We start from the raw sequence: 57,671 nt of genomic DNA on the forward strand, positions 1-57,671 counted from the left end.
ACCGCCACTTGCTAAAAATAAACCTGTTCCAATCGTTCCACCTAATGAAATCATCATTAAATGACGCGCTTTCAGGCTCCTTTTCAGTTCAGTTGGGCTTGATGATGATTGTAAATTTGACAATTGATGTTACACTCCTTTTTATTGGAAGGGAACGAAAAATAAAAAAACAGCAGTCGAAAAAGATCGACGGCTGTTTATAATAAACCCGTTTATCCTTCCGAAGATAGCTCCCCACGCTTTTTGAAAAAACGTGACAGTGGTGTTCCTGTTAGGTAACACCGCCAGCAAGAATATACATGGAATATACCCTAACTTCGGCAACTTATCCTTTCAAACGGAGTCTTTAATTTTCCAGAATCTCGTCCGTTTTACTTTTATAAGCTGCAGCCTCTAACTCATCGGTAAATGAGGAAGTATTCAATTTTCTAATATCGTTGCGCCAGCTTGTTAGTGACGTCGGACGATTGTACTCATGAAATTCATGCAATCGCTACTAGATTGCTAGTAATTGAGTAAACTTTACTATATCAAAATTATAAAATAACTTCTTGGATATCGCAATGATTATTTTATGTGGTTATTTTTTCCTAGTTAATGAGTAATGGCAATAATGAAAAATTCAAATGACGGTATACCAAAAAAAGAATCCTGATAACTTAAACGGTACTCCTTTTTATAAGGGCATAGTCCAGTTTTACATGTTTGACCACTTCAGGATTCTCAAATAGATCCACTGCCATTTTCCCAATCCATTCGAGTGGTAAGGAAATGGTCGTGATGTCGAGCATTTCACTCAGGCTATCATTATTAAAGCCGAGAATGGCCACATCTTCCGGTACCCTTATACCCGATTTCTTAGCGGTAAGAATGAAGCCTGCCGCCGTGTCATCATTCGTGATGATGAGAGCTTCAGGTTTATCCATCAATGAATTCCAATCCTGAAACAATTGTTCACCGTCTTTGATGTGATAACTGCCTTCAAACAGCCATTCTTTATTGTTCATCAGTTGATGTTTACTCATGATATCGTTAAATGCCTTTGTTCGATGAGAGCTATTTCTGCTCTTTTTACGGCCGAGGCTGTATCCAATTTTCTTATATCCTTTAGCAATCACGTACTCAAGGGCACAGGAGAAAGCTGCATAATGATCGATGCTGATGGATGAGAATTCAGCCTGGGCTGTATCTTCACATAAGATAATCGGCCCGTATTTTTGATAATCCAAGAGGATTTTCATTTCTGAAATCCTTGAACAAACGATAATGCCATCGAGCTGCTTCATTTGCAGCATATTCAGAGCCTGGATTTCTTTCTCTCTGTCATAATTGGTTTGAAAGATGACGATATGACAGCCAATTGCATTTGCCTGTTTAGTGATTCCGTTAACGATTGCCCCGTAATAGGGGTGATTGGTGAAGGGGATGATGATGCCGATAAGATTTGTTTTGCCTTTTGAAAGATGAATGGCGTTGATGTTTCTCGAATAATTCAAACGATCGATGGCTTCTAAGACGCTTTTTCTTTTATCGGGGCTTACATATGGATGATCATTCAATACACGAGACACTGTTGTGACAGATACACCAGCACATTGAGCTATTTCTTTAATATTTGTCATGGTATCACCGTTTTTTCTTTTTTTATATTGTACCGTATGAAACCCATTTCAGGGCAAGAGAACAGAGTGAGCCTGCTGAAGATTTCTTCAAATAAGGTCTTGTTCTGGTATTGGTTTCATCCTTTAAGATTAGTTTAAGTCTTAGAGGAGGAGGAGATCATGATGTTCCAAACTTTAATCACCCTGTTTGTGCTTTGCGGAATCGAATTGGGATTTGCGTACTTGGCAATTTCCTTGAGGCAGGAAAAATGAGTGGCAATGCACATTGAATGCGTGAAATCCGCGTTTACTCGTGAATTCTGCCGCTTTACTTGTGAAATCCACACATTTACTCGTGAATTTCATGTGTCCCGAAATAACCCCCATAGTTTATATTCACCATAAAAACTCCACAATATAAATATAACTTCATCGTTACGTTTCATGTACGGAATATCTTACTGTCAGGGAGCTCTCTAGTAGAGATTCCTGACAGTTTTTGCTGTGTATTTAAGTCATTCGCCTTTTGAAATGTTTGAAAAATAGTTGCACTTTTTTTGTATATTTGTGTATAGTATAAAATAAGTTGTGTAGAGGAAACTTTTTAGCATTTACGACAATGTAAAAAAATTTACACTTAGTTTTGTACTTGGCAAACTATTTTAGAAAGATGAAAAAGGGAGGGTATATGGATGGGTTTTCTAAAAACTATTGGGGGCGTGCTTGCTGCTTTGCTGATTATAACGGGATGCAGCAATGATACGGCCCAAAGGGATAAAGGCAATGGCAAGCTGAATGTCGTTACAACAACGGGAATGATTGGGGATTTGGTTGAGAATATCGGCGGTAAACATGTCGAGGTCACCAGTTTAATGGGACCGGGAGTCGACCCCCATCTATATAAAGCGACACAGGGTGATGTGAAGACACTGGATTCGGCTGATATGATTTTTTATAACGGTTTGCATCTTGAAGGGAAAATGACGGATATATTTGAAATGATGAGCAAGGATAAACCGACGATTGCCGTAACGGAGGACTTCAAGGAGAACCAGCTTCGCAAAGTGAGTGCAACGGAACATGATCCACACGTATGGTTTGATGTAAAGCTTTGGATCGTTGCGTCGGAGTCCGTTAAGAAAGAATTGATTGCCAATGATCCGGACCATGAAGCGGAGTATCGTGAAAATTATGAGGAGTATGTCCTGCAATTGGAGGAACTTGATGAATATGTTCAGGAGGAAATCAATAAAGTACCGGAAGATCAACGGGTACTCGTTACAGCACATGATGCATTTGGATACTACGGTCAGTCATATGGCTTGGACGTAAGAGGGCTCCAAGGGGTCAATACATTATCTGAATATGGATCAAAAGATGTGACGGATATGCGGAATTATCTTGTGGAGAACAAAATAAAAGCGATTTTCATAGAGTCAAGCGTACCAAGGAAGGCTATCGAGGCTGTCATTCAAGGAGCGGGTAAGCAGGGTCACAAAGTGGAAATCGGCGGGGAATTGTTCTCGGATGCAATGGGTGAAAAAGGGACGGAAGAAGGAACGTATATCGGAATGGTCCGTCATAATACCGACACCATCGTCCGTGCTTTGAGATAAGGGGGAGAAACTATGAATCAAGCAGCTTTGAAGGTCGAGAATTTAACGATTGCTTATCATAAGAAGCCGGTTGTCGAAGATGTCTCATTTGAGGTGCCGGAAGGAAATTTAATTGGTATCATTGGCCCCAATGGAGCAGGGAAGTCCACTTTGATAAAGGGAATACTCGAATTGATCCCAAAAATATCGGGGCAAATCACAATAAAGGGTTCTACTTATAAATCGATGAGGAAGAGTATCGGCTATGTACCACAGCGGGAGTCAGTGGATTGGGATTTTCCGACCAACGCACTCGATGTCGTGATGATGGGCAGATATGGTCATCTCGGATGGCTGAAGCGGCCTGGTAAGTCCGAAAGGCAGAAGGGGATGGAGTGCCTGGAAAAGGTGGGGATGGCTGAATATGCCAACCGCCAGATCAGCCAGCTATCAGGTGGACAGCAGCAACGGATATTCCTGGCACGTGCATTGGCACAGGAAGCGGATATTTATTTTATGGATGAACCGTTCGTAGGGGTGGATGCCGCAACGGAGAAAGCAATCATACAATTGCTGATGGAATTGAAGGAAAAAGGCAAAACCGTTCTGGTTGTGCACCATGATCTATCTACCGTGAAGGAATATTTCGACTGGACGATGTTATTGAATAAAAAGGTGATGAAAATAGGTCCGACAGAGGAAGTGTTCATTCCCGAATATTTGCAGGCAACATATGGAGGCCGCCTGGCGATACTTTCAGACACAAAGTCCGGCCTTTTATTAAAATGAGGTGTACACGATGAACATACTGGATATTATTACTGATCCAAATACAAGGTGGATATTGCTTGGCACGATGTTCCTCGGATTAAGCAGCGGAGTCATCGGCAGCTTTGCCTACCTCAGAAAGCAGTCTTTGCTCGGAGACACGCTCGCGCATGCAGCGTTACCCGGTATCTGTGTGGCCTTTATGTTAACTGGGGTGAAATCGACTTCCTACTTTCTAATAGGTGCCGCCTTGGCTGGCTTAGTTGCTGTCTTCTTGATCAGTGTGCTTACGAGATACAGTAAGATCAAACAGGATGCGGCCTTGGGAATCGTCTTATCTTCCTTCTTTGGCTTCGGAATTGTCATGCTTACGCAGATCCAGCAGAGCGAGTATGGAAACCAGAGTGGATTGGATACCTTTTTATTCGGGCAGACGGCGTCAATGGTCATGTCCGATGTATATATGATGATGACGGTTTCCTTTATTCTCATTTTCACTTGTACCGTATTTTTTAAAGAATTCAAATTACTGTCCTTTGATCCTGGGTTTGCTAAGGGGCTGGGATTGCCGGTTGTTTTTCTGGATTATTTCATCATGATGCTGATCGTGGCAGCTGTAGTGATTGGTATCCAGGCTGTAGGCGTCGTATTGATGGCATCTTTGCTGATCACGCCTGCGGTTTCTGCAAGGTATTGGACGGAGCGGCTGCATATCATGGTCATCCTGTCTGGTATATTCGGAATGTTGAGCGGTGTTTCTGGAACGTTGATAAGTACATCGGTCAATGATTTGCCAACAGGACCGTTAATTGTCTTATCCGCGACGGTATGGTTTTTCTTTTCCATGCTTTTTGCACCTAAACGCGGAGTGCTTTCATCTGTATGGAGAAGAGTGTCGACGAAAAAGAAATATTCTCTCGAACAGGATAGAAGGAAAGGGAGCCACACATCATGAATGATTTTTGGATTATCTTAGTCGGGGCATTGGTGGCGGGTTCTTGCAGTGTATTAGGATGTTTTTTGATAGTCAGGAAAATGACGTTGATTGGGGATGCAATCAGTCATTCCGTTCTGCCGGGAATCGTATTGGCATTTTTAATAACCGGGACCCGTGACTCTGTTCCAATGCTGATCGGGGCTGCAGCGCTCGGCTTGCTTACCGTATTCTTGATCCAGCTTTTCCAATCGTCGGGCGTTCAATCCGACGCGGCGATCGGGATTGTATTCACTTCCCTTTTTGCAACTGGGATCGTACTCGTGAGCTTGTATACGCAACAAATAGATTTTGATCTGGAACATGTCCTTTATGGAGAAATAGCCTATACTCCCTGGAATACGATGACAATCGCGGGAATCGAGGCTGGACCAAAAGCAGTTTGGATTGTCGGCAGTTGTTTTATCCTGAACCTCATACTGATTTTCCTTTTCTTCAAGCAGTTTAAACTCGTGTCTTTTGATCCATCACTTGCGGCAGCAATGGGAATTCCTGTACTGTTCTTTCATTATTTATTGATGAGCCTCATTTCTCTGACCACTGTAGCTTCTTTTGATAGTGTAGGTTCCATTTTAGTAGTTGGGATGCTCATCATACCTGCGGCAACGGCTTACCTGCTTTCAGACCGTTTAAGCAGCATGATATTGGTCAGTATCGGGGTCGGGGTGCTAAGTTCCATCATCGGCTACTATTCAGCCACCATTTTGGATGCCTCGATATCAGGCTGCATGGTGGGATCGGCCGCCATTTTATTCGGATTGGCCTTTCTCTTTTCCCCAAGCCATGGATTGGTCAGCCTATTGCGTAAACGGAGAAAATCAAAGGAATCGCATGCATAGCTCCTCCTGCCTACAGGCTTCTTGGAAATGATTCCATGAAGCCTGTAAACTATTCTTCTATATAGTTGTGATTTTATTTGTTTAAAGTATAATGAATAAGTGTATTTATAGATGTATCGCTGGAGCCTTTTTAAGGGAGAGTTAAGTATGGAAGAACAAAATAAATTTTCATCACGAATAGATTTTTCTTTGGTCACAATATTGCTGTTATTATGCGTTGGAAGTTGCTTAGCAATCTATAGTGCCCAAACGACTGGACAGTACGCTGAAAACTTCTTAATTAAACAAATCTTTTGGTATATAGTTGGAATTGGAATCGTATTAGGTTTCATCACCTTGGATTCTGATCAGCTGAAAAAAATTTCTTGGTACGCCTATGGCTTCGGATTGTTTTTGCTTTTTTTGCTGATCATTATGCCGGAAAGCATTGTTCCTGTCCGGAATGGTGCGAAAAGTTGGTTCATCATTCCGGGAATCGGTTCAATTCAGCCATCGGAATTCATGAAGGTTTTCCTGATCCTGGCTTTAGCAAATGTTATCTCGAACCATCATCTCAAAAACACGCTGAAAACGATCCAATCGGATATCTGGCTGCTTATTAAAATCGGTCTTGTGACCGGTGCCCCCTTATTGTTAATCATGCAACAGCCGGATTTGGGTACTTCGCTTGTCATCATGTCCATCATGCTCGGAATGATTTTCATATCAGGGGTATCATGGAAGATCCTGCTGCCAATCGTGTCGGGAGGAATTGTCGTCGCTTCAACGGTCCTATATTTTGTACTTTGGAAGCCGGAAATCCTGGAGAAATACCTAGGGGTAAAATCCTATCAATTCGGCCGTATCTATTCTTGGCTGGATCCATATAATTATGCCAGCTCCGAAGGGTATCACTTAACCAAATCCTTACTGGCCATCGGCTCCGGCCAGACCACAGGTAAGGGAATCGGTTCGAGGGAAGTGTATTTGCCTGAGAGTCATTCGGATTTCATTTTCAGCATCATCGGTGAGGAATTCGGCTTCATCGGATCAAGCATCATCATTTCCTTGTTTTTCCTATTGATTTACCATATAACAAAAACGGGAATGGACACGAAAAATAACTTCTATACATATATCTGTGTTGGCGTTATCAGCATGTTGACGTTTCACGTTTTTCAAAATATCGGCATGACTGTAGGCCTTTTACCGATAACGGGGATTCCGCTTCCATTTGTCAGTTATGGAGGAAGCTCGCTAATGGGGAACATGATGGCCATGGGCTTAATATTCAGCATTCGGTATCACTATAAGAAGTATATGTTTTCAACGGATATCTAAATATAAAGCCGGCCCCCGATGTGCCGGCTTTATTTGTAGCAAAAAACAAAAGGAGCAGAATCCACTCCCCTGAATGTTTGCTTATTGAATGTTCGTTCCGGATGGAAATTGATTTTTATAACCGGAAAATTGTTGATACGATTGGCTTATGCTGTTAGCTTGCGCCTTTTCTAAACTATACCAGCCCTTTTCGAACATAAGGTTATAGAGTTCACGCTGCATCTCCTGATTTTCTTTGGCAACGGAAAAAATGTCTTGGAATAATGCTTGGTTACTCATTTCATGCAGGGCAACGGAAAGGGAATTGCAAAAGTACTTTTCAGTTGTGAGCATATCATTTATAAAATCCCTGTCATTCATTTGCGGTGTCTTTGCCACGGGAGATTCTGGATTTTGGACTTTGTTTTCGTTGGGCATCTAGAACCCTCCTTTACTGGTATTGTTGTTGACCCTGATTTTGGTCCGGGTTCAAATGTTTCAAAATGGTATCGTAATGGCGTTGATGCATGAGTCCGCACCGATTTAACGCATCAATGATTTGCGGGTCCTTGCATTGTGTGGCAAAAAAATGTGCTTTTTTAACTGCATTCAGATTCCATGCAAGCATATCGGTTAAGTATAAACTATCTTTCACCGTAACCATTTCCGGCGGCTGTTTCATGAAGCCGGTCTGCTGTTGGCTGTTAAACGAATTTTGCTGTTCCATCATTCTACCTCCTTAAGTGTTCTTTTAAACGAGCTTAATTTTCCCTTCATGAATTTTTTTTATACTTGATTCTAAATATCTGAAAAATGAATTAAATGGTAAAATAATCTTGTGCATCTATTTTCCAAAATGATTTGGAGGGGAATGCAGATGGAAAGAATATTGAAAAATCTATTCCTTTTTTTATCAAAGAACAAAGGCATGACGAAGGCAGCGAAAAAATACGGGCTGCGGTTTGGGGCATCTCGTTTCGTGGCAGGAGAATCCTTGGATATGGCATGTGAAGTGATTGCAGATCTTAACCGGAAAGGGCTTGCCGTCACCATCGATTATTTAGGTGAATTCATTGAAGATGAACAAGAAGCAGGGAAGATGGCAGATGAGTGCATCGAAGCGATCCGCATGATTGGCAGAAATAAACTGGATTCACAGTTATCCCTGAAGCTGACCTCGATGGGCTTGGATGTGTCCGAACGAGTCGTAATGGATAACATGCGGAGGATCTTAGATGAAGCTAAAGCCCATCAGGTTTTCGTGACGCTCGATATGGAAGATTTTCATCGATGTCAACCGACTTTGGATGTATTCAAAAACCTAAAGTCTGAATATAATGAATTGGGGACTGTCATCCAAGCTTATCTGTATCGGACTGAGAAGGATATTGAGGAGCTGGATGCATACCATCCGAATCTAAGGCTTGTTAAAGGGGCTTATAAAGAACCATGGGAAGTGGCTTTTCCCGAGAAAAAAGATGTGGATGAGAATTTCAAGAAAATCATCAAGAAGCATATGCAAAATGGTAATTACACAGCTGTTGCCACACATGATGATAAAATCATTGATTATACGAGGGACTTGGTCAAAGATCAGGGAATTCCCCGGGATCGATTTGAATTCCAAATGTTATACGGCATCCGCAATGAAAAGCAGCTCGAGCTTGTTAAAGAAGGATATAAGGTAAGGGTGTATGTTCCTTATGGTACGGATTGGTATGGATATTTCATGCGCCGCCTTGCGGAGAGACCGGCCAATATTGCTTTCGTTTTAAAAGGCCTTTTCAAGAAATAGGAAGCGAAAGCCGCCCCGGATAAGGGACGGCTGATCAAATTAAGAAGGATTATCTTTTGAACTGATTGTTCTGGCTGTTCACTTTATTGATTCCGTGTTGACGTTCAGCGCCAGGGCCGGCATTGCCTTTAACGCTTGCTGCGCTTACGGCTGCTTTAGAAGGATTATCTTTACGCTTCATTATATAAGTCACCTCCCGCCCAGTTATTTTTTACTGAACGGAGGAGAAATAACCAAAGGAATTCGGAGAAAAAAATATTTTTTTCCTGTTTAATTATTGCGGAATTTCCAATTATATTCTATATTAGTAATAAGAAAAAATATTCAAAATTTTTTTGAATTAAAAATGAATGAGCATTCATTCAATAAATTGCGTAAGGGGGATATAAACTTGGTTCGACAAATACGAAAGGCTGCTGTTCTAGGGTCAGGAGTTATGGGATCAGGGATTGCTGCACACCTTGCTAACATCGGCATTCCGACTTTACTATTGGATATTGTACCTCGTGAACTCACTGAGGATGAAAAGAAAAAGGGACTGACATTAGATAATAAACAAGTGCGTAACCGCATCAGCCAAACTGCGATTACGAAACTTTTAAAACAGAAACCTGCTCCGCTTTCGGCTAAGGGAAACATTGCGTTGATCGAGGCGGGAAACCTGGAAGATGATATAAGTCGATTAAAGGATGTCGATTGGATCATCGAAGTGGTCGTTGAGAAGCTTGAGGTTAAGCAAAGCGTGTTTGCCAAGGTTGATCAGCATCGTAAACCAGGAAGCATCGTTTCATCGAATACATCCGGAATTTCAATTGAAGCGATGGCAGAAGGCCGTTCGGAAGACTTTCAAAAGCACTTCCTGGGAACCCACTTCTTCAATCCGCCGCGTTATCTTAAATTATTGGAGATCATCCCTACTAAAGCAACTTCACCAGAAGTGCTCGAATACATGAAACGATTCGGCGAAGATGTTCTGGGAAAAGGTGTTGTCGAAGCCAAGGATACCCCTAACTTCATCGCAAACCGCATTGGAACGTATGGTTTATTGGTCACTCTGCGGGAAATGCAAAAAGGCGGATACAGTGTTGGTGAGGTCGATTCGGTTACAGGTCCGTTGATTGGAAGGGCAACTAGCGCGACTTTCCGGACACTTGATGTAGTTGGATTGGATACCTTTGCACATGTTGCCAGAAACGTATACGACCAGGTGGATGGAGAAGAAAAAGAAGTTTTCAAAATACCTGATTTCATGAATGAAATGCTTAAGAATGGGTGGCTTGGAAGCAAGTCAGGCCAAGGATTCTTCTTGAAAAAGGGCAAGGAAATCCTTGAACTGAATCCAGAAACCCTTGAATATGATGCACGAAAAAGATTAAAAACGCCATCCATCGAAATGGCAAAACAGGCCAAGGGCTTGGAAAATAAAATGAAAGCGCTTGTTTATAGCGAAGACCGTGCCGGCCAATTACTTTGGAACGTGCTGAATCCGGCGTTAGTGTATTCTGCCCAGCTGCTTGGGGACATCGCGGACGACATCGTGGCGATCGATCAAGCGATGAAATGGGGCTTCGGATGGTCAACAGGTCCTTTTGAAACCTGGGATTCGATAGGTGTAGGGAAATCGGTAGCCCGAATGGAAGCGGAAGGCATCATCGTTCCGCAATGGGTGAAGGATATGCTCGCCAAGGGCATCACTTCTTTCTATAAAGAAGAAAATGGCATAGTTCACTATTATGATAATGGTGAATATAAAGAACTTGTCGAAAACCCTAAAGTGATCAATCTTAAAGCGATCAAGAAGCAAAAAGGCGTAATCAAGAAAAACAGCGGTGCAAGCTTGATGGATATCGGCGATGGAGTGGCTCTTCTTGAATTCACTTCACCGAATAATGCAATTGGTCTGGATATCATACAAATGATCAATGCGGCGGTCGACGAAGCGGAAGCGAATTTCAAAGGCCTTGTCATCGGAAATCAAGGAAAGAATTTCTGTGTAGGCGCTAATATTGCAATGATGCTGATGGAAGCGCAGGATGACAATATTTTTGAACTCGATATGGTCATCAGCCAATTCCAAAAGGCGATGCTTAAAATCAAGTACAGTGCAGTTCCTGTAGTGGTTGCACCGTTTAATATGACACTTGGCGGGGGAGCTGAAGTGTCCCTTCCGGCAGCGCGCATCCAAGCAACGACAGAAACGTATATGGGACTAGTGGAAGCTGGTGTAGGTTTGATCCCAGGCGGCGGCGGGACTAAAGAACTTTATGTGAAGACTTTGAGGAATATGCCGAAGGGCGTCGACTTCGACTTACAGAAAGTGGCCAACCAAGTATTTGAAACGGTAGCCATGGCAAAAGTTTCGACCTCTGCCGAGGAAGCAAGAGAGAATAATTTCCTTAATTCAGCTGATGGAATAAGCGTGAATTCGGATCACCAGCTATATGATGCGAAACAGGCGGTACTTTCCATGCATGAACAAGGTTATACCGCTCCAGCCCGCACAAAGATTCCTGTCGTAGGTGAAACGGGATATGCCGCACTTCTATTAGGGGCAGAATCCATGCGCCTTTCAGGTTTCTTATCAGAGCATGACCTTGTCATAGCCAAAGAGCTTGCCTACGTCCTGGCAGGGGGAAAACTCCCTTTTGGCACGGAAGTAGATGAACAGTATATCTTGAACTTAGAAAAACAAGCGTTCCTAAAACTAATTTCAACTCCGAAATCTCAGGCGAGGATGCAGCATATGCTTGTTAAAGGGAAACCACTGCGTAATTGATGAATAGATGAAGATATGGCTAAAACGAAGAAGATTAAGAGATCGATAGCTTAAAAATGAGTAAGGGGGATCCTCATGAAAGAAGCGGTAATAGTAGCTGGAGCAAGGACTCCGGTAGGAAGAGCGAAAAAAGGTTCTCTTGCTAGTGTACGTCCTGATGATTTAGGGGCTCTTGTTGTAAAGGAAACGTTAAAGCGTGCAGGGAATTATGAAGGCACCATCGATGACCTGATTATCGGTTGTGCAATGCCTGAAGCGGAGCAAGGATTGAACATGGCCCGTAACATTGGGGCATTGGCAGGATTGCCTTATACAGTACCGGCCATAACCATTAATCGTTACTGTTCAAGTGGGCTGCAAAGTATCGCTTATGGAGCGGAAAGGATCATGCTCGGCCAAAGTGATACTGTCATTGCAGGCGGAGCGGAATCCATGAGCCTTTTGCCAATGATGGGTCATGTAACACGTCCGAACGCGAGACTTGCGGAAACGGCACCGGAATATTATATGGGTATGGGACACACTGCTGAAGCTGTTGCAAAAAAATACGGCATTTCCCGTGACGATCAAGATGCATTTTCTGTTCGTAGTCATCAAAAGGCGGCGAAGGCCATTGCAGAAGGAAAGTTTTCGGATGAGATCGTACCGGTTGACGTAACCCTTCGTTCAGTGGGACCAGATCTTAAGTTAAAGGAAAAATCATTTACATTTACACAGGATGAGGGCGTTCGTCCAGGCACCACTGCTGAAGTGCTAAAGAAACTAAGACCTGCATTCTCTGTTACAGGATCCGTAACAGCAGGGAATTCATCACAAACCAGTGACGGTGCAGCGGCGGTAATGGTGATGGATGGGGAAAAGGCCTCTTCATTAGGGATGAAACCGATGGGTAAGTTCCGTTCCTTTGCAGTAGCAGGTGTACCGCCTGAAATCATGGGCATCGGACCGATTGCAGCCATTCCTAAAGCTTTGAAGCTAGCGGGTCTTGAGTTGTCGGATATTGGTTTATTTGAATTGAATGAAGCCTTTGCTTCCCAATCCATACAAATCATTCGTGAGCTCGGTTTGAATGAAGAGATTGTCAATGTAAATGGCGGCGCCATCGCCTTAGGCCATCCACTAGGATGTTCGGGAGCAAAATTGACATTAAGCCTGCTACATGAAATGAAGCGCAGAAACCAACAGTTCGGGGTCGTGACAATGTGTATCGGCGGCGGAATGGGTGCTGCTGGAGTATTTGAATTATTGGCATAATCCCACCCCTCCCGGAAGCTGTCATGCTTCTGGCGGGTTTACTATCTTAAATACTTAGGAGGAAATAACATGTCCAATCAAACTACAGATAACCTCATTAAAGGCGGAGCCTTTCTGGTAGAAGATATTACGTATGATCAAGTGTTTACACCGGAAGATTATTCTGATGAGCATAAAATGATCGCCAAAACTGCCGAGGATTTCGTGGTGAATGAAATTCTGCCGCAGGTTGAACATTTAGAAAACCACGAATTTGACCGTTCCGTTAAATTATTGAAACATGCAGGTGAAATCGGTTTACTTGGTGCTGACGTTCCTGAGGAATACAGCGGTTTGGGTCTTGATAAAATCAGTTCGGCATTGATTACAGAAAAAATGGCACTTGCAGGCGGCTTCGGAATTACGCATGGTGCACATGTAGGTATCGGATCTTTGCCGATCGTATTATTCGGGAATGAAGAACAAAAGAAAAAATACCTTCCTTTACTGGCAACGGGTGAGAAGATTGCTGCGTATGCCTTAACGGAACCAAGCTCAGGTTCAGATGCCTTGGGAGCAAAAACGACAGCGAAATTGAATGCAGAAGGAACACACTATATTCTAAATGGTGAAAAACAATGGATTACAAATGCAGGTTTTGCAGATGTCTTCTGTGTATACGCCAAAATCGATGGCGAACAATTCTCCGCTTTTATTGTTGAGCGTGATTATGAAGGCGTATCAACTGGTGCTGAAGAGAAGAAAATGGGAATCAAAAGCTCATCTACACGTACATTAATCCTTGAAGATGTACATGTACCAGTCGAAAACCTTTTGGGGGTAGCCGGAAAAGGGCATGTCATCGCTTTCAATATCCTGAATATCGGCCGTTATAAATTAGGCGTCGGTGCTGTCGGCGGATCTAAACGTGCCCTTGAGATTACAGCAGCTTATACGAATCAACGTCAACAGTTCAAAACGAAAATTTCCGATTTTAACTTGACGAAAGAAAAACTTGCAACAATGGCATCTAAAATTTATGCAGCAGAAAGCTCTGTATACCGTACCGTTGGCCTTTATGATCAAAGGCAAAGCAAATTGACGGATGAGCAAGTGAAGGATGGGAAATCAATGGCGGCTGCAATCGCTGAATATGCCATTGAGTGTTCATTGAATAAATTTTTCGCTTCCGAAGTGTTGGATTATGTTACGGACGAAGGCGTACAGCTTCATGGCGGCTATGGTTTCATGCAGGAGTATGAAATTGAAAAAGCATATCGTGATTCCCGGATAAACCGGATCTTTGAAGGTACAAATGAAATCAATCGATTGCTTGTCCCTGGAACTTTCCTGAAGAAAGCACTTAAAGGGGAATTGCCGCTTCTTCAAAAGGCTCAAGGCCTGCAAGAGGAATTAATGATGATGATGCCGGAAGAACCTGGCGATGAGCCATTGGCACAAGAAAAAATGCTTGTTAGAAACGCTAAGAAAATCGGGATTTTGGCAGCTGGCCTTGCTGCACAGAAATACGGCAAAACTCTTGATCAAGAACAAGAAATCCTCTCCAACATTGCTGATATCGCATCCCTTGCCTATGCAGCGGAATCTGTGGTTTTGCGTACGGAAAAAGCAATTTCAGCTACAGGTCTGGAGAAGAACAAACAAAAAGTGCTTTACACTGAAATCTTCGTTCAGGAAGCTTTCAATGAAATAGAACAGCATGCAAAGGAAACATTAATTGCCGTGGAAACAGGCGATACTCTTCGCATCATGCTTGCATCGCTCCGCAAGCTGACAAGACACAATCCGATCAATGTCATTGCGAAAAAACGTGAAGCTTCCGTCAAGGTGATCGAAACGGAAAAATATGCTCTTTAACCCAATGGAATCAAAAAATCTGTAAAGGGAATGCCCGTATAGGCATTCCCTTTATTTCCTTGATGAAATCCCATTGGAAATTCAAAAGACAATTCGTTGTATTGCGTGATGAAAACGGGTATTCTATTGATAGGTGGTGAAATGATGGGCTTAACATTATATTGGTACCCAAAATGCGGCACATGCCGTAACGCGAAGAAGTGGCTGGATAATCATGAACTTGAATATGAAGCGATCCATATAGCGGAAAATCCGCCTTCGCGAACAGAAATAGAACAACTATATAAAATCAGCAATTTGGAGTTGAAGAAGTTTTTCAATACTAGCGGTCAAAAATATCGGGAGCTGGGCTTAAAGGATAAGCTGAAAGAAGCTTCTGAGGCAGAGATGCTTGATATATTGTCCACAGATGGCATGCTTCTGAAAAGGCCGATTGTTACGGACGGCACCAAAGTGACGGTAGGTTTCAAAGAAGAGCAATTCGAACAGGCTTGGAACTGAAAATTTCACAAAATATTTGGTTAATTCCTTACTTAAACAAACAATCTACCTTATAATGGTATAGATAAAATAAGATGTACATATGGAGGGTTAATGATGACAACAACACCAAAAGAACTTCGTTACACTAAAGAACATGAATGGGTCAAAACGGAAGATGGAACAGTGCGCATTGGAATTACTGCTTTCGCACAGTCCGAGCTTGGGGACATCGTATTCGTTGAGCTTCCGGAAATCGGCGATGAATTGAAAGCGAACGAACCATTTGGAAGTGTTGAATCCGTTAAGACCGTTTCTGAGCTTTATGCTCCTATCAGTGGCAAGGTTGTAGAAGTAAACGAAGATTTAAGTGACAACCCTGAATATGTAAATGAATCTCCTTATGAAAAGGCATGGATGATCGTGCTTGAACCATCAGATAGCAGTGATATTGAAAAATTGATGAGTGCTGAAGAATATGAGAGTTTAATCAACGGTTAAAAAGAAGGAGAGGGGGGGACTGAAAAGGCCTGCTCTCTTTTTCATTTTGTACAGTGGCAGTTGCGCACATAATTCGTGAGATGGAGTGATGACATGGAGTGGGGCGAATTCGATAAAGTGATCATTGTAGAAGGCAGTTCCGATAGAAGAAAAGTTGCCTCCGTTTTAAATGAAGATGTGGAAATAAGATGTACGAATGGGACCATATCATTAACTAAGCTGGATGAATTAGTCGATGAATTGATGGACCGTGATGTTTACCTCCTTTTTGACGCAGATGAATCAGGAGAAAAGCTGCGGAAGCAATTCCGAAGGGAAATGCCTGAAGCGAACCACCTGTATATTAATAAAATGTACAAAGAAGTGGAAAGCTCACCCGAACATCATATCGCAACTGTGCTTCTATCTGCCAATATGAATGTGAAAATGAAATTTTTAAGTCAAAGGGTGAACGACTAATTGATGCAGGAATGGAAAGAAGAAGAGTGTAAGCTTGCTGTTGAAAATGGGGAAACCTTTTGCTTATATTTATATACGCCTTTATGCGGCACCTGTCAGGTTGCCGGCAAGATGCTGACGATATCCATGGAGCTTTTCCCGGAATTGAAGGCAGGTAAAATGAATATGAACTATGTCCAAGCAATTGCCGAATCATATGAAATCGAAAGTGTTCCTTGTTTATTGCTTTTCAAACAAGGACAGCTGCACAAAAAAATATATGCCTTTCAATCCGTTCCTTATTTGTACGGATTGCTTAAGGAAATCAGCTAAGAAACCAATCAGAACCGTGGTTGGTTTCTTTGTTTTGGACATTTGAAATGCGAGTTTGAAATAAAAAAAGAATATTCTAACAACTCATTGACTGATTTATTCTAAAATGCTATATTTTGAATTAATAAGTAACGGCAGAATTTAATAGTTCTTATCAAGAGTGGCGGAGGGACTGGCCCGACGAAGCCCGGCAACCGGTATAAATTTTATATACGGTGCTAATTCCAGCAGAGTGTTGGCTCTGGTAGATGAGGTGTGGTCTTGAAACCTCTTCTTATGGAAGTGGTTTTTTTGTTTATGTAAGAATGGGTCTTCATATAATTCCAACTAAATCCATAGAAAAAGGTGAAATCATATGTCAGAGAAAAAGTTGCGTTTCGAAACATTGAGTGTCCATGGCGGTCTGCAAGCTGATGAAACAGGTGCCCGTGCAGTTCCTATTTACCAAAGCAATGCATACTTGTTCAAAGACACCGACCATGCAGCGAATTTATTTGGCCTAAAGGAGAATGGCTATATATATACAAGACTCCATAATCCCACGGTCAGCGTTTTTGAGGAAAGAATGGCCTTATTGGAAGGCGGTATCGGCGCATTGGCGACAGCAAGCGGAATGGCTGCCATCTCACTTTCAATCCTGAATATTGCCGCTGCAGGGGATGAGATTGTTTCAGCCTCTACATTATATGGCGGTACGTATAACCTTTTTGAAAATACTCTTCCTAAATATGGGATCAAAGTGAAGTTCGTTTCTCCCGATGACCCTGAAAATTTCAAAAGGGCGATTACGCCAAGAACTAAAGCCATATTTGCTGAAACGATCGGAAATCCAAGTTTGAGGGTGCTTGATATTGAAGCGGTAGCGAAAATCGCCCATGATGCCGGCATACCATTAATCATTGATAATACCTTCGCGACACCGTATCTATGCAGACCAATTGATTTTGGAGCGGATATTGTCATCCATTCCGCTACAAAATGGCTTCTGGGAAATGGAACGACGCTAGGCGGTGTCATCGTGGATGGAGGGAAGTTCGATTGGAACTCGCCAAACTACCCTGGCTTCACGGAGCCTGACCCAAGTTACGACGGTCTGGTATACGCCGAGGCAGTTGGACCTGCTGCATTCATAACGAAAGCCCGAGTCCAGTTACTCCGTGATTTAGGCCCTGCGCTAAGTGCCCAAAGCGCATTCCAGTTTACGCTTGGGCTTGAAACGCTGCATGTAAGGATGAAAGAGCATCTATCAAACACCAAGTCTGTCATTGAATATTTAAAAAACCACCCTGCCGTGACATGGGTTTCCCATCCTGGTGATGAGGATCATCCAGATAAAGCCCTTGCGGATAAATATTTGCCTAAAGGAGCTGGATCTGTCGTGACTTTTGGAATACAAGGCAATCGCGAAGCTGGGGCAAAACTTATCAATTCGGTGGAATTATGGTCCCATGTAGCGAATGTAGGGGATGCGAAGAGCTTGATCATCCACCCAGCCAGTACGACCCATCAACAATTGAATGAGACGGGTCTTGCGAAAGCGGGTGTGCGTGCTGATCAAGTCCGTTTATCGATTGGGATTGAAAATGTAGAGGATTTAATAGAAGATTTGGAGCAGGCAATTGAAAAAGCGACGAATATCGTCTCCTTGTCATCCAAAACGGTTTAAGTAAAGTTCCTGTTCATGCATATACTAGAAATAATATACATTGCGCTCCTTTTTTATCTATGATAAAATTTCACCATACTAAAGAACTTAATGATGTACAAATATTCTATATATTAGCTCTTATCAAGAGAGGTGGAGGGATGTGCCCGATGAAACCCGGCAACCGACAAGGAGATTTCCTTGGAAAGGTGCCAATTCACACAAAGTTTAATCACTTTGGAAGATGAGAGGAAGGCCTGTTTCTTCACCTGCCTTTCTGCTCATGCAGAAAGGTTTTTTCTGTTTTAATGGGGGAAACCTTTGCATGATATGAGAAACAGACTAATAATGTAGTGAAATCAACTAAGTTCATAGGTTTTATTGGATAAAAGAGGTGAGGATTAATGATTACATTGACGAAAGTCAGTAAACTGTTCCGAACAGGAAAAGGAAACAGTGAGACGATCAAGGCTGTAAATAATGTGAATGTTGAAATAAATAAAGGCGAGATTTTCGGTATCATCGGTTACAGTGGAGCGGGGAAAAGTACTTTGATCAGAATGCTCAATGGATTGGAAACACCAACAGAGGGGTCCGTTGTGGTTGCTGAGAAGGAAATTTCTAAAATTAAAGGGGCTCAGCTCCGTAAGGCCCGTCAAGAAATCAGCATGATTTTCCAACATTTCAATCTATTATGGTCAAGGACCGTTCAGGAGAATATATCTTTCCCATTGGAAATTGCAGGAGTTTCTAAACCTGAACGAACCAAGCGTGTGAACGAATTGATCAAGTTAGTCGGACTGGAAGGCAGGGAAAAGGCATATCCATCACAATTAAGCGGAGGGCAAAAGCAAAGGGTGGGAATTGCCAGGGCTCTGGCAAATGACCCTAAAGTGCTGCTGTGTGATGAAGCGACTTCTGCCTTGGATCCGCAGACTACCGACTCCATACTCGAATTGCTTGTCGACATCAATCAGCGCTTGGGATTGACGATCGTCTTGATAACACATGAAATGCATGTGATTCGTAAAATCTGTCATCGCGTCGCCGTGATGGAAAGCGGGCAAGTTGTTGAACAGGGACCTGTCCTGGATGTTTTCAAGAATCCTAAAGAACAAATGACGAAGCGTTTCGTGCAACAGGTAACGGAACCAGAAGAAACGAAAGAAACGATGGACCATTTGCTCGAACGCTTTCCTGCAGGCAAAGTGATTCAATTGACCTTTGTAGGTGATCATGCAGAAAGCCCATTGATCACCAAGCTTGTACGTAACTTCGAGTTGGACGTCAATATCGTTCAAGGTAAGATATCCCAAACAAGAAGCGGTTCATATGGAACATTGTTTATCCATCTTGATGGCAAAGAGGATGAAATGCTCCGCGCAATCGAATTCATTAAAGCACAGCAGGTAGGCGTGGAGGTGATTACTCATGCTTGAAGAATTATTGCCGAATATTGATTGGGAAGACATTATTGAAGCAACGAAAGAAACGCTTTACATGACAAGCGTCTCTGTAGTAGCAACCTTTTTTATAGGCATAATATTAGGATTGATCCTGTTTTTGACAGGGAAGGGTAATATGTGGGAAAACCGGGCAATCAACGGGATCATGAGTGCTGTCGTCAATATATTCCGTTCCATTCCATTTCTTATTTTGATCGTGCTGCTCATTCCTTTCACTAAAGCGCTTGTCGGTTCCATGATCGGAGAGAACGCTGCACTGCCGGCACTTATTATCGGTGCGGCCCCATTTTATGCGCGTATGGTTGAAATCGGCCTTCGTGAAATCGATAAAGGTGTAATTGAAGCTGCTAAATCGATGGGGGCAAAAACGAGCACGATCATTTGGAAGGTCCTTCTTCCAGAGTCGATGCCTGCCCTTATTTCCGGGATTACGGTAACATCGATTGCATTGGTTGGATATACCGCAATGGCCGGGGTCATCGGCGCAGGCGGGCTTGGTAATCTAGCCTATTTGGACGGCTATCAAAGAAATCAAAATGACGTTACGCTTGTAGCGACGATCGTTATTCTAATTATCGTCTTCATAATTCAAATTATTGGAGATGTGATTACATCTAAATTGGACAAAAGATAAAGGGAGATGAATAGGATGAAAAAGTTTTTAGGGTTTGCATTAATTTTAGTGTTATCTATCGCTTTGGCTGCATGTGGAAGTGAAAAGGATAAAAGCGGCAGTGATACGGAAAAAGAATCGAAGAAATTAGTTGTAGGGGCATCCAATGTTCCACATGCTGAAATTCTTGAGGAAGCTAAGCCGTTACTTAAAGAAAAAGGAATTGAATTGGAAATCGAAACATTCCAGGACTATGTTTTACCGAATAAGGCGTTGAACGATAAGGAATTGGATGCTAACTATTTCCAGCACATTCCTTACTTAGAGTCGCAAATTAAAGAAAACGGATATGATTTCGTCAATGCTGGCGGAATTCATATCGAGCCGATTGCTCTATATTCACAAAAGTATAAAAGCATTGATAAACTTCCGGAAGGCGCAACAATTATTATGAGCAGCTCTGTTGCTGACCACGGACGTGCGTTATCTCTATTAGAAAAAAATGGCCTGATTACATTAAAAGAAGGCATAGATAAAACGACGGCTACAACTAAAGACATCGTTGAAAATAAGAAAAACCTTAAATTCGATGCTGAATATGAAGCGGCCCTGCTTCCTAAAATTTATGAGAGCGGCGAAGGCGATGCTGTCTTGATCAACTCCAACTATGCAATTGACGCAGGTTTGAATCCGCTTGAAGATTCGATTGCGATTGAAGATTCGGAATCACCATATGTGAATGTCATTGCCGTAAACAAAGGTGACGAAAATAAAGAAGCAATAAAAGCGCTTGTAGAAGTACTGCATTCTAAAGAAATTCAAGATTTCATCATTAATGAATACAAAGGTGCAGTCGTACCGGCAGATAAATAATTCAAGAATGGCGAACTGATTTAATTCAGGCCGCAGTTTGTAGACAAAAAGGTTTCGGAATGGTCACATTCCGAAACCTTTTTGATTTTTTATTGGATTTGAAGCAGTTAAAGCGATTTGTACTCACGATAGCCCTTTTTATTTGTTGTTGAGTGCTTTAAAATCTCGTCCGATGGGCAGCGATAACAATCAAAACGATCATATTACACAAAGTCATGATTGCGGAAGCATCTTTTTTTGTACGAGGACGTGTACAGGGTAGGTGGTATTTTGTATGTTGCATCTGCGGCAACAGCTTCAGTTACGACTATCATGAGTATTTCCGGGTGTTACTATCGTCCCTTTACAAAAATCCGTTACGGTTTGCTACCGCATAAATGAATAGGCGCAATTCGTTCATCTTTTACATAATGCGTAGCTCATAATTTTTTTTCCGAACTTAGAGAAGTAAGGCACTTTATTATGGAAACCGTAACATAAAACCTAACGGTATGGTACGAGACTTCTGCGGCAAAAACGAGTCCAAGGGAGACCCCGGCGCAAAAGCGCCGAGGAGGCTCCCGGACCGCCCGTGGAAAGCGAGTGCCTGAAGTGGAAAGTGACGTTCAAATTTTGAAAACCTAAAAAACTGTAGACAAACTTAATGATCATCCAGTTTGTCTACAGTCTGCAACCTAATTTAATTCAGGCCGTTTTTTTATGTTTAATCAAGAAAGTGAAGGGTATAGAGATAATGAAGGTAATGAAATGATACACAAATTTGAAAGGATGGTTCACTATCAATACTCTGGATTTAAATGTAACAAGCGAAATGGAAAAGGCGATGCAGTCTTCACATGGGGTTGGCTACAGTGAGTACAGTAGAAACTTAGACCTCCGTATCGAGGTTGAGAAAGAACGGGATAGGGAACATGTAAAGTGCAACAAAATGGTCCAGGACCTGCAACGTAAAATTCACGGCTAAGCATATAAAAGAGTTCTTTAAAAGATCGGTCTGTAGAGGTAAAATGGAAAGTGGTCCATAAAATAAGGGTTTCCTTATTGGATAAACTTACATAATACCTGACAGTCCGATTTTTTTCTTTTTAAAGCGGAACGTTCATACCTTGCAATCGAATGCTTCGGACATATATTAATAAGGACGAAGGTTTGCCGAATAATAAGATAATTTTAACAAAAGCTAAAATAAGTATGGATATGCAGTAAACAGGCTATATCTGTTAGTATTGTAGGAATAGGACAGGTTTTTAACATGGCAGAAGTAGAAACCCCTATCTATTTAGTTGATTCTAAATTGGATTTGTTATAAAATTGGAATGAGAATAAAGTGAGAATGCTTTTACGAAAATTATAGTAAAGAAAGTAATCTTTACTTTCTGGTAATAAAATTGGAATTAGTTCACGGAGGTATTATTATGTCAGCTTCTACATTAACGGTTAAAGATCTTCACGTATCAATTGAAGGTAAAGAGATTTTAAAAGGGGTAAACCTTGAAGTTAAAGGTGGAGAAATCCATGCGATCATGGGACCAAATGGAACTGGTAAATCCACTTTATCATCAGCGATCATGGGTCACCCTAAATATGAAGTAACTAGCGGAAGCATCACATTCGATGGTGAAGATGTATTGGAAATGGAAGTAGACGAGCGCGCTCGTGTCGGTCTATTCCTAGCTATGCAATATCCAAGTGAAATCAGCGGTGTTACAAATGCAGACTTCTTACGTTCTTCCATTAACGCACGCCGTGAAGAAGGCGATGAAATTTCATTGATGAAATTCATCCGTCAAATGGATCAAAAAATGGAATTCCTTGAAATGGATGAAGATATGGCGCAACGTTATTTGAATGAAGGTTTCTCCGGCGGAGAGAAAAAACGCAACGAGATTCTTCAATTAATGATGATCCAACCTAAAATTGCAATCCTTGATGAGATTGATTCAGGTCTAGATATCGATGCACTTAAAGTCGTTTCAAAAGGAATCAACCAAATGCGCGGAGAAGACTTTGGATGCTTGATCATCACCCACTACCAACGTCTATTAAATTACATCACTCCTGATTTTGTACATGTAATGATGCAAGGACGTGTCGTAAAATCAGGCGGTCCTGAACTTGCTGCCCGCTTGGAAGCGGAAGGTTATGATTGGATCAAACAAGAATTGGGCATTGAAGACGAAACTGTTGGCGAAGAAGCGTAAGTAGGAGGATTTGCAATGACTACAGAAACGAAATTACCGTTTGAACAAGAGGATATAAGCTCCTATTCAACTAAAAATAATGATCCAGCTTGGCTATCCGAGCTTCGGATTCAAGCGTTTTCTGAATTAGAAAAGCTCCCGATGCCAAAGCCGGATAAAACGAAAATCGATAAATGGAATTTTACTTCTTTCCAGACCCATACGGTTGAAAGTGAAGCTTTTGCCTCTTTAGAGGAGCTTCCGGAAGAAATTAAATCCATCATTGAAGAAAATGAAAACTTATATATTCAACGCAATAATACGCCGGCACATATCAATCTGTCAGCAAATGTGAAAGAACAAGGCGTCATCTTTACGGATATTTTAACAGCGGCTCGTGACCATGCTGAGCTTGTGCAAAAATATTTCATGAAAGACGGCGTAAAAATAGATGAACATCGTTTAACAGCACTTCATGCTGCATTAGTTAATGGGGGAGCATTCCTTTATGTTCCGAAAAATGTAGAAATCAAAGAGCCGATTCAATCGGTATTCCTGTTGGATAATCCAGATACTACACTTTTCAACCATGTCTTGATCGTAGCGGAAGATAATAGCTCTGTCACATATGTAGAAAACTACTTTTCAAGCGTTGAGTCTAACGAAGGGATTGCCAACATCGTAACGGAAGTATTTGCAAATGCGAATGCAAAAGTCGAATACGGAGCGGTCGATACCCTTTCAAAAGGCTTCACGACATACGTTAACCGGCGTGGAGTGGCAGGACGTGACGCTCGTATTGAGTGGGCACTTGGCCTGATGAACGACGGAAATACTATTTCAGATAATACAACATATCTAATGGGCGATGGCTCTCACGGTGATACAAAAACCGTTGTAGTCGGACGCGGGGAACAAAAACAGAACTTTACGACAGCCATCATTCATTATGGCAGCCGCTCTGAGGGCTATATCCTTAAGCACGGTGTCATGAAAGACGCCGCATCCTCCATCTTTAATGGAATTGGGAAAATAGAGCATGGTGCTACAAAGGCCAATGCCGAACAAGAGTCACGCGTATTGATGTTAAGTGAAAAAGCACGCGGAGACGCCAATCCGATCCTCTTGATTGATGAAGATGATGTAACGGCTGGTCATGCTGCTTCCGTCGGTCGTGTCGACCCGCTTCAACTGTATTATTTAATGAGCCGTGGTATTACAAAGAAAGAAGCAGAAAGACTTGTCATTCACGGATTCTTGGCCCCTGTTGTTAACCAGCTTCCAATTGAGGGAGTTAAAAAACAATTAGTAGCGGTCATTGAAAGGAAAGTACAGTAATGAACCCATACGAAATTCGTAAGCTTTTTCCAATATTAGATCAAGAAGTCAATGGTCAGCCATTAGTTTATTTAGATAGTGCTGCAACCTCTCAAAAACCGGCTGCAGTGATTGAAGCGATTGAGCAATATTACCGCGGATACAACTCGAATGTTCACCGCGGGGTGCATACACTAGGAACAAAAGCTACGGATGCGTATGAAGGTGCACGTGAAAAGGTACGTAAATTCATTAATGCTTCTTCTACAGAAGAAATCATCTTCACTAGAGGCACAACGACTGCTTTGAATACTGTAGCTAGAAGTTACGGTGGAGCAAATATTAAAGAGGGTGACGAAATCGTCATCTCTTACATGGAGCATCACAGTAATATCATTCCGTGGCAGCAGCTTGCCAAAGAAAAAGGCGCTGTATTGAAGTATATTCCGCTTCAAGAGGATTGCACGATTTCCCTTGATGATGTGAGGGCTACAATTACGGAAGCAACGAAAATCGTGTCCATCATGCAGGTTTCGAATGTACTCGGCGTTATAAATCCTGTGAAGGAAATCGCTAAAATTGCCCATGAACACGGTGCTGTAATGGTAGTCGACGGGGCACAAAGCACGCCGCATCTAAAAGTGGATGTCCGTGATTTGGATTGTGATTTCTTTGCCTTCTCAGGTCATAAAATGGTCGGTCCAACAGGTATCGGTGCATTATATGGCAAGAAAGATCTTCTTGAAAAAATGGAGCCGATTGAATTCGGCGGAGAGATGATTGATTTTGTAGGTTTGTATGAGTCTACATGGAAAGAACTCCCGTGGAAATTCGAAGGCGGTACCCCAATCATTGCCGGTGCCATCGGCATGGGTGCTGCAATTGATTTCTTGGAAGAAATCGGCTTGGATAATATTGAACGGCATGAACATAAGCTCGCCGCTTATGCAATGGAGAAAATGTCAACAGTTGAAGGGCTGACCATATACGGTCCTCAAGATGCAGAAAAGCGTGCGGGTGTAATAACCTTTAATATTAATGATGTACATCCACATGATGTCGCTACCGTTCTTGATGCAGATGGAATTGCTGTCCGTGCCGGTCATCATTGCGCACAGCCATTAATGAAGTGGCTTGACGTATCATCGACAGCAAGAGCAAGTTTCTATCTATATAACACGGAAGAAGATATTGATAAGCTTGTGTCCGGGCTTGTCAAAACGAAGGAGTATTTCAGTAATGTCTTTTGATAACCTAGATACACTTTACCGTCAAGTCATTATGGATCACTATAAGAAACCACGTAATAAGGGCATGCTAGAAGATGGAAGCATGACAATCGATATGAATAACCCAACTTGCGGCGATCGGATTCGTTTAACGATGAAGATCGAAGATGGCAAGGTCAGTGATGTTAAATTCGATGGTGACGGTTGTTCGATATCCATGAGTTCAGCTTCCATGATGACTCAAGCCATTAAGGGCAAAGACGTTGATACTGCTCTAGCGCTGTCCGAGACTTTTTCCTTAATGATTCAGGGAAAAGAATACGACGATGAGTTGGACCTTGGGGATATTGAAGCCCTTCAAGGTGTTTCCAAATTCCCTGCCCGAATCAAGTGTGCGACTCTAGCTTGGAAAGCCATGGAAAAGGGATTGAAGGAATAATTAAATTAAAATGAGCTGTTGTAATTCAGCCATTTGAAATGGAGGAATACGAGCTATGGCAAAGAAAATGCCTGAAATCGGCGATTATAAATATGGCTTTGCGGATAAAGATGTTTCCATCTTCCGTTCAAAGCGTGGTCTGACAAAAGAAATCGTGGAAGAAATTTCTCGAATGAAGGATGAACCGCAATGGATGCTTGATTTCCGTTTGAAATCATTGGAGCATTTTTACAACATGCCAATGCCTCAATGGGGCGGCGACATGCAGAGCCTGAACTTTGATGAAATCACATACTATGTTAAGCCATCAGAGAAATCAGAGAAATCTTGGGATGAAGTTCCTGATGAAATCAAACAGACTTTTGATAAATTGGGAATTCCTGAAGCAGAACAAAAATATCTTGCTGGCGTATCTGCTCAATATGAATCAGAAGTGGTTTACCATAGCATGAAAGTAGAATTGGAAGATTTGGGTATCGTGTTTAAAGATACGGACTCAGCACTTCGTGAAAATGAAGATATCTTCCGTGAGCACTTTGGAAAAACGATTCCGCCCACAGACAATAAATTCTCGGCATTGAACTCGGCAGTTTGGTCAGGTGGATCTTTCATCTATGTACCAAAAGGCGTTAAAGTGGATACTCCGCTTCAAGCTTATTTCCGGATCAACTCTGAAAACATGGGGCAATTCGAACGTACGCTAATCGTTGTTGATGAAGGCGCATCCGTTCACTATGTGGAAGGTTGTACAGCTCCTGTTTATACAACTAACTCCCTTCATAGTGCGGTTGTTGAAATCGTCATTAAGAAAGATGCTTACTGCCGTTACACGACGATCCAAAACTGGGCAAACAACGTGTTTAACCTGGTTACGAAACGTGCGGTTTGTGACGCTAACGCAACAATGGAATGGATTGATGGTAACATCGGTTCCAAATTGACAATGAAATATCCTGCTGTCATCTTAAAAGGTGAAGGCGCTCGCGGCATGACATTATCGATTGCCATTGCCGGTAAAGGCCAACACCAAGATGCTGGAGCAAAAATGATTCACCTAGCGCCAAATACATCTTCAACTATTGTATCAAAATCAATTTCTAAACAGGGCGGTAAAGTAACATACCGTGGTATCGTTCATTTCGGACGTAAAGCGGATGGAGCTCGTTCCAACATTGAATGTGATACATTAATCATGGATAATCAGTCTACATCTGATACAATCCCTTACAATGAAATCTTGAATGATAACATTTCCCTTGAACACGAAGCGAAGGTTTCCAAAGTATCTGAAGAACAATTGTTCTACTTGATGAGCCGCGGGATTTCTGAGCAAGAAGCAACGGAAATGATCGTAATGGGCTTCATCGAACCATTTACAAAAGAACTTCCAATGGAATATGCGGTTGAAATGAACCGTCTGATCAAGTTCGAAATGGAAGGCTCCATCGGATAATAACCGAATGGCCTGCCTGTAAGGCGATTTAGAATAACCATTCATACAAAAGCCTGCCGGGTCTGTCTGGCAGGCTTTTTGTTTTGATATTCGACAACGCTTATACCAAGATTAGATGTGGCTCAATAAGGGTAAAAAATAATAAATGCGGCCTGTCCCGAAGGAGTGATGATGCAGATGATTTATGTTGGTGTGACCGGTTGGGGAGATCATGATAGTTTGTATCATGGCGGTGTGTCCCAACGTGATAAACTCAAAGAGTACGGGGCTCATTTTCCCATTGTGGAGGTGGATGCCTCATTTTATGCAGTCCAGCCAAAGAGGAACAGTGAAAAGTGGGTATCCGAGACGCCAGCATCATTCCAGTTTGTCGTTAAAGCTTATCAAGGGATGACAGGACATCAGCGTGGGGAAATCCCCTTTGAAAGTAAGAAGGAGATGTTCAAGGCATTTTGCGACTCTCTGGAAGCTTATAAGAAGTCCGGTAAGCTGGCGATGGTCTTATTTCAGTTTCCGCCATGGTTTGATTGTAAACGTGAAAATGTGAATTACCTGCGATGGTGCAAAGCGGAAATGGGCGATATTCCAGCAGCCATAGAATTTCGGAATCAAAGCTGGTACAGGCCCAACGTAGTCCAGCAAACTTTGGACTTTATCGAAAAGGAAGGCTGGATTCATACTGTATGCGATGAGCCGCAGGCTGGAGAGGGATCCATTCCTGTCGTTCTGCATGTCACCGATAAAGATAAAACCCTGATACGCTTTCATGGCCGTAACCTGCATGGTTGGCAAAGGCCTGCTTCGGGGGATAATTGGCGTGAGGTCAGGTACTTATATAGATATAATCAGCAGGAATTGACTGAATGGGTGGAGAAGATCAGGATATTGGAAAAGGAATCCAAGGATATATATGTCCTGTTCAATAATAACTCAGGTGGAGATGCCGCTGATAATGCTAAACAAATGATTGAGCTGCTTGGTATAGAATATGAAGGACTGGCTCCTAAGCAGCTTGGTTTGTTTTAAGAGGATATATAATTAAATAAAGAGATGATGTGACAAGCTAGTAGAGGTTATATCCTTACAAACAGGTAAAGGCGGATTTCTTCATGGTATGGATAGTATTAGTGGGTATTGGATTATTTGCGGGAGCAATCGGCGCTCTTGTCGGTCTGGGCGGCGGCATCATCATTGTGCCTTCTCTCTTATATTTAGGCACATCTACAAATTTTATCGATGAGCTGACTCCTCAGGTCGCCGTAGGTGTTTCAACCGTAATCATGATTTTTACCGGCTTATCTTCCACTTTATCTTATTTAAAACATAAAGTGGTGGATTATAAGGCCGGCTTAATCTTTTTTATTGGCAGTGCACCTGGTGGAATAATAGGGGCCTATGTGAATCAAAACCTTAACGCCGAAGCGTTTTCATTATACTTTGGAATTTTCATGGTTTTCATGGCTATCGTGTTATTGGTGAAAAATCGTTTGAAGCCAGTGCTTTTCAAGACTGGAAAAGGGAAAATAGTGAAAACGTATAAAACTGAAAATGGACATTCATTTTCTTATGGTTACCACCCCCTGTTAGCTGTATTGATTTCTTTTGTGGTGGGATTCAGCTCCGGGTTATTTGGAATTGGCGGTGGGGCCTTAATGGTTCCCGTCATGATGCTTCTTTTCTTCTTCCCTCCGCATATGGCTGTAGCGACTTCGATGTTCATGGTATTTCTATCTTCCATCACAAATTCGATTACGCATATTTCCCTTGGAAATGTAAATTGGCCATATGCTTTTGCCCTGATTCCGGGTGCATGGTTCGGTGCTAAATTGGGCGCATTCATCAATACGCGCCTAAAGAGTGCGTCGCTGGAAAATATGTTGAAAATAGTGCTGATAATCATTGGTTTACGTCTTATATACCAAGGTATTACAGGATAAACGAGGAGGAGAAATGATGTCAGAAATCATTCATTTATATCACACCAATGATCTCCATAGTCATTTTGAGAATTGGCCTCGTATTGATAAGTTTCTTAAAGAAAGAAGACAACTTCATCAAGAAACGGGAGAAGAAGCGATCATACTGGATATAGGCGATCATGTGGACCGCTGGCATCCATATACAGAAGGTACGTTAGGTAAAGGAAATATTGAACTGCTGAATGAAGCGGGCTACCAATATGTGACCATCGGCAATAATGAAGGGATCACTTTACCTCATGATGCGTTAGACTCCTTATATGATCAGGCAAGGTTCAAGGTCTTGGCAGCCAATATTTATTACGGTGATAATGAAAGGCCGGAATGGGCGCTGCCATATTGGATACATACAACGGTAAAAGGCACCAAGATTGCCATGATAGGTTTGACAGCCTTTTTTCAAAAATTTTATTCTGCGATGGGCTGGGAAATAACAGAACCATTCGTGGAGTTAAAGGCACAGCTTGAAAGGGTCAAAACAGAGGCGGATGTCATCATTATCCTTTCCCACCTGGGCATCCATGATGATGAGAGGATGGCAGAGGACTTTCCGGAGATTGACATCATACTTGGCGCGCATACCCACCACATCCTTCACCAGGGGAAATTGATCAATGATACACTCCTTTGCGGTGCAGGGAAATATGGTTTCTTTGTTGGACAGGTGGAAATGACCGTCAATCAGGAAAGGAAAATTAGCCAGAAGAGTGCCATTCTTTATGATACCAATGACTTTTTGGAATTGGAGAATGAACGGTCATGGATTGAAGAGATATACCAGGCCGGAGGGGAGACGCTAAAACAGGTTGCGGTGGACTTACCAAAAGCACTTGATAATGATTGGTTCAAAGTAAGTCCTTTGACGGAAATCCTAGGGGAGGCCCTGAGGGAGTGGAGTCAGGCGGATTGTTCCTTTTTGAATGCCGGTCTTTTGCTTGAAGGGCTGCCCGAGGGACCTGTCACAAAAGGGGATATTCACAGAATCTGTCCGCACCCCATCAATCCTTGCGTCGTTGAAGTTAATGGGAATGAATTAAAAGAAATCTTAATGCAATCGAGAAATGAGGAATGGCCTCATATTCAGGTGAAAGGTTTCGGGTTCCGCGGAAATATCATGGGAGTCATGCATTATGATCAAATTGAGTTTAACGAAATGGAGAATGGTATCGTAAAAGGGATTCTTATAAAAGGAGAGAAACTGCAGGCGGATAAGTCCTATAAACTGGCCATACCTGATATGTTTACGTTTGGGCATTTCTTTCCAAGTATCCAGCGCTCCAATCGCAAGAAATACCTACTGCCGGAATTCTTACGGGATATCCTTTTATGGAAGCTGAAAAAAATATACACAAACGCCTAACGCTATATCACGGTTTCGCCCTTTTTTTCATAAAGTATGGGGAAGAAAGGGGCGAAACCAATTGATTAACATGATACCAATAATTCTTGATAATCATACATTCCTAGCCATTTCTGTCCGACTTCCAAAAACGAATTTACTTGCTGTCGCGTCCGAAAAAGGGTATATAATGTGCGGTGCGTTAGATGTTGGACTGCTGAATGATAAATTGAAAGATCGTAAAATCCTTGCAGGGAGGGCCACAGGAGTAAAATCGATTGAAGAGCTATTAGAAGCGCCGCTTGAATCGGTTACCTGGGAGGCTGTGGAAAAGGGCATTCATCCAGGAATGATTGGTAAAGAGGCATTAATCAAAATGATTTGAAAAGGCGGGCTTTCTTTTTTTTCAGAAGGGGGCCTTATTTTTTTATCAAGAAAATGCTGATATTTTTTCAATTAATATGTTCAAACAGATTCATTTATCAAAATATTTTCCGATAATCTTTATAAAGGAAAGAAACGGTTTGATTTACAAATATTGAATGATGGGGTACAAGTATGAGGTTAGCTATTACAAAGTCCCTAAGCCCTGGAGCAAGGCTCCGTAAAAACATCTATAATGAGCGGGCCATGTCCTATTGTGCGAGGGTCTTACATTAACGCAGAAAATGATCAATCGACTGGTGTCCCTTAATATACCCTTTGTTTATATTCAAGATTCCAGGACGGATGACATCATTACAATGCCCCCAGTGTCCGGGAAACTTAGAAGAGAAGCCATTAATACGATTGAAACCACTTTCCTGGACATGAAAAACAAAATGAACCTTGATGGATCATTCACGATAGAGCAGGCTAACGTCAAGTTCACTCAAATAGTCCGGAACATCATGAACGAGCTGAAAAGGAATAAAGAGTTAATGACTTTATTGGCTGACGTTTATACATACGATGACTATATCTTTACTCATTCCTTCAATGTGACCTTATATACCCTTGCGATCGGGATGGAATTGAATATCAATAATAAGAATCTCGAAATTCTTGGGCTGGGTGCGATTTTCCATGATGTCGGCAAAATGCTCGTGCCTTTGGAAATCCTCCGTAAACCCGATAAGCTGACTGAAAAGGAGTTTGAACAAATCCAAAAACATGCCGATTACGGATTTCATCTAATCAAAAATGTTCATACCGTTTCACTTTTAGTTGCGAATTGTGCCTATCAGCACCATGAAAGGTTAGATGGATCTGGATATCCCCGTGGGATAAAAGGGGATGAAATCCATTATTTCGGGAAGATCCTTGCCGTTGCCGATGTGTTTGATGCCGTGACCTCCAATCGGGTTTACCGTAAGGCCATGCTGCCGCATCAGGGGTTGGAAGTCCTTTATGCCGGAGTCGGGAAAAAGTTCGACAATACGATCATCGAGGCTTTCCGGAGGGCGGTTGCCATTTATCCTAATGGTCTATCCGTAGAATTGAATGATGGAAGGAAAGGGGTAGTATCCGCACAAAATGAGGGGATAGGGGACCGCCCCATGATAAGGATACTAGAAGAAGCTGGGGAGCGGATAAAAGTGCCTTATGAAGTGGACTTGAATAAAAACCTCCATTTGCTCATCATGAAATGTTTCAAAATACAAGAACCAGCCTAACCTCAAGGATAAGCTGGATTTTTCATTCCTTGTTTTCCTTCATGATCGCAGGTGCCACCGAACCGTTTCCGTTACTAAAATAACTTGGAACATCACCTTCGATCAGCAGGCTTCCGACTGTCACTTCCTGACTCACCTTGGTCTCCTTTGTGAATGAGGGGATGACGATTTGAATATTGACATCAAAATCCACAATCAATTCATAATAAACATTATTGATGCCTGCGTTTGTCAGTTTTGTCCTCAAATCCGATTCAACATTTCCGATGACTGACATTTTCACTGGGATTTCAGGTCCGTAATTGGAAAGGAGGTTATTCCCGGTTACGACACCAAATGGTATATAATAGACCACACTTTTATATTGTTCATCATTTATTTTGGCTGAACCTGTTTTAAAAGGGTTTCCCTGTTTGATGCCAAGCTTCTTTTGAATATCCTTCGTTATGTTAGCCCGCAATTCACTGTATATGACCGGATTGAAGCTATAGGAGGAACTGGAGTCCTTACCCCCCTTATTGTTGGTGATGATTTTGTTCATATCAACCTTGGCTATATTCTCATCAACCGATTCATGAATCGTTTCCGTTGCAATCCGTTTAATTTCATATTCGGCTACACTCATGATCACGGGTTCGATTGATTTGTCCACGTACCAAAGAGTCATGATGCTTGATATGATAAACAGGATAAAAGAATAGAGAAATACTTTTCGGGTGGGAAGAGGCCCCTTTTTTTTGAATTTCTTCGGTCGAAATCTTTTTCGGAACACGCTTTAGCCCCCTTTACTAATACCTATGCATCAAGTTCAGGGGTTTATGTTCGAATCAAAAAAAAGCAGCGTAAAAATTCACGCCGCTCACTTTCGTTTTTTAGCCAAATCTTTTCTTTCCCACAATCTTAAATAGGGGTAAGGGTCAAAGCTCCATTCTGTGATTCCATTGTCTTTGTACATCCCGTAATGAAGATGCGGAGGGAATTTTCCGGAAGTTCCCGGAGGACCGTAACCTGTACTCCCGACACCTCCGATGACTTGTCCGGGCTCGACGATTTGTCCGACTTTCAACCCTTTGGCAAAGCCGCTTAAATGGGCAAAGTAATGATAGGTATTATTTAAATCCCGTATCCCTATCCTCCAACCGCCGAATTTATTCCAGCCTTTCATTTCGATGATTCCATAGCTGGTGGAACGAACGGGAAGGCTATAATCAGCAAAAATATCAGTGCCCTCATGGATTCTCCTTCCGCCCCATCCACGAGCGCTTCCCCATGTATTTAAGTACGTATAATGAGTTCGTACTGGAACCGGGAAGGCCTTATCGTGTAAATCCAGCCGGTCATATTTCTTATAAATCTCGGCATTGCCGATAATGATGCCGACTGCTTTATCTCGTTTATAATAATCCCACAAGCCGATCCGGATATTATCTTCATCTGCACCATATGATTGGAGATGCTTCGAGAAAGCATACAATCGATCGGTATCATTATTGATATCAGCCTTGCCATCACCATTGCCATCCTGGCCCAATCCATCAAAAAATGTGATCGTGAGCGGGTTCACGTCGTTTAAGTCAGGATTGAGGGCCCCGCTCCACTTTGAAGGCTCGATGTGGATGCCTATTAAACCCTTTGCCGGCTCCAAATCCCTTCGGGCAGCCCTGAGGCTGTGCTCATATTGATCAGCTCCAGCAAGGTAATACCACGGGATTTGGAGGGTAGCCTCCATATTTTTATATAGCTCCATTCTCCCGGCATAAGCATCTGGGGTATCGGCAGCGTTAGCCACTTGGCCTGGTGCATTCAAAATAAACAAACAAGTTATGGTAAGAAGGAATAATTTTTTCAACGGGGCAGCTCCTTTCATGACATTCTCCGTAATCAAAATACATCAGTCCATCCATCTTTTATAGTTTTGCTGATTTAGCTATAAACATGAAAAATAAATAATGGGAAACCAACTATAACTTGTATAAATGCTTTTTTATTGTTAAAGTAGGGTGTGTTAATTTCTATAGAATGGAGTGGCATTTTCATGTCTTCTACAAATAAAGAAATTCTTCGTAAACCAGATTGGTTGAAAATAAAGCTTAATACTAACGAAAATTACCTCGGTTTAAAAAATATGATGCGTGAAAAAAATCTTCATACTGTCTGTGAAGAGGCAAAATGTCCGAATATTCACGAATGCTGGGCAGTGAGAAGAACGGCTACTTTCATGATCTTAGGTGAAATCTGTACAAGGGCATGCCGTTTTTGTGCTGTTACAACCGGACGTCCGAATGAATTGGACTGGGCTGAACCGGAGCGTGTTGCTGATTCCGTTGTTTTAATGAATTTAAAGCATGTCGTCATTACAGCTGTTGCCCGTGATGATTTAAAGGATGGAGGCGCTGAAGTTTTCGCTGAAACGGTCCGTGCCATCCGACGCAAAAATCCATTTACTTCAATTGAAGTATTACCGTCTGATATGGGCGGGGAGCTTGAAAATATCAAGACTTTGATGGATGCTAAACCAGATATCCTGAACCATAATATAGAGACTGTCAGAAGCTTATCCGACCGTGTACGGGCTCAGGCCAAGTACGAACGTTCATTGGAGCTTTTAAGAAGAGCAAAGGAACTGTACCCGGAAATCCCGACAAAGTCCAGTTTAATGGTAGGTCTGGGTGAAACGCGGGAGGAAATCCTCGAGACCATGGATGACCTAAGGGCTAATAATGTGGATATCATGACGATCGGCCAGTATTTACAGCCGACTAAAAAGCATTTAAAGGTGCTGAAATACTACACGCCTGAGGAATTTGCCGAACTGAAAGAACGTGCATTGGAAAAAGGCTTCAGCCATTGTGAATCCGGTCCGCTTGTCCGTTCATCCTACCATGCGGATGAACAGGTTAATGCTGCGGCAAAACATAAGCAAAACAAAGGTGAAGAATTATTGAAATAGAGTGAAATAAAGGACCGAAAAAAATTCGGTCCTTTTTTATTCAACGGTTATCCATTTTTTGATGGATGTTATCGTGCTGGTCTCTTTTATCGTTAACCATTTCTCCATTTTCATTTTCCTCGTCACTCATTTTGTATCCTTGAGGCGACTTCAGCATTCTTTTGATCGTTTGCTCGATCGTATAGTCGATCCCTTTGCTGCCGGATTTCACTGTAGCGAAATTCTCGACATCCTGGGCAAGGTTTTGATAATCATCACTGACGTAGACATGATAGTAGCGAGGCACGACAGACATGGCAGTGCGTTTAACTTGGTCTGCGGTTTCCGTCCGATCCTTGTTATTGGTATCATATACGACAAGTACTTCCTCATCGGTAACGAGGGTAGCGGCATCATTGACATTTGGAATCTGAATACTTAGTTTTGAAATGACATCAGACAGTTGTTCACGGTCAATCGAAGCAGCCTTGTTGGAAATGTTACGGCCGTCAATGGTTGCACTATTGGTGCGGGTAAAACCGAAATCATTACTTTTGTTGTCATTATTACGATAATCCTCATCATAATATTGAGTTGGATTATTTACGTTTGTTGGGTTGCCTGCATTGTTTTTTGCACCGAGCCCCTGATCATTTTCATTATCAGCACATCCGGTTAGTGCAATAATCGAGCTTAAACCTATCGTTATTATCGTTTTTTTCATCAATAACACCCCCGTAACTTTAGGATGAACATATTTCTCTATTTTTCGCTTAGTAATTGATGGGGAATCAGTTATAATTTAAAGAAGAAATGTATTTATGAGAGGTGAAAACAATGATTACCATCAATAACATGACCTACGAAATAATCGAGGATGAAAGGGAAGGCTATAACGAAGAAGCGTTTAAAGCCAGATACAGTGAGATTTTAACGAAGTATGATTATATAGTTGGGGATTGGGGTTACGGGCAATTGAGGCTGCGTGGATTTTTTGATGATTCCAATCAGAAAGCGACCTTCGATACGAAAATAAGCACGCTTAGTGAATATTTATATGAATACTGCAATTTTGGCTGTCCATATTTCGTCGTGAAGAAAATAAAGAAATAAAAAGGCCAGAATTCACTCTGGCCTTCCAAGTTAAGAGTTGCCATATCCTTTATATGGAGGCTGTTCATCTTTTTCTGGATCATCATGTGTCGGATGAGCACCAGGATATTGTCGAGGCAAGCCTTCGTGCAACGATTTATTTTCATAATTGAAGGCACTTTGATAGCGTTGCCCTTCCTGCCACGGTGTGTTTTTATTCTGGACTGGTGCATCTTTTGCAATGGGTGATCCAAAAGGTCCTTCGGGAAATTCTTCAGGAATTAAATAATCCCTCTGTTTTTCGACATTGGAAAAATCGTGGTATTCTTCTTTGTCCAAGATAATCCCCCCTCATGTAATCGATCTTACATTCAGTAGGTTTTCCCGTTTAAGATAAAAAACTTCAGCACTCAGACGATTTCCATTAAAAAGTGACGCAGTTCCTCTGCTTCCGCTTCTGACAACTGAAAGGCATGCTCAAGATAGCCTTCCTCTTCTAAATCATCTGGCCCAATAATCGCGAAACGGTTACTCTGCATATTTAAAACAAGCTTCTTTCCGTAAAAACGATCGGTAGTCGTAATGGCCAGATCGAATCTTGATTCCTCTCCCATGAAGCTTATGAACCGGGTTTTTGAATCAACGACGTCATTGTATAAATAAAAACGATCATCCATAGTATCATCCCTTCTTACCTTCACATTTGTAGTTCCATCATAACAAAGTGACTTCAATAGGGGAACAGACATTTTTCGGGGCTGCCGGCTGGAGAACTTAAGTCCCTCCCCATGATGCTCATGAACCTCCAGCAATCATGGCGTTCATCGATTAAAAGAAAATGGTGAAGAATATAAATGTGATCGTGATTGGTTTTCTTGGAGAGGACGTGGGAAATGCACCCCTGTAAAAAAGGCTATGTGCAAGTCACCGCTCCTCTTAGTAATTGGATGGTGCAATGGTTGTGGTTGAAGGAATTGAGAGTAAGGGAGAAGCTATGGTATTATCAATGAATAAGGTTGGTTCGGGACAGGGTTTTGCCCATGCCGCTCTTTCAACCAATGATTCCATATATCATCTTAGATCAGAAAGGATCTGGAAATAATGTATTTTGTAGACCGCCAAAAAATTGAACAAATATTAGGTTTTCTTGAAAAGCAGCTTGGACTTTTTGAAGGGCAAGATAATTGGGATGGAGACCTTTCGGAACTAATCGCAGAAAGGCTTATACAAACTTCCATCGATTCCGTGTTGGATGTAGGAAATGCGGTAATTGATGGTTTCATTATGCGTGATCCAGGAAGTTATGAAGATATTATCGATATCCTTCAAGATGAAAAAGTGATTTCAGAAGAAAAAGCGATACAATTCAAAAAGGTTTTGCCGTTAAGGAAAATGCTGGTTCAAGACTTCATTGAAGTGAATCACAAAGAAATGCATGCCGTATTTTCGGAAAATATCGAGGCATTCAAGCAATTCCCTGATTTGGTGAGGAACTATTTAACAAATGAATTGGGACCTGTATCAGCTTTTAAAAACTAGCAGCGTTAGGAAGGCGAATTCAAATGAAATCGTATAAAGGATATTTAATTGACTTAGATGGCACCATGTATCGCGGAACTGAACAAATTGCGGAAGCGGCAGGGTTTATTAATGACCTAAGGAAAAGGGATATCCCTTATTTGTTCGTCACCAATAATTCATCCCGGACTCCGGCACAGGTAGCGGATAAATTGAGAAGCATCGGCATATCGACGGAAGATGACCAGGTTTTCACGACAAGCATGGCCACTGCCAATTACATAGCCGAACAAAAGAAGGATGCATCGGTCTATGTGGTGGGTGAAGAAGGCATCATCGAGGCCCTTAAGGAAAAAGGAATGAAGCTTGTCGAAGAGCATCCAGACTTTCTGGTAATGGGCATCGACCGCGGCGTCAATTATGAAAAGTTGTCAAAAGCCTGTCTTGCTGTTAGAAATGGTGCTGTTTTCATTTCGACCAATGGTGATATTGCCATTCCTACTGAGCAAGGCCTTTTGCCCGGGAATGGCGCCTTGACCTCCGTTGTTTCCGTTTCGACTCAGGTACAGCCGATTTTCATTGGAAAACCTGAATCCGTCATAGTGGAGCAAGCACTAAGAGTATTAGGGGTACCTAAAGAAGAGACAATCATGGTTGGCGATAACTATGATACGGATATCCTTGCCGGCATTAATGCAGGGATCGATACACTGCTTGTACATACTGGCGTGACGACAAAAGAACGCTTAAAGCAATACAAGGAGCAGCCTACGCATGTGGTGGACACCCTCGACTTATGGCGCTTCGAATGAAAAAAAACAGGCCTGCGAATGCAGTCCTGTTTTTTCATGTCTTTTCATTCTGCATTTTCGGTTCTATGGGCAAGCCGGCTTGAAGCGGCAGCTGCAATCGCCCCAACGATATCATCTAAAAAGGTGTTCACCTTACCTGTGCTTTTATCGTTTAAATATTTTAAGATCCCCGGCTTTTGTTTATCGATGAAACCATAATTGGTAAAGCCGATGGATCCATAAACATTCACAATTGAAAAAGCCAGTATTTCATCGACCCCATATAGGCCTTCATCTATTTCAATGATGCTCAGCAGAGGCTCCTCGAGCAGTTTTTTCTCAGCTAGAATATCCAACTGAATGCCGGTAAGGATCGCATTTTGGACCTCGCGTTTTGAAAGGACCCGTTCGACATTGTGAAGGCAATCGGACATTTGGAGATTTTCATGGTAGCCAGATTGTAAATACATGACAAGCTCAGCGATATCCTCCAATTTCACTCCCCGTTCAATTAGCCATCTTCGAGCCGTTTTTTCAGACATTGATTGTTCAATATTAGCCATGTCATCACCCATTTCTCTATATTTTAAAGGGATAGTTCTAATGCAGGTAGTTTGATTTGATTAAAATGAAAACCCATGAAGGATGTTTTGATCGAATTTCTAATAAGGTTTCGATAATCATTCAGAAAACGGGTTATTCCACATATATATAAGTATATGATGTCCAATATTTCTATTATATCCATTTGATGAAGGGGGCCATTCCATGATAGAAGAAATCATTTTTAATAATTATGGCATACAGGTGGAGCTTGAAGAAGCCAATAGCAGGTTTCCAAGCTTCCGTTCAGGAAATATGGTTTACAGCATCGTTCCCATTGAAAATATGGAGCAGGAGGAATTAGTGGAACGGTATAAAATGTCTCAACATCTGATTTCACAAGGAGATCGTCACGTATCCGCCTTTGTCCTTGCCAATCATGGAAGTTATGTTTCGGAAGCGGATGAACAATTATTCATCCTTCTTGCCAATCAGGCATTGGAAGGTCCGAAAAATTTCAACCCAGGAAGACGTCTGGCAAGATTTCATCAGCGTGGGAGAAATATTAATGAAACGATCCGAACATGTTCAAGGATCGGTAAATGGAAAGAGCTCTGGGAACAAAGGATCGATCAGTTAGAAAAGATTTGGCGGGATAAGCTCAACGCCCATCCTGATAACCAGTTTGAAAAATTATTTATAGAAACCTTTCCCTATTATATGGTCCTAGGTGAAAATGCGATTCAATATTTAGTCGACACGGAAATTGATGATACCCCGCAAATTGTCGATAGTGGAACGGTTTGTTATGAACGTTTTTTACATGATACCTGGAAAAGCAATAAATGGATGAAAAATCCGTTCGATTGGGTATTCGACCACGGAACCAGGGATGTCGCGGAATGGGTGAGGGAACACTATTTTCAAAATGTGCATACCCATCAGCGGGGCATTGGCCATTTCTTTCACGAATATCAATCCATAGAACCATTCTCTAGTTTTTCAGCCCGGTTGTTATATTCAAGAATGCTATTTCCCATTCATTATTTTGAAACAGTGGAAGAATATTTTTCAAAAACGACGGAATCAAGGTCGAATGAATTGGAGGATAAAATATCTTCAATCACGAAATCCTCCCAACAATATGAGTCCTTCCTCAAACATTTTTATGAATTGGCGGAGGTCCCGGCCAAGCAATATGATTTGCCTAAAATTGACTGGATTTAGATAAAAGCTGAAAGAAATATGATTCATCCTTACTTACTATGTTATGATGATAAAAAGATTTTTTTGAATAGTTAGATATTTGGTTATTGCTGCGGAAGGATGGGACCATGAAAAGATTGATGATGGCCGCCCTTTTAGCCCTTTTAATCATCCAAACGACAAATCTTGCAAAAGCTGAAACGAAAACAAATTGCGAAGCAAATCAATTCAAGATTGTCATGAAGTCTGCTGCGGATGTGAAGGAAAAGGCGTCGGCTGCAAGCAAAACATTAATAACTTATAAGAAAAATAAAGAATTATCGGCAAGTGGAAGAACTGGAAACTGGTATAAGGTCTGTCACTCAAAAAAGACAGCATATATCAATATGGCAGATGCAAAAGAGCTTTTCAGTACTAGTGAAAAAGCCCTTCTGAAGAAATTCGAAAGGAGAAAAGGCGTTAACCAAGTTGTATCGGTGACAGGGAAAGCCATGAGTGATACAAAGGTCACGATCCAAACCTATGAGAAGAAACAAGGGGAATGGCGCCGGGCATTGAAGAAGATGGCGGGCGTCATTGGGAAGAACGGCTTCACGAAGAGCAAAAAAGAGGGTGACGGGAAATCTCCGGTTGGGATTTATTCATTTGGTACGGCCTTTGGAGGCGAAACGAAGCCGGCCGGAATGAAAATGAGTTATAAGAAAACGACCAAATATGACTACTGGATTGATGATCAGACATCCAAGGATTATAACAAGTGGAAAACCTATAAAGGAAATCCTGCAGATAAATGGAAGTCCTTCGAAAGAATGAATCATGAACTCTATAAGTATGGCGCGGTCATCAATTATAATACGAATCCCATCATAAAAGGAAAAGGCAGTGCAATCTTTCTTCATGTATGGAGAGGGGATACAAAGCCAACGGCGGGATGTGCAGCCACAGCCGAAAAGAATGTCCTCAGTTTACTGAAATGGATGGATCCCGTGCAAAAGCCACATATTGTAATGGGTACATATGATTCATTGGAGAGCGTTAAATAATAATCATCAAAATAGTTTCCCATAAAAAAATTAGTTTTACCCGTTCTTACTCGTTCAAGGGATGGACGAAAAAAGTTCGTGTATCCATCTTTTCTAACTATTGATAATTATATGAATTAAACTTATAATGTCTACTATACAAATACAAATGTTTTCTTGAGGCAAACAGTTTTTAAGGGGGAACCAAAATATGAAAGCCATCTCGATCGGTTTATTGGGGTTAGGTACAGTCGGATCAGGAGTCGTACAAATCATTGAAAGTCATCAGGACAAGCTCATGCATCAAGTGGGCTGTTCCATATCCATTAAGAAGATACTAGTCAAAGACACTGCGAAGGAGCGGCTTGTCGAGGTCGATAAAGGAGTGTTAACTGACAATCCTGAGGATATCCTTTCGAATCCCGAGATTGATGTTGTAATAGAAGTGATGGGTGGAATCGAAGAAACACGCGGTTATCTGATAGAAGCTATAAAAAATAAAAAGCATATCGTTACGGCCAATAAAGACCTAATGGCTTTATATGGACCGGAACTGCTGGAATTGGCCACCGAGAATCAATGTGATTTGTTCTATGAAGCAAGTGTTGCAGGCGGAATTCCGATTTTACGCGGTCTTGTCGATGGATTATCTTCTGACCGCATTACGAAAATGATGGGAATCGTCAATGGAACGACAAACTTCATTTTAACGAAAATGAGCAAGGAAGGCAGAGCTTATGATGACGTATTGAAGGAAGCTCAGGAGCTGGGATTTGCTGAATCCGATCCGACAGCCGATGTAGGCGGATTGGATGCGGCACGTAAAATGGCAATCCTATCAACACTTGGGTTCTCAATGAACATCGGCTTGAATGATGTGGAGGTACAGGGCATTACCGAGATATCCGAAGAGGATTTGAGATATAGTAAGAAGCTTGGTTATATAATGAAATTGATCGGCGTCGCTTCCAGGGCAGGGGATAGGGTCGAAGTAAGTGTCCAGCCTGCACTCCTTCCGGAAGCACATCCGTTAGCATCGGTAAATAATGAGTATAATGCTGTATACGTTTATGGGGAAGCCGTTGGGGAAACGATGTTTTACGGACCGGGGGCCGGCAGTCTTCCTACTGCGACTGCAGTAGTTTCGGATATGGTGACGGTAATCAAGAATATGAGGCTGGGTGTAAATGGCCGCAGTGCCGTTTCACCTCAGTACCCGAAGCAATTAAAAGATGCCACTGAAATTTTCGCTAAGTTCTTCATTCGATTACATGTTCAGGATGAAGTTGGCGTTTTAGCCAGGATCACGAATTTATTTGCCGAGCATGGGGTAGGATTCGATAAAATCCTTCAATTGCCTCTGGATGAAAAGGAATCTTCTGAAATCGTATTAGTTACGCATACTGCCACAAAGGCTGCATTTGAGCAAATAATACAGAAATTACATGATTACAATATGGTAAGAGAAGTGAAAAGCACATACAGAGTTGAAGGAGAGGACAACAAATGAGCTGGCAAGGACTTATAAGCACGTATAAAGAATTTTTACCCGTTAATGAAAACACACCATTACTAACCCTTTTGGAGGGTAATACACCTTTAATCAGATTGAATCGATTATCCGAAGAGTGGGGAATCGACTTACATGTAAAATATGAAGGGGCGAATCCAACTGGATCGTTTAAAGACCGCGGAATGGTCATGGCCGTGGCCAAAGCGATAGAAGAGGGCAGCGACACGATCATCTGTGCTTCCACCGGGAATACATCGGCAGCTGCAGCCGCTTATGCGGCCCGTGCCAACCTGCGCTGTATCGTTGTCATCCCTGAAGGTAAAATAGCCATGGGCAAGCTTGCCCAAGCCGTCATGTACGGAGCGGAAATCATCTCGATCGAAGGGAACTTCGACCAGGCTTTAAAAATCGTCCGTTCACTTAGTGAGAGCTCACCGATAACTCTTGTGAATTCGGTCAACCCATATCGGATTGAAGGGCAGAAGACAGCGGCTTTCGAAATTTGTGATGCCCTCGGCTCCGCACCGGATATTTTGGCGCTTCCAGTCGGGAATGCAGGTAATATAACTGCTTACTGGAAAGGGTTCAAAGAATATAACGAATCGAAACAAACGGGCCTTCCTGAAATGAGAGGGTTCGAAGCTGAAGGTGCGGCTGCAATTGTCCGGGATAGCATTATTGAAAATCCAGAAACGATTGCAACAGCCATCCGGATTGGAAATCCTGCAAGTTGGAGCTTTGCTGTGGAAGCGGCAAATGAATCCAAAGGCAAAATCGATGAGGTGACAGACGAAGAAATTCTGGAAGCCTATCATTTCCTTGCTAAAAAAGAAGGGGTATTTGCAGAGCCGGCATCATGTGCTTCCATTGCAGGCATCTATAAACAATTAAAAAGCGGTGAAATCAAAAAAGGAAGTAAGATTGTTGCCGTTTTGACTGGAAATGGATTGAAAGATCCGAATGTGGCAGTCAATACAAGCACGATTCAGCCGACATTGCTGCCAATGGATGAAGAGGTCATTTTAGAACATCTGCAGGGTGTGAAACAGGCATGAGTGCAGAATCAGAGATGTTCTTGATCCGTGTACCAGCGAGTACGGCCAACTTAGGACCAGGATTCGATTCCATCGGCTTGGCGCTAGGGCTTTACTTGGAAATACACGGATCTTCATCAGATCATTGGGAAGTCGTTCCACTTTCAGAGGAAATGTCTGTTTTTCCAACGGATGATCGTAATTATATCGTCCAAATTGCCAAGGAAACGGCGGCATCCTATGGAAAGGAACTATCCCCATGCCGGCTTTTCGTCTCTAGCGAAATTCCGCTGGCCCGGGGTCTTGGGAGCAGTGCCTCTGCCATTGTGGCGGGGATTGAGTTGGCGAACATCGTTGGTGAACTTCATTTATCCGATGAGGAAAAGAATAGGCATGCTTCCCTCTTTGAAGGGCATCCGGATAATGCGGGGGCATCTGTGTATGGTGGATTGGTTGTGGGCCTGCATACGGAGGAAAGAACGAATGTCGTGTCGTTTCCGATCGAGGGAGTTAAGGTGATCGCTGTCATTCCCGATTTTGAATTGCTTACTGAGGATTCAAGAAATATCCTTCCGACTTCGCTTTCCTATAAAGAAGCGATAAGCGGAAGTGCAGCCGCAAATGTTTTGCTGGCAGGAGTTCTAGCGAAGGATTGGAAGCTTGTTGGTGAAATGATGCAAAGTGATCGTTTCCATCAACCATATAGAGCGGAGTTGGTCCCTCATTTAGCGCTTATTGAAGAAGTTGTCCTTAATGAAGGCGGATTTGGTGCAGCCCTAAGCGGAGCAGGTCCAACTGTTTTATGCTTATCATCACCAGAAAAAAGCGAAAGTTTGCTCACTGGATTGAAGGAAAGATTTCCGGAATTTCTTGTGAAAGAATTGGAAATCGATAACGACGGCAGTTATACGGCAATCCTTTCAGAACAGGAAAAAAAGGAATTGAAATTTTTGAAATCGTGAGCCATCTTCATTCTCTGTCCATATAAAAAAGCTGACTCGCGTCAAGCCGTATCAATTCATTTGATAGGGCAAAAGCCGAGTCAGCTTTATTTTTTATTACATCCAGAAAAGATTCCTGCCTGCATGAATAAGGTTGAACGTTTATAGGTGAAGTGATCCTTCATCCATACGCTGCATGTTATTTAAAGGGCTATTAGAAAACTTGTTCAACTTCCACTACACCAGGAACTTCTTCAAGAAGGGCACGCTCAATCCCAGCTTTTAGTGTAATGGTCGAACTTGGACAGCTTCCGCAGGCTCCTAGTAATCGTAATTTTACAATTCCATCTTCTACGTCAACTAGTTCACAGTCACCGCCATCACGAAGAAGAAACGGACGAAGCTTATCTAGAACATCTTGAACTTGGACTTCCATTGTTTGTTGGTCAGACATTGCAATCGACTCCTTTCCTAATCATATTATAATGCGAAGGTAATAAAAAATCCAACTGTAACTTTGCGGAAATATAATCTATATTATTCTGGTATGATGGAAACAGGTGAAGGTTTCTAAAAAGTATTCAAAATGAAGTGAATATACTAAAATGAAGGAGGAAGAGTATGGTAATGAAAGAAATTGAGATAGAAGTGTATGGAGCGGAGCAAATTTGCTCGAGTTGTGTAAATCTCCCTTCTTCGAAAGATACCTGCGAGTGGCTTGAAGCCGCTTTAACGAGGAAGTTTCCTGAGCAGAAATTCAAAATATCCTATATAGATATGTATAATCCTCCAGAAACGCTGAAGCAAAAGAGCTTTGCCGCAAAGATGATCGAAGAAGATTTATTTTATCCACTGGTCCTCATCGAAGGAGAAATCATCGCAGAAGGAAATGTGCGTCTCAAAAAAGTGGTGGAAACAATGGAAAAATACGGATATATAATACAAGTGTGATATATAATGGAGGAAATAAGAAAAACTGACCTATGAATGAGCTGCATGCAGCTCATTGGGCCAGTTTATTTTAACATAGATGGGTTGGAATCAACCGTTATGGTATTTATACATCCAGAGAATGCCTGATTTCATTAGGCGTGCCACTCTACCGGTGATAGGGCGATTTGCAACAAGACCAAAGCCTTGTTTCTTCCCAAGAGAACCTAATGTCCCTTTTAATTTCATTGTCGGGAAGCTTTCTGGAAGTGGTTCATTTGCCCATTTCTTTACAAGAACCTGTACGATTTGCTCAGCTTGGGACTCCGCTAATTGAGCACTAGGCGCATGAGGCAGGCTCGCGCAGTCGCCGACCACAAAGATGCTGTCATCATTAGGAAGGAAATGCTGAGGAGTCAGAACGGCTCTTCCTTGACGGTCTTTTTCAATATCCATATCGCGGATGATCTTACTTGGCTGGATTCCAGCTGTCCATACGATGACGTCGCTTTGAACGGCTTCGTCGCCATTATAAAGAAGGTTTGGCTCAACTTTCGTTATATTTGAATGATGGACGATTTCGATTGTATGTTTATCGAACCATGATTCGACAAAGGTGCTTAATCTTTCTGGGAAAGCAGATAGAATATGTGGTCCACGGTCGAATAGCTTAACGTTTAAATCTGAACGGCTTTCAATCAATTCACTTGCAAGCTCAACACCACTCAGTCCACCGCCAACGATAGAAACGGTTGCACCGGCACCTAAATTATTCAAAGCTGAATATGTGCGGCGTGATTTATCGATTGTTTGGATACTGTAAGTGTGTGTGTCTGCACCAGGAATATTGTGGTATTTATCTTCGCAGCCAAGGCCAATGACTAAATCATCATAAACGACAGGATCTTGATTTTCTATAATGACTTGTTTATTTTCCATATCGATGGAAAGTACTTCTCCGTATACGTTCTTCAAGCGAGGATGTTCAGGAAATGCAACACGGATGTGCTGATCTGGAATGGTACCTGCTGCTAAAGCATAATATTCCGTTTTTAAGCAGTGATAAGGATTACGGTCGATAAGCGTGATGCTCACATTTTCAGGAAGCTGATTAGGCAGCAATCTTTGCAACATGCGCATACCACCATACCCGCCACCAAGTATGACTAGATTCTTCATATGATTTTTTCCCCTTTATTTGATCTCTTGAAAAATTTGACTAGCATTTAACTATAGGATTCCCCCAAATGGTCCCCTTTAAAGTTTAATTAAATATATATACCCCAATTAGTAGCAAGAATAAAAAATTAAATAATTTTCTTTTATTTACGTACCCCGACAAAAGTATAACGAATATAAAAGGAAATCACAACCGATATCTTGAAATCGGCTGATTTTTTATGCGTAAATATTGACTGTAAAAGGGAAAAGTAATAAGATGGTTTGTTAGTAACTGTGAGGTGAAACAATGTACCCGATTATTGAATTTTGTGTAAGCAATCTGGCCAGCGGCGCTCAGGAGGCTATGGAAAGGTTGGAGCGGGATCCGAATTTGGATATCATAGAATATGGTTGTCTGGGATATTGCGGCAGATGCTCTAGTAACTTGTATGCGCTTGTAAACGGTGAAGTGGTTTTTGGTGACACAACGGATGAATTGGTTGATAAAATATATAAGTACATTGATGAATTTGATATGTTCTAATCATCAACGGCGAACAAAAAGGCTGTTCCTTCCGAGGACAGCCTTTTTATTATCAGTGCTGCAGCAACGAGTGGGATGTTCGTTTCTGCTTGAGTTCCTGAAAGCGGTCCCTGGCCATCTGGATGATGGAGGCTTCCCGGGCATTTTTTTGACTTTCGAACACTAATGAAAAATACTTGATGGCTGCCTTTTCATTTCCCATCCTTCTTGAGATGTCGCAAGCGAGATATAGGATTCTGGCTTCGGATACCTGTGTGCCGCTGAAGTCACCTGTTGAATAGGATGCTTCATATTCCTTTAGGGCGAAACTCAAAAATCTTTCTTCTTGTTCCTTGGTTTTGTTGATCTTATATAACCAGGCTATCCGTAAACAGATTCCGGCAAGGATTATATGTTTTTCCTTTTTTAAAGCTCCGCAATAACTCGCCAGCTTGTATGTTTTGATCGCGTCTTTAATGGATCTCTCCTTGCTGACATGTTGGGGAACCCACTGGGAGCTGACTTTTTCCAAAATGATTTCCTTTGTAGTGGGGGAAGTAACGGGAGAAATCCTCAGAATAAGAAAAACCGCAATGAGCGCAAACAAAAAATTATAGTAAAGTGCGTTAAACGGGGCAAAAGTCCGTGTCATATTTAGCAACTTTTACAAAACGCGACCGTACCTTTTTAGTGGTTGATTTTTGTTTGCATAAAAGGCATTCATGCTTTTGTCATATAGAGGATGTATACCTTAGATGGAGATTCCCTCCTTCCTGTAATTTAGGATTAGGTCCAATAGAGTGGTTCATTATGCTTGTATTACATATTATAATTTTTGTTGGTAAAATAGGTGGGGGAATATGAATTTTTTCAAGCTGGAAAATTGGGCGTGGGAATTTCTTTGGTATATACTATAAAGAGAAATAGTTCTATCTCACATATCAGAAGAAGGAGGGATTTATTGTGAGTGAAGTTGTTCAAATAACGGAAGCTGCCGCTTTTCAGATAAAAGAAATGATGAAACACAATGGTGAAGAGGGTTCCTTTTTAAGAGTGGCCGTTAAAGGCGGAGGCTGCAGTGGATTATCCTACGGAATGGGTTTTGAACAAGAGCCCGGAGAAAAAGATAGCCAGCTGGAACAGTTTGAAATTAAGATCCTTGTTAATGCCGAGGATGCAGATATATTGAATGGAACGGTAATTGATTATAAACAAACGATGATGGGTGGAGGCTTTACGATCGAAAACCCAAATGCTATCGCTTCATGCGGTTGCGGGTCTTCCTTCAAAACGGCAAAAAACGCCGGTACGCCGGAAAACTGCTAAGAAACTCTTGTCATATAGAAAAGGGGGCACTTAAAAAAGTGCCCCTTTTTCATACTTATTTGCTGTCTTGAATATTGTACAGGGCCTCCTTGATTGGGAGGGAACCGTTGGAAATCTCGAATGTTTTATTGAATGTTTTTTCCTCTGTGACTGATGTGGCAAGAACGGCGGCTACATCGGCTCTTGGAATGGAATTGTTAGTATGGTCCACTTTCTCATCCGCAAAGATTTTTCCGATGGCTTGTTCGTTTGTCAAAGCAACCGGCCGGACAATCGTGTATGTCAGCCCGCTTGTTTTTAAATGTTCATCGGCATCATGCTTTGCTTCGAGATAATGGCGCATTCCTTCATGGGCTTGTTCCGGATTATCGGAACCGACAGAGCTTAGCATGACAAAACGTTCGATACCCTTCTTCTTGGCGGCATCAACCAGTTTAATGGCTCCATTCTTATCCACAGCTGTCGTTTTATCCGGACCTGTTTTTGGTCCAGATCCGGCGGCAAAAATGATGGCCTCCATGTTATCCACTGCTTTATCCACATTTCCCTCTAAATCGGCAAGGATTGGATGCCCGCCGAGTGCTTTTATCGTGTGAGCCTGTTCCTCTTTCCGGATCATTCCGTATACAGTCATTTGTGGATTTTTTGATAATTCCCCAATGATCTGCTTTCCTGTCGTTCCATTGGCTCCTGCGATTAAAATATTCATATATGCATTCTCCTTTCATGGCTTCTCCTACTCTTTACCCTTAGAATGATAAGGGTAAGCGCTGTGGATAAGTAATGAAAAAAGTTATCCACAATCATTGAATTGGGGACAACAAAAAACCCGGCTATCAAAGTCGGGTTTTAGCGTGATTTTAAAACATGGAAGAACTGTGCATCGGCTGAACTTTTGCTTTCGGGTCAATATATTGTTTGGCGTGATTGACGGCAGTGGGTGCCTCACCAAAACCACTTGCAATTAATTTTACTTTGCCATCATATGTTGCAATATCGCCTGCTGCATAAATTCCCGGAATATTCGTTTCCATTCTGGAATTCACCAAAATACTGTTTTTCTGGATATCAAGTCCCCATTCCTTGATTGGACCAAGAGAAGAAACGAAGCCGTAGTTGACGATGACAGCATCTACCTCCATTGTCTCTGTATCTTCACCATTTGTATCCTTGATGACAACAGTATGGATCCGTCCGTCTGTACCAATCAACTCTGAAGGTATGTAAGGCGTCTTTATTTCAACCTTTGAATTTTTAAGTGTTTCTACACTATGTTCGTGGGCACGGAATTTATCTCTTCTGTGAATGATGCTCACTTTCTCGGCAATCGGCTCGAGCATCAGGGCCCAGTCCACTGCTGAATCCCCACCTCCGAAGACCACCACTTTTTTGCCTGCAAAATGATTGAGGTCGTCGATGAAATAGTGAAGGTTGCCGCTTTCGTATTTTTTTGCATCATCAATTTCGATGCGGCGGGGTTGGAAAGCCCCATTTCCAGCTGTGATGATAATTGTTTTGGAGTAATGGATTTCTTTATCAGTCGTTAACTTGAAAACTCCATCGGCTTGCTTTTCCACTTCTTGAACGGCTTGCTCCAGGACAACATCCTGCTCGAACTTTGCCATTTGTTCTTTCAGATTATTCACTAGCTCCTGAGCGCGCACTTTGGGGAAACCAGCGATATCATAGATGTATTTCTCAGGGTATAGGGCCGACAATTGTCCGCCTAATTGTGGTAAGCTCTCGATGATTTTTACGGATGCCTGTCTCATTCCACCATAAAATGCAGTGAATAATCCAACTGGGCCACCGCCAATGATGGTAATATCATATACTTTTTCATTAACTTCCAACGTTATCCCTCCGATATACTAGGTTTGCTGAAATTTATCCTCTTATTTTAACATAGATGATCTTTTAAAAAACGAAGAAAGTTAGAAAAGTTAGAAAGTTTTGACTATACGAGGCGGTTTTATGATTAATATTTTTAAACCGCTTTCATAGGCGGGTAAAATTATACATTAGCACTAGTTGAGCTTATCGTATAAATATGGTTCAAAATTGGGTGGAAAGTAACGTTTTTCGGCTTTATTTTAACGGGAAAAAGTTCGGTTTGTTACTTGAAAAAGGTATGGAAAAAGACTAATATTTACTTAGACATCATTTGGTAAAATTTTTATGAATTTTTCATGACAATTACGAAGTGTTACGTGAAATACGTCACAAATGTATAAGAGTGCTTTTTATAATGGAAATTAATCAGATAGACAATATATTTTAGTTATGGAAAGCATCACAAGAAAATATCGTAAAGGTGGAAGAATACTTTTGAAAAAGCCAACTATCGTTGTTTTAGGAGCAGGTTATGGTGGATTGATGACTGTTACTCGCTTACAAAAGGCATTAGGTCAAAATGAAGCAGAAATCGTATTAGTTAACAAAAATGATTACCACTATGAAACAACATGGCTGCATGAAGCATCGGCTGGAACGCTTCATCATGATCGTGTGCGCTATCCAATCAAAAGTGTCATTAACAACAAAGTTAAATTCATCCAGGATTCTGTTTTGGAAGTGAAAACAGATAACAAAAAAGTCATCCTTGAAAACGGCGAAATTTCTTATGATTACTTAGTTATTGGACTTGGACCTGAATCGGAAACGTTCGGAATCCAAGGGCTAAAAGAATATGCTTTCTCTATCTCTAACGTGAACACGGCACGTAAAATCCGTGACCATATCCAATTGCAATTCGCTACGTACAGTTCTGAGGTCGAGAAGAATGAAGACCGCTTGACGATCGTTGTTGGTGGAGCAGGATTTACGGGTATCGAATTCCTAGGCGAATTGGCTAACCGTGTCCCTGAACTTTGTAAAGAATACGACATCGATTTCCAAAAGGTTCGTATGTACTGTGTGGAGGCAGCACCAGCCGTACTCCCTGGCTTCGATCCGGAATTGGTGGATTATGCAGTATCTTACCTTGAGAAAAAAGGTGTCGAATTCAAAATCGGTACACCGATCAAGGGGGCGACTCCTGAAGGCATCATCGTGGCAAAAGGCGAAGATGAAGTGGAAGAAATCAAAGCGGGAACCGTTGTGTGGGCAGCTGGCGTACGTGGTAACTCCGTGATAGAGGCTTCCGGTTTTGAAGCTATGCGCGGACGTATTAAAGTGAACCTTGACATGCGGGCACCGGGTCATGACGATATCTTTATCGTAGGAGACTGCGCTTTGATCATCAACGAGGAAATTAATCGTCCATATCCACCTACTGCACAAATCGCGATGCAGCAAGGTGAGGTCATTGCGAAGAACCTGACTAAATTGGTTCGTAACGAAAGCGACCTTGAAACGTTCACTTTCGAAAACAAAGGAACGGTATGTTCACTTGGTGAAGACAATGCGATTGGTGTTGTGTTCGGCAAGAAAGTTACAGGTAAGACTGCATCATTCTTAAAGAAAATGGTTGATAACAGAGCATTGTTAATGATTGGCGGAGCTTCCCTTGTTGCTAAAAAAGGTAAATTCAACGTCCTTTAATTTTTCTATATATAAATAAAGGCCATTTGGGGATTGTCCCTGAATGGCTTTTTCATTGGCATCCCATCAATGGTTGAGTCGCCATCTATTGGAGTATGCACTGTTTTCATTTGGAATATAATGGGTAATGATGACGAAGCTTAATCGTATGTTCCTCTGCTGATAGGAGTTTACACTAATTATAATGAATATAGGGGAAGTGGGTCTTGGTGGAACGATGCAAAAATGTTTGGCTGGCTGTGTCCGGCCTTGTGATATCTGATAAAGGTGAGTGGCTGGTCGTGAACAAAAGGTATGGCGGATTGAAAGGGCAATGGTCGCTTCCGGCAGGTTTTGTCAAAAATGATGAAACCGTCGATGAAGCTGTCGTGAGGGAAGTGTTGTAGGAGACGGGTATTCATACAGAAATCGAAGGCATTGTAGGAGTGAGAAGCGGAGTCATCAAAGGGGATATAAGTGATAATATGTTGATATTTTTACTTAAACCGGTAAGTTTTGAAGTAACCGCTCAATTGGATGAACTATATGAAGCTAAATTTTATGACCCTGATTTGCTCATGCAGGAGGGGAAGCAATCATTACTATTGGAACAGCTTTTAGCTTTTAAAAAGGAAAGAATGCAGACGATGCTTGACGGGTTGAACCCGGGAGATCAATTTGGGTATACATCATATAATTTATTCATGTGATTTGGGTAATTATCTTTTCTTCGGTATTATTTGGTATAAGTCGTTGACGCAGCAATTATTTTTTCAGTAAACTAAAGGTGTCGCTTTTTAAGGAGGGTCAAGAATAACATGCCATTGCCTGTTTTAATTATCTCAATACTCTTATTTTTCATATTGTTTTTCGGAATTGGCTTTTTGCTGAATATGCTCTTTCGTTCTTCGTGGATCATGGTCATCTTATTTCCAATCGTCTTTATCATCATTGTCAATGAAACAAAGTTAATAGAATATTTTAGAAATCCGGGAATATCTTTTTCTAATCTTGGAACGAACCTTACATCCTTGCATACGGCAGACATCATTATTTTATCAAGCGGGCTGCTTGGTGCGGTTTTAGCTGGCGTGGTCATCAGGATTCTAAGGAATAAAGGATATCAAATGTTTTGAAAATGGGAAGGGCCGTCATTTATGGACGGTCCCAGACTGTAGACAAACTCGATGAAAAACGGGTTTGTCTACATTTTTTTTAGGATTAGTACAATTTGTCTACTCCAGGCACTCGCTTTCCGCGGGCGGACCGGGAGCCTCCTCGACGCTCTTTGCGTCTGCGGGGTCTCCCTAGGACTCGCTTTTCCCGCAGGAGTCTCGCACCTTCCGTTCCAGTCAACTTTGTTTAATTTATCGACAAACTGGGGCCGTCAATTAGGACGGCCCTTTTTTTGTAAGAAAAATTGGATCTTTTCATGCTTTATGAATACTTTCACTCTGGAAAGGGAACAAATATCCTTGTGAGAGGAGTGGAATTAATACATATGAAGGGTGTAAAGGCGTTATTTTTGAGGGTTGCTATTATCATATTATTTATCTTGGCCATCGATTCAACCTTAAATCATGTTTTTGGGGCCATGCCTGAAGATCAACCTTTTGAAGAGGCGATGAAACAACATCGAATGCTTGGTCTCGAATATAAAGCCATCCATAGTGGAGGTCAAGTGGCAACGCTAATGGCATCCGCATCCACGAGTAATGGTCCCACAACGATAGCGGAGGCAATCGAGCTCTCGAAATACCCGAAGCATGAAGTTTTGGCTACAGGATATACAGCAGGGTATGAATCAACCGGAAAGTATCCGGAAAGCCCATCCTATGGAATCACTTATTCAGGGGTGAAGGTGAAACGGGATCTGTTTTCCACCATTGCCGCCGATCTTACCGTATTCCCTCTCGGAACCATCCTTTGGATTCCGGGCTATGGATATGGGGTTGTAGCGGACAAGGGTGGTGCAATCAAAGGAAACCACCTGGATCTATACTACGAAACGGTACAAGATGTATACGAGAATTGGGGAAAGAAAACCCTTGAAGTATATGTTGTCCAAAAAGGGAACGGCGAGTTATCCGAAGAACAGTTAAGCAAGTTGAATGAAACCAAGATCAGGCAGGTATTCAAGCCTAAAATCGCCCAGAAAACATTGAACGAGAATGTAGCTTCGTTTGCTTTTTAATGATGGACAAAAGTGAAAGTGAAAGGCTGCCTCAATTGAGGCAGCCTTTTGATTGTCTGTTTCATTTGGAACGCCCTTAGTCCATGCTTTTGTAGGCTTCAGGATGCAGAGCCTTTGCCAATTTGGAAAGCCCATCCAGTAATCGCGGGGAAGGCCGGCAGAATAAAGGTTCTTCCATGATGTGAATATTGTTATCCCGGACTGCCCTCATATCAGTCCACCCTTTCCGTTTTTTGACCAGCTCCGGGTTTACTTTTCGTAAAGGGACACCGACCCAAGCTAAGCAAATGTGGTCGGGATCCCTTTTTTTGACCTCTTCGGAAGTGACTTGAATGCTTGCCATGTCGACATCTTCGAAAAGGTTATATCCTCCCGCAAGCGTGCTGATCTCGGATAACCAATTAACTCCCCCGGGGCTGAATAAGGGATTTGGCCACCATTCCCAATACAGAGACGGCTTTGTTTCGATTTTATCGGCGACGTTTTTATATTGAAGGATGGCATCGCGGAATTTGGCTGCCTGTTCCTCTGCTTTTTCCTTAAGATCCATGGCCTCGCCCAAGATCAGTAAATCTTTTGCGATATCTTCAAGTGATTGCGGGTTGAATATGATATGGGGGATGTTCCGTTCTTTTAGCCCCTCAATATTTTTTTCCATGCCCGGTACACTTAGTGAAGCCAGCACCAGATCGGGTTTTAGTGACTCCACATGATCGATATCAATCGATAAATCGGGCCCCACCTTAGGAAGATGCTGTAAGGTTTCAGGCCAATCAGAGTAGTCATCGATGGCGATCAGCTGATCTTCAATCCCTAGATATGTGCAGAGTTCCGTATTGCTGGGGCAAAGAGAGATTATTTTCAAATTGAACACCTACCCTTGAAAGATGAAAAAGTGAAGTGCCAGCGCAATGAATACTCCGGTCAAGGCTCCGAAAAATACCTCGATTGGCTTATGGCCCAACAGTTCCTTTAATTGTTGCTGTTTCTGTTTATCTGCTTTTTTCTGCCAGTTCTTTGCTTGCTCGACAAATGTATTGAAATCCGTAACGAGCTGGTTCAAAACGGCTGCCTGTTCTCCTGCCTGCCTTCTCACTCCTGTCGCATCGAACATCGTGATGATTGCAAAGATCGCTGCAACGGCAAATACAGGGGAATCCATTCCGGTTTCGATCCCAACCGCTACGGTTAGGGCTGACACGGCCGCAGAGTGGGAGCTTGGCATACCGCCTGTGGAGTTGATGAGTGACCAGTTCACTTTACGAAATGCTATGAAGTGGATGGGCACTTTAATGAATTGAGCAAAGAAAATGGCAATCAATGCTGCGATTAAAGGGAAGTTGAGTAATAATTCCAAGAGTATCAGCCTTCTTTCTAGTTATAAGTAAAGATGAAATCCATATATGGGTAAATACATCATGCTCGGAATAAGGCGCTTATTATTATTTCCATTCAGTCCTGTCGATTCCCTGCTGGTATAAGTATAAATTATAAATATGATCTTTCTTAATACTATTACTCTAAAGTCACTCATTCTAAACAATATCCCTTGTTATTATTATTTTTGTGGGCCTTATTCGAAAATTTTTGAAGGTTTCGTTATAATGGATGTAATCGAATGGAGGAGGTAGCAGAATGTTCACAGTAAAAGATTCCTTGAATATAGATTTGATGGACGAATGCCTGATTCTAGGCGTATTTGACAGACCCGTAAAATTTACAGGCATAGGAAAAGAAGCGGATGAACGATTGGACGGCCAGCTAACAGAGTTAGTGAAGGCCGGAGAAATCTCTTCCAAGAAAAAATCAGTGGTCAAAATACATACATTAGGTAAATTAAGCGTAAAGAGATTGATTTTTGTAGGGTTGGGCAAGGAAAAGGAGCTATCCTTTGAAACGCTCCGCGAAGCGTTGGGAAAAGCGCGTAAGACGATAAAAGAATCCAAGATTACGACACTTTCAATCGCTTTGGATACATTCACGACTGAAAATCTGGATGCATTGGACGCAGCGCATGCTTGTTCCGAGGCTTTCGAACTTGCTTCCTATAAATTTGACGGATACAAGCAAAAATCGAACCAGGTCGAAAAAAGCCTGGAATCGATTACGGTTTACAGTGAATATGATCAAGAAGAGGTCGGAGCCGCGCTTCATGTAGGGAGAATCTTCGGAAGGGCGACGAACTCAGCCAGAACATTGGTCAACACTCCAGGCAATTTGTTGACTTCCACGGATTTGGCGGATTATTCATCTGCCTTGGGCGAACGTTATGGTTTTGAAGTGGAAATCCTCGAGAAGGAAGATATGCTCAAGTTGGGAATGGGTGCGCTCCTTGCTGTCAATAAAGGTTCGGTCGAGCCTCCGAAAATGATCGTCCTGAAGTATCAAGGTAAAGAGGAATGGAAGGATGTTATCGGGTTGGTCGGCAAAGGCATCACATTCGATACGGGTGGATACTCATTGAAAACGAAGGCCGGAATCGTTGGAATGAAGACGGATATGGGCGGTGCGGCAGCTGTTTTAGGCGCGATGGAAATAATCGGTGAATTAGGACCGGATCAAAATGTCGTGGCTGTCATTCCTTCCACTGATAACATGATCAGCGGTGATGCATTCAAGCCGGATGATGTGATCACTGCCATGAGCGGCAAGACGATAGAGGTATTGAATACGGATGCGGAAGGCCGGCTGGTTTTGGCGGATGCCAT

Annotated in this window: 61 protein-coding genes, 2 pseudogenes and 3 riboswitches (2 of these 66 cut by a window edge); of the genes and pseudogenes, 45 read left to right on the forward strand and 18 right to left on the reverse strand. The window is 42.1% G+C overall.

The window, feature by feature from the left end; genetic code table 11:
• Together J7E52_RS05165 and J7E52_RS05170 are read right to left on the reverse strand one after the other, a co-directional pair.
• Positions 1-123, reverse strand: partial view of an amino acid permease gene (locus J7E52_RS05165; protein ID WP_286197460.1) — the 5' end (the start) only. The gene continues 1,329 nt to the left of window position 1, outside the view; the window shows 123 of its 1,452 coding nt (coding positions 1-123); its start codon is at positions 121-123; its stop codon lies off the left edge, out of view.
• 96 nt (positions 124-219) lie between these two features.
• Positions 220-404: riboswitch (Lysine riboswitch) on the reverse strand.
• A 255-nt stretch (positions 405-659) separates the two neighbouring features.
• A complete protein-coding gene (locus tag J7E52_RS05170) occupies positions 660-1,622 on the reverse strand; it encodes a LacI family DNA-binding transcriptional regulator (protein WP_214743970.1) in 963 nt (320 codons plus the stop codon).
• A gap of 671 nt (positions 1,623-2,293) precedes the next feature.
• Here J7E52_RS05170 and J7E52_RS05175 point away from each other — a divergent pair.
• The 5 genes from J7E52_RS05175 to J7E52_RS05195 all read left to right on the forward strand — a co-directional run bounded on the left by J7E52_RS05175 (position 2,294) and on the right by J7E52_RS05195 (position 7,117).
• Positions 2,294-3,217, forward strand: a complete 924-nt coding sequence (locus J7E52_RS05175; protein WP_214743971.1) for a metal ABC transporter solute-binding protein, Zn/Mn family — start codon at positions 2,294-2,296, stop codon at positions 3,215-3,217.
• A gap of 12 nt (positions 3,218-3,229) precedes the next feature.
• The gene (locus J7E52_RS05180) at positions 3,230-3,985 is read left to right on the forward strand and encodes a metal ABC transporter ATP-binding protein (RefSeq protein ID WP_214743972.1); all 756 of its coding nucleotides are present in this window, start codon (positions 3,230-3,232) and stop codon (positions 3,983-3,985) included.
• Positions 3,986-3,995: 10 nt separating this feature from the next.
• Positions 3,996-4,919, forward strand: a complete 924-nt coding sequence (locus tag J7E52_RS05185) for a metal ABC transporter permease (RefSeq protein WP_214743973.1) — start codon at positions 3,996-3,998, stop codon at positions 4,917-4,919.
• On the forward strand, positions 4,916-5,797 hold the full coding sequence (locus tag J7E52_RS05190; protein ID WP_286197461.1) for a metal ABC transporter permease: 882 nt from the start codon (positions 4,916-4,918) through the stop codon (positions 5,795-5,797). The genes J7E52_RS05185 and J7E52_RS05190 overlap by 4 nt, the downstream gene beginning before the upstream one ends.
• Before the next feature lie 147 nt (positions 5,798-5,944).
• Positions 5,945-7,117, forward strand: coding sequence for an FtsW/RodA/SpoVE family cell cycle protein (locus J7E52_RS05195; RefSeq protein WP_214743974.1), 1,173 nt, complete (start codon positions 5,945-5,947; stop codon positions 7,115-7,117).
• An 81-nt stretch (positions 7,118-7,198) separates the two neighbouring features.
• Here J7E52_RS05195 and J7E52_RS05200 read toward each other — a convergent pair whose 3' ends face one another.
• Both J7E52_RS05200 and J7E52_RS05205 read right to left on the reverse strand, forming a co-directional pair.
• Positions 7,199-7,534 (reverse strand): spore coat protein, encoded by a 336-nt coding sequence (locus J7E52_RS05200; protein WP_214743975.1) that lies wholly within the window; start codon positions 7,532-7,534, stop codon positions 7,199-7,201.
• Between the two features lie 13 nt (positions 7,535-7,547).
• Positions 7,548-7,826: a hypothetical protein gene (locus tag J7E52_RS05205; protein WP_396020245.1), complete on the reverse strand. Its 279-nt coding sequence runs from the start codon at positions 7,824-7,826 to the stop codon at positions 7,548-7,550.
• Between the two features lie 147 nt (positions 7,827-7,973).
• On the opposite strand from J7E52_RS05205, the gene J7E52_RS05210 reads away from it, so the two are divergent.
• Positions 7,974-8,891, forward strand: coding sequence for a proline dehydrogenase family protein (locus J7E52_RS05210; protein WP_214743976.1), 918 nt, complete (start codon positions 7,974-7,976; stop codon positions 8,889-8,891).
• Positions 8,892-8,940: 49 nt separating this feature from the next.
• Here the strand turns inward: J7E52_RS05210 and J7E52_RS05215 are convergent, their stop codons facing one another.
• Positions 8,941-9,075 carry a YuzL family protein gene (locus J7E52_RS05215; RefSeq protein ID WP_072273724.1) on the reverse strand — a complete coding sequence of 45 codons (135 nt, stop codon included), beginning with the start codon at positions 9,073-9,075 and terminating at the stop codon, positions 8,941-8,943.
• 162 nt (positions 9,076-9,237) lie between these two features.
• Here J7E52_RS05215 and J7E52_RS05220 point away from each other — a divergent pair, with 162 nt between their 5' ends.
• From J7E52_RS05220 to J7E52_RS05320, 22 genes are all read left to right on the forward strand, one after another.
• Entirely contained in the window at positions 9,238-11,667 is a 2,430-nt protein-coding gene (locus J7E52_RS05220; RefSeq protein WP_396020246.1) for a 3-hydroxyacyl-CoA dehydrogenase/enoyl-CoA hydratase family protein, read from the forward strand.
• A gap of 75 nt (positions 11,668-11,742) precedes the next feature.
• Positions 11,743-12,921 (forward strand): acetyl-CoA C-acetyltransferase, encoded by a 1,179-nt coding sequence (locus J7E52_RS05225; protein ID WP_137023769.1) that lies wholly within the window; start codon positions 11,743-11,745, stop codon positions 12,919-12,921.
• Between the two features lie 69 nt (positions 12,922-12,990).
• Positions 12,991-14,778, forward strand: coding sequence for an acyl-CoA dehydrogenase family protein (locus J7E52_RS05230; protein WP_214743978.1), 1,788 nt, complete (start codon positions 12,991-12,993; stop codon positions 14,776-14,778).
• A gap of 144 nt (positions 14,779-14,922) precedes the next feature.
• On the forward strand, positions 14,923-15,279 hold the full coding sequence (locus tag J7E52_RS05235; protein WP_214744129.1) for an arsenate reductase family protein: 357 nt from the start codon (positions 14,923-14,925) through the stop codon (positions 15,277-15,279).
• A 96-nt stretch (positions 15,280-15,375) separates the two neighbouring features.
• Positions 15,376-15,759 carry a glycine cleavage system protein GcvH gene (gene gcvH / locus J7E52_RS05240; RefSeq protein WP_214744130.1) on the forward strand — a complete coding sequence of 128 codons (384 nt, stop codon included), beginning with the start codon at positions 15,376-15,378 and terminating at the stop codon, positions 15,757-15,759.
• Between the two features lie 93 nt (positions 15,760-15,852).
• A complete protein-coding gene (locus tag J7E52_RS05245) occupies positions 15,853-16,218 on the forward strand; it encodes a toprim domain-containing protein (RefSeq protein ID WP_048688210.1) in 366 nt (121 codons plus the stop codon).
• Between the two features lie 3 nt (positions 16,219-16,221).
• Entirely contained in the window at positions 16,222-16,530 is a 309-nt protein-coding gene (locus J7E52_RS05250) for a thioredoxin family protein (RefSeq protein WP_214744131.1), read from the forward strand.
• A gap of 148 nt (positions 16,531-16,678) precedes the next feature.
• Positions 16,679-16,785, forward strand: a riboswitch (SAM riboswitch).
• A gap of 100 nt (positions 16,786-16,885) precedes the next feature.
• Complete coding sequence (locus J7E52_RS05255; protein WP_214743979.1) at positions 16,886-18,196, forward strand: O-acetylhomoserine aminocarboxypropyltransferase/cysteine synthase family protein; 1,311 nt, start codon at positions 16,886-16,888, stop codon at positions 18,194-18,196.
• 117 nt (positions 18,197-18,313) lie between these two features.
• Positions 18,314-18,426, forward strand: a riboswitch (SAM riboswitch).
• 153 nt (positions 18,427-18,579) lie between these two features.
• On the forward strand, positions 18,580-19,614 hold the full coding sequence (locus tag J7E52_RS05260; protein WP_214743980.1) for a methionine ABC transporter ATP-binding protein: 1,035 nt from the start codon (positions 18,580-18,582) through the stop codon (positions 19,612-19,614).
• A complete protein-coding gene (locus J7E52_RS05265; protein WP_214743981.1) occupies positions 19,607-20,275 on the forward strand; it encodes a methionine ABC transporter permease in 669 nt (222 codons plus the stop codon). Before J7E52_RS05260 ends, J7E52_RS05265 begins: the two co-directional genes overlap by 8 nt.
• 15 nt (positions 20,276-20,290) lie before the next feature.
• Positions 20,291-21,127, forward strand: a complete 837-nt coding sequence (locus tag J7E52_RS05270) for a MetQ/NlpA family ABC transporter substrate-binding protein (protein ID WP_214743982.1) — start codon at positions 20,291-20,293, stop codon at positions 21,125-21,127.
• An 823-nt stretch (positions 21,128-21,950) separates the two neighbouring features.
• Positions 21,951-22,091, forward strand: coding sequence for a YuzK family famiily protein (locus J7E52_RS27595; RefSeq protein ID WP_474200037.1), 141 nt, complete (start codon positions 21,951-21,953; stop codon positions 22,089-22,091).
• A 451-nt stretch (positions 22,092-22,542) separates the two neighbouring features.
• Positions 22,543-23,328: a Fe-S cluster assembly ATPase SufC gene (gene sufC, locus J7E52_RS05275; RefSeq protein ID WP_214743983.1), complete on the forward strand. Its 786-nt coding sequence runs from the start codon at positions 22,543-22,545 to the stop codon at positions 23,326-23,328.
• A gap of 15 nt (positions 23,329-23,343) precedes the next feature.
• Complete coding sequence (sufD, locus tag J7E52_RS05280; protein WP_214743984.1) at positions 23,344-24,645, forward strand: Fe-S cluster assembly protein SufD; 1,302 nt, start codon at positions 23,344-23,346, stop codon at positions 24,643-24,645.
• Complete coding sequence (locus J7E52_RS05285) at positions 24,645-25,874, forward strand: cysteine desulfurase (protein ID WP_214743985.1); 1,230 nt, start codon at positions 24,645-24,647, stop codon at positions 25,872-25,874. Before sufD ends, J7E52_RS05285 begins: the two co-directional genes overlap by 1 nt.
• Positions 25,864-26,292 (forward strand): Fe-S cluster assembly sulfur transfer protein SufU, encoded by a 429-nt coding sequence (sufU, locus tag J7E52_RS05290; protein ID WP_214743986.1) that lies wholly within the window; start codon positions 25,864-25,866, stop codon positions 26,290-26,292. The genes J7E52_RS05285 and sufU overlap by 11 nt, the downstream gene beginning before the upstream one ends.
• A 55-nt stretch (positions 26,293-26,347) precedes the next feature.
• On the forward strand, positions 26,348-27,745 hold the full coding sequence (gene sufB / locus J7E52_RS05295) for a Fe-S cluster assembly protein SufB (protein ID WP_214743987.1): 1,398 nt from the start codon (positions 26,348-26,350) through the stop codon (positions 27,743-27,745).
• 177 nt (positions 27,746-27,922) lie between these two features.
• Entirely contained in the window at positions 27,923-28,771 is an 849-nt protein-coding gene (locus J7E52_RS05300) for a DUF72 domain-containing protein (protein WP_214743988.1), read from the forward strand.
• An 83-nt stretch (positions 28,772-28,854) separates the two neighbouring features.
• Positions 28,855-29,682: a sulfite exporter TauE/SafE family protein gene (locus J7E52_RS05305; protein ID WP_214743989.1), complete on the forward strand. Its 828-nt coding sequence runs from the start codon at positions 28,855-28,857 to the stop codon at positions 29,680-29,682.
• A 16-nt stretch (positions 29,683-29,698) separates the two neighbouring features.
• Positions 29,699-31,084, forward strand: coding sequence for a bifunctional metallophosphatase/5'-nucleotidase (locus tag J7E52_RS05310; protein WP_214743990.1), 1,386 nt, complete (start codon positions 29,699-29,701; stop codon positions 31,082-31,084).
• A 61-nt stretch (positions 31,085-31,145) separates the two neighbouring features.
• Complete coding sequence (locus J7E52_RS05315; RefSeq protein WP_137016416.1) at positions 31,146-31,448, forward strand: YunC family protein; 303 nt, start codon at positions 31,146-31,148, stop codon at positions 31,446-31,448.
• 253 nt (positions 31,449-31,701) lie between these two features.
• Positions 31,702-32,718: an HD-GYP domain-containing protein gene (locus J7E52_RS05320; protein WP_309476852.1), complete on the forward strand. Its 1,017-nt coding sequence runs from the start codon at positions 31,702-31,704 to the stop codon at positions 32,716-32,718.
• Positions 32,719-32,740: 22 nt separating this feature from the next.
• Here J7E52_RS05320 and yunB read toward each other — a convergent pair whose 3' ends face one another.
• Both yunB and J7E52_RS05330 read right to left on the reverse strand, forming a co-directional pair.
• A complete protein-coding gene (gene yunB / locus J7E52_RS05325; protein ID WP_214743991.1) occupies positions 32,741-33,490 on the reverse strand; it encodes a sporulation protein YunB in 750 nt (249 codons plus the stop codon).
• An 87-nt stretch (positions 33,491-33,577) separates the two neighbouring features.
• Positions 33,578-34,585, reverse strand: a complete 1,008-nt coding sequence (locus J7E52_RS05330) for a M23 family metallopeptidase (RefSeq protein ID WP_214743992.1) — start codon at positions 34,583-34,585, stop codon at positions 33,578-33,580.
• A gap of 168 nt (positions 34,586-34,753) precedes the next feature.
• On the opposite strand from J7E52_RS05330, the gene lipA reads away from it, so the two are divergent.
• Positions 34,754-35,668 carry a lipoyl synthase gene (lipA, locus tag J7E52_RS05335; protein WP_214743993.1) on the forward strand — a complete coding sequence of 305 codons (915 nt, stop codon included), beginning with the start codon at positions 34,754-34,756 and terminating at the stop codon, positions 35,666-35,668.
• Positions 35,669-35,708: 40 nt separating this feature from the next.
• Here the strand turns inward: lipA and J7E52_RS05340 are convergent, their stop codons facing one another.
• Positions 35,709-36,371, reverse strand: a complete 663-nt coding sequence (locus J7E52_RS05340; RefSeq protein WP_214743994.1) for a YhcN/YlaJ family sporulation lipoprotein — start codon at positions 36,369-36,371, stop codon at positions 35,709-35,711.
• 113 nt (positions 36,372-36,484) lie between these two features.
• Between J7E52_RS05340 and J7E52_RS05345 the strand changes: the two genes are divergently transcribed.
• The gene (locus tag J7E52_RS05345) at positions 36,485-36,760 is read left to right on the forward strand and encodes a YutD family protein (protein WP_214743995.1); all 276 of its coding nucleotides are present in this window, start codon (positions 36,485-36,487) and stop codon (positions 36,758-36,760) included.
• Between the two features lie 30 nt (positions 36,761-36,790).
• On the opposite strand, the gene J7E52_RS05350 is transcribed toward J7E52_RS05345, so the two are convergent.
• Positions 36,791-37,078 (reverse strand): cytosolic protein, encoded by a 288-nt coding sequence (locus J7E52_RS05350; protein WP_286197464.1) that lies wholly within the window; start codon positions 37,076-37,078, stop codon positions 36,791-36,793.
• Positions 37,079-37,149: 71 nt separating this feature from the next.
• Positions 37,150-37,416, reverse strand: a complete 267-nt coding sequence (locus tag J7E52_RS05355) for a DUF3055 domain-containing protein (protein WP_214743996.1) — start codon at positions 37,414-37,416, stop codon at positions 37,150-37,152.
• Positions 37,417-37,840: 424 nt separating this feature from the next.
• On the opposite strand from J7E52_RS05355, the gene J7E52_RS05360 reads away from it, so the two are divergent.
• Positions 37,841-38,278 (forward strand): DUF86 domain-containing protein, encoded by a 438-nt coding sequence (locus J7E52_RS05360; RefSeq protein WP_214743997.1) that lies wholly within the window; start codon positions 37,841-37,843, stop codon positions 38,276-38,278.
• A gap of 23 nt (positions 38,279-38,301) precedes the next feature.
• Positions 38,302-39,069 carry a TIGR01457 family HAD-type hydrolase gene (locus J7E52_RS05365; protein ID WP_098371474.1) on the forward strand — a complete coding sequence of 256 codons (768 nt, stop codon included), beginning with the start codon at positions 38,302-38,304 and terminating at the stop codon, positions 39,067-39,069.
• Between the two features lie 44 nt (positions 39,070-39,113).
• Here J7E52_RS05365 and J7E52_RS05370 read toward each other — a convergent pair whose 3' ends face one another.
• Positions 39,114-39,611, reverse strand: coding sequence for a phosphatidylglycerophosphatase A family protein (locus J7E52_RS05370; RefSeq protein ID WP_063234039.1), 498 nt, complete (start codon positions 39,609-39,611; stop codon positions 39,114-39,116).
• Positions 39,612-39,816: 205 nt separating this feature from the next.
• Between J7E52_RS05370 and yutH the strand changes: the two genes are divergently transcribed.
• From yutH to thrB, 5 genes are all read left to right on the forward strand, one after another.
• Positions 39,817-40,818, forward strand: coding sequence for a spore coat putative kinase YutH (gene yutH / locus J7E52_RS05375; RefSeq protein WP_214743998.1), 1,002 nt, complete (start codon positions 39,817-39,819; stop codon positions 40,816-40,818).
• A gap of 107 nt (positions 40,819-40,925) precedes the next feature.
• Entirely contained in the window at positions 40,926-41,840 is a 915-nt protein-coding gene (locus J7E52_RS26800) for a L,D-transpeptidase family protein (RefSeq protein WP_286197465.1), read from the forward strand.
• 190 nt (positions 41,841-42,030) lie between these two features.
• The gene (locus tag J7E52_RS05385) at positions 42,031-43,329 is read left to right on the forward strand and encodes a homoserine dehydrogenase (RefSeq protein ID WP_214743999.1); all 1,299 of its coding nucleotides are present in this window, start codon (positions 42,031-42,033) and stop codon (positions 43,327-43,329) included.
• Positions 43,326-44,387 (forward strand): threonine synthase, encoded by a 1,062-nt coding sequence (thrC, locus tag J7E52_RS05390; RefSeq protein ID WP_214744000.1) that lies wholly within the window; start codon positions 43,326-43,328, stop codon positions 44,385-44,387. Before J7E52_RS05385 ends, thrC begins: the two co-directional genes overlap by 4 nt.
• Positions 44,384-45,328: a homoserine kinase gene (gene thrB / locus J7E52_RS05395; RefSeq protein ID WP_214744001.1), complete on the forward strand. Its 945-nt coding sequence runs from the start codon at positions 44,384-44,386 to the stop codon at positions 45,326-45,328. The genes thrC and thrB overlap by 4 nt, the downstream gene beginning before the upstream one ends.
• A gap of 193 nt (positions 45,329-45,521) precedes the next feature.
• Here thrB and J7E52_RS05400 read toward each other — a convergent pair.
• Positions 45,522-45,743, reverse strand: a pseudogene (locus tag J7E52_RS05400) (NifU family protein); the annotation flags it as partial.
• A 185-nt stretch (positions 45,744-45,928) separates the two neighbouring features.
• On the opposite strand from J7E52_RS05400, the gene J7E52_RS05405 reads away from it, so the two are divergent.
• Positions 45,929-46,258 (forward strand): YuzD family protein, encoded by a 330-nt coding sequence (locus J7E52_RS05405; RefSeq protein ID WP_214744003.1) that lies wholly within the window; start codon positions 45,929-45,931, stop codon positions 46,256-46,258.
• Between the two features lie 90 nt (positions 46,259-46,348).
• Here the strand turns inward: J7E52_RS05405 and J7E52_RS05410 are convergent, their stop codons facing one another.
• Positions 46,349-47,416, reverse strand: coding sequence for an NAD(P)/FAD-dependent oxidoreductase (locus J7E52_RS05410; protein ID WP_101223635.1), 1,068 nt, complete (start codon positions 47,414-47,416; stop codon positions 46,349-46,351).
• Positions 47,417-47,705: 289 nt separating this feature from the next.
• Here J7E52_RS05410 and J7E52_RS05415 point away from each other — a divergent pair, with 289 nt between their 5' ends.
• Entirely contained in the window at positions 47,706-47,942 is a 237-nt protein-coding gene (locus J7E52_RS05415) for a YuzB family protein (protein WP_214744004.1), read from the forward strand.
• Between the two features lie 52 nt (positions 47,943-47,994).
• Here J7E52_RS05415 and J7E52_RS05420 read toward each other — a convergent pair whose 3' ends face one another.
• Entirely contained in the window at positions 47,995-48,573 is a 579-nt protein-coding gene (locus tag J7E52_RS05420) for a DUF2225 domain-containing protein (RefSeq protein ID WP_286197466.1), read from the reverse strand.
• A 311-nt stretch (positions 48,574-48,884) separates the two neighbouring features.
• On the opposite strand from J7E52_RS05420, the gene J7E52_RS05425 reads away from it, so the two are divergent.
• A complete protein-coding gene (locus J7E52_RS05425; RefSeq protein WP_063574759.1) occupies positions 48,885-49,247 on the forward strand; it encodes a HesB/IscA family protein in 363 nt (120 codons plus the stop codon).
• 55 nt (positions 49,248-49,302) lie between these two features.
• Here J7E52_RS05425 and J7E52_RS05430 read toward each other — a convergent pair whose 3' ends face one another.
• Together J7E52_RS05430 and J7E52_RS05435 are read right to left on the reverse strand one after the other, a co-directional pair.
• Positions 49,303-49,956, reverse strand: coding sequence for an SDR family oxidoreductase (locus J7E52_RS05430; RefSeq protein WP_214744005.1), 654 nt, complete (start codon positions 49,954-49,956; stop codon positions 49,303-49,305).
• Between the two features lie 151 nt (positions 49,957-50,107).
• Positions 50,108-51,100: an NAD(P)/FAD-dependent oxidoreductase gene (locus J7E52_RS05435; RefSeq protein WP_214744006.1), complete on the reverse strand. Its 993-nt coding sequence runs from the start codon at positions 51,098-51,100 to the stop codon at positions 50,108-50,110.
• A 475-nt stretch (positions 51,101-51,575) separates the two neighbouring features.
• Here J7E52_RS05435 and J7E52_RS05440 point away from each other — a divergent pair, with 475 nt between their 5' ends.
• From J7E52_RS05440 to J7E52_RS05455, 4 genes and pseudogenes are all read left to right on the forward strand, one after another.
• A complete protein-coding gene (locus tag J7E52_RS05440; protein WP_214744007.1) occupies positions 51,576-52,790 on the forward strand; it encodes an NAD(P)/FAD-dependent oxidoreductase in 1,215 nt (404 codons plus the stop codon).
• A 209-nt stretch (positions 52,791-52,999) separates the two neighbouring features.
• A pseudogene (locus J7E52_RS05445) lies at positions 53,000-53,479 on the forward strand (NUDIX domain-containing protein).
• Between the two features lie 108 nt (positions 53,480-53,587).
• A complete protein-coding gene (locus tag J7E52_RS05450) occupies positions 53,588-53,905 on the forward strand; it encodes a YuiB family protein (protein WP_063234052.1) in 318 nt (105 codons plus the stop codon).
• A 365-nt stretch (positions 53,906-54,270) separates the two neighbouring features.
• A complete protein-coding gene (locus J7E52_RS05455) occupies positions 54,271-54,963 on the forward strand; it encodes a 3D domain-containing protein (protein WP_214744008.1) in 693 nt (230 codons plus the stop codon).
• 76 nt (positions 54,964-55,039) lie between these two features.
• Here J7E52_RS05455 and J7E52_RS05460 read toward each other — a convergent pair whose 3' ends face one another.
• Both J7E52_RS05460 and J7E52_RS05465 read right to left on the reverse strand, forming a co-directional pair.
• Positions 55,040-55,828, reverse strand: a complete 789-nt coding sequence (locus J7E52_RS05460) for a cobalamin-binding protein (protein WP_214744009.1) — start codon at positions 55,826-55,828, stop codon at positions 55,040-55,042.
• A 9-nt stretch (positions 55,829-55,837) separates the two neighbouring features.
• On the reverse strand, positions 55,838-56,320 hold the full coding sequence (locus J7E52_RS05465) for a divergent PAP2 family protein (RefSeq protein WP_034310222.1): 483 nt from the start codon (positions 56,318-56,320) through the stop codon (positions 55,838-55,840).
• Positions 56,321-56,598: 278 nt separating this feature from the next.
• Here J7E52_RS05465 and J7E52_RS05470 point away from each other — a divergent pair, with 278 nt between their 5' ends.
• Positions 56,599-57,671, forward strand: the 5' portion of a protein-coding gene (locus tag J7E52_RS05470) for a leucyl aminopeptidase (RefSeq protein WP_214744010.1). Its footprint extends 433 nt past the window's final position; the window shows 1,073 of its 1,506 coding nt (coding positions 1-1,073); the start codon lies at positions 56,599-56,601; its stop codon lies off the right edge, out of view.

The organism is Bacillus sp. ISL-34, from assembly GCF_018613325.1.
Lineage (GTDB): Bacteria > Bacillota > Bacilli > Bacillales > DSM-1321 > Peribacillus.

Bases quoted from the DNA above. Each gene is read 5' to 3' on its own strand.
- J7E52_RS05230 (WP_214743978.1), top strand. From the start codon at position 12,991: ATGTCCAATCAAACTACAGATAACCTCATTAAAGGCGGAGCCTTTCTG.
- J7E52_RS05225 (WP_137023769.1), top strand. From the start codon at position 11,743: ATGAAAGAAGCGGTAATAGTAGCTGGAGCAAGGACTCCGGTAGGAAGA.
- J7E52_RS27595 (WP_474200037.1), top strand. From the start codon at position 21,951: ATGCAGTCTTCACATGGGGTTGGCTACAGTGAGTACAGTAGAAACTTA.
- J7E52_RS05420 (WP_286197466.1), bottom strand. From the start codon at position 48,573: ATGACACGGACTTTTGCCCCGTTTAACGCACTTTACTATAATTTTTTG.
- J7E52_RS05415 (WP_214744004.1), top strand. From the start codon at position 47,706: ATGTACCCGATTATTGAATTTTGTGTAAGCAATCTGGCCAGCGGCGCT.
- J7E52_RS05410 (WP_101223635.1), bottom strand. From the start codon at position 47,416: ATGAAGAATCTAGTCATACTTGGTGGCGGGTATGGTGGTATGCGCATG.
- J7E52_RS05405 (WP_214744003.1), top strand. From the start codon at position 45,929: ATGGTAATGAAAGAAATTGAGATAGAAGTGTATGGAGCGGAGCAAATT.
- J7E52_RS05360 (WP_214743997.1), top strand. From the start codon at position 37,841: ATGTATTTTGTAGACCGCCAAAAAATTGAACAAATATTAGGTTTTCTT.
- sufC (WP_214743983.1), top strand. From the start codon at position 22,543: ATGTCAGCTTCTACATTAACGGTTAAAGATCTTCACGTATCAATTGAA.
- J7E52_RS05185 (WP_214743973.1), top strand. From the start codon at position 3,996: ATGAACATACTGGATATTATTACTGATCCAAATACAAGGTGGATATTG.
- sufU (WP_214743986.1), top strand. From the start codon at position 25,864: ATGTCTTTTGATAACCTAGATACACTTTACCGTCAAGTCATTATGGAT.
- J7E52_RS05340 (WP_214743994.1), bottom strand. From the start codon at position 36,371: ATGAAAAAAACGATAATAACGATAGGTTTAAGCTCGATTATTGCACTA.
- J7E52_RS05235 (WP_214744129.1), top strand. From the start codon at position 14,923: ATGGGCTTAACATTATATTGGTACCCAAAATGCGGCACATGCCGTAAC.
- J7E52_RS05245 (WP_048688210.1), top strand. From the start codon at position 15,853: ATGGAGTGGGGCGAATTCGATAAAGTGATCATTGTAGAAGGCAGTTCC.
- J7E52_RS05200 (WP_214743975.1), bottom strand. From the start codon at position 7,534: ATGCCCAACGAAAACAAAGTCCAAAATCCAGAATCTCCCGTGGCAAAG.
- J7E52_RS05250 (WP_214744131.1), top strand. From the start codon at position 16,222: ATGCAGGAATGGAAAGAAGAAGAGTGTAAGCTTGCTGTTGAAAATGGG.
- lipA (WP_214743993.1), top strand. From the start codon at position 34,754: ATGTCTTCTACAAATAAAGAAATTCTTCGTAAACCAGATTGGTTGAAA.
- gcvH (WP_214744130.1), top strand. From the start codon at position 15,376: ATGACAACAACACCAAAAGAACTTCGTTACACTAAAGAACATGAATGG.
- J7E52_RS05310 (WP_214743990.1), top strand. From the start codon at position 29,699: ATGTCAGAAATCATTCATTTATATCACACCAATGATCTCCATAGTCAT.
- J7E52_RS05365 (WP_098371474.1), top strand. From the start codon at position 38,302: ATGAAATCGTATAAAGGATATTTAATTGACTTAGATGGCACCATGTAT.
- sufB (WP_214743987.1), top strand. From the start codon at position 26,348: ATGGCAAAGAAAATGCCTGAAATCGGCGATTATAAATATGGCTTTGCG.
- J7E52_RS05330 (WP_214743992.1), bottom strand. From the start codon at position 34,585: ATGAAAGGAGCTGCCCCGTTGAAAAAATTATTCCTTCTTACCATAACT.
- J7E52_RS05450 (WP_063234052.1), top strand. From the start codon at position 53,588: ATGCCATTGCCTGTTTTAATTATCTCAATACTCTTATTTTTCATATTG.
- yutH (WP_214743998.1), top strand. From the start codon at position 39,817: ATGATAGAAGAAATCATTTTTAATAATTATGGCATACAGGTGGAGCTT.
- J7E52_RS26800 (WP_286197465.1), top strand. From the start codon at position 40,926: ATGAAAAGATTGATGATGGCCGCCCTTTTAGCCCTTTTAATCATCCAA.
- J7E52_RS05180 (WP_214743972.1), top strand. From the start codon at position 3,230: ATGAATCAAGCAGCTTTGAAGGTCGAGAATTTAACGATTGCTTATCAT.
- J7E52_RS05260 (WP_214743980.1), top strand. From the start codon at position 18,580: ATGATTACATTGACGAAAGTCAGTAAACTGTTCCGAACAGGAAAAGGA.
- J7E52_RS05285 (WP_214743985.1), top strand. From the start codon at position 24,645: ATGAACCCATACGAAATTCGTAAGCTTTTTCCAATATTAGATCAAGAA.
- J7E52_RS05195 (WP_214743974.1), top strand. From the start codon at position 5,945: ATGGAAGAACAAAATAAATTTTCATCACGAATAGATTTTTCTTTGGTC.
- thrC (WP_214744000.1), top strand. From the start codon at position 43,326: ATGAGCTGGCAAGGACTTATAAGCACGTATAAAGAATTTTTACCCGTT.
- J7E52_RS05190 (WP_286197461.1), top strand. From the start codon at position 4,916: ATGAATGATTTTTGGATTATCTTAGTCGGGGCATTGGTGGCGGGTTCT.
- J7E52_RS05355 (WP_214743996.1), bottom strand. From the start codon at position 37,416: ATGGATGATCGTTTTTATTTATACAATGACGTCGTTGATTCAAAAACC.
- J7E52_RS05255 (WP_214743979.1), top strand. From the start codon at position 16,886: ATGTCAGAGAAAAAGTTGCGTTTCGAAACATTGAGTGTCCATGGCGGT.
- J7E52_RS05370 (WP_063234039.1), bottom strand. From the start codon at position 39,611: ATGGCTAATATTGAACAATCAATGTCTGAAAAAACGGCTCGAAGATGG.
- J7E52_RS05455 (WP_214744008.1), top strand. From the start codon at position 54,271: ATGAAGGGTGTAAAGGCGTTATTTTTGAGGGTTGCTATTATCATATTA.
- J7E52_RS05205 (WP_396020245.1), bottom strand. From the start codon at position 7,826: ATGATGGAACAGCAAAATTCGTTTAACAGCCAACAGCAGACCGGCTTC.
- sufD (WP_214743984.1), top strand. From the start codon at position 23,344: ATGACTACAGAAACGAAATTACCGTTTGAACAAGAGGATATAAGCTCC.
- J7E52_RS05265 (WP_214743981.1), top strand. From the start codon at position 19,607: ATGCTTGAAGAATTATTGCCGAATATTGATTGGGAAGACATTATTGAA.
- J7E52_RS05170 (WP_214743970.1), bottom strand. From the start codon at position 1,622: ATGACAAATATTAAAGAAATAGCTCAATGTGCTGGTGTATCTGTCACA.
- J7E52_RS05345 (WP_214743995.1), top strand. From the start codon at position 36,485: ATGATTACCATCAATAACATGACCTACGAAATAATCGAGGATGAAAGG.
- J7E52_RS05300 (WP_214743988.1), top strand. From the start codon at position 27,923: ATGATTTATGTTGGTGTGACCGGTTGGGGAGATCATGATAGTTTGTAT.
- J7E52_RS05270 (WP_214743982.1), top strand. From the start codon at position 20,291: ATGAAAAAGTTTTTAGGGTTTGCATTAATTTTAGTGTTATCTATCGCT.
- J7E52_RS05430 (WP_214744005.1), bottom strand. From the start codon at position 49,956: ATGAATATTTTAATCGCAGGAGCCAATGGAACGACAGGAAAGCAGATC.
- J7E52_RS05210 (WP_214743976.1), top strand. From the start codon at position 7,974: ATGGAAAGAATATTGAAAAATCTATTCCTTTTTTTATCAAAGAACAAA.
- J7E52_RS05175 (WP_214743971.1), top strand. From the start codon at position 2,294: ATGGGTTTTCTAAAAACTATTGGGGGCGTGCTTGCTGCTTTGCTGATT.
- thrB (WP_214744001.1), top strand. From the start codon at position 44,384: ATGAGTGCAGAATCAGAGATGTTCTTGATCCGTGTACCAGCGAGTACG.
- J7E52_RS05385 (WP_214743999.1), top strand. From the start codon at position 42,031: ATGAAAGCCATCTCGATCGGTTTATTGGGGTTAGGTACAGTCGGATCA.
- J7E52_RS05305 (WP_214743989.1), top strand. From the start codon at position 28,855: ATGGTATGGATAGTATTAGTGGGTATTGGATTATTTGCGGGAGCAATC.
- J7E52_RS05220 (WP_396020246.1), top strand. From the start codon at position 9,238: ATGAATGAGCATTCATTCAATAAATTGCGTAAGGGGGATATAAACTTG.